The sequence below is a fragment of the Baekduia sp. genome, from assembly GCF_035318805.1.
Classification (GTDB): domain Bacteria; phylum Actinomycetota; class Thermoleophilia; order Solirubrobacterales; family Solirubrobacteraceae; genus Baekduia.
Window position 1 is genome coordinate 1 of sequence record NZ_DATHDY010000018.1, and the last position, 57,671, is coordinate 57,671.

Annotated in this window: 38 protein-coding genes and 2 pseudogenes (1 of these 40 running past the window's edge); 21 read left to right on the forward strand and 19 right to left on the reverse strand. The window is 71.2% G+C overall.

The genetic code is table 11. The features are described from left to right. Positions 1-2,303 (reverse strand): AAA family ATPase (locus tag VK501_RS04340; RefSeq protein ID WP_324335008.1); only part of this gene is annotated, 2,303 nt, incomplete at its 3' end. 524 nt (positions 2,304-2,827) lie between these two features. On the opposite strand from VK501_RS04340, the gene VK501_RS04345 reads away from it, so the two are divergent. Then, positions 2,828-3,769, forward strand: a complete 942-nt coding sequence (locus VK501_RS04345) for an alpha/beta hydrolase (protein WP_324335011.1) — start codon at positions 2,828-2,830, stop codon at positions 3,767-3,769. Positions 3,770-3,954: 185 nt separating this feature from the next. Further along, positions 3,955-5,496, forward strand: coding sequence for a trypsin-like serine protease (locus tag VK501_RS04350; protein ID WP_324335013.1), 1,542 nt, complete (start codon positions 3,955-3,957; stop codon positions 5,494-5,496). A gap of 248 nt (positions 5,497-5,744) precedes the next feature. Here VK501_RS04350 and VK501_RS04355 read toward each other — a convergent pair whose 3' ends face one another. From VK501_RS04355 to VK501_RS04375, 5 genes are all read right to left on the reverse strand, one after another. Then, a complete protein-coding gene (locus VK501_RS04355; RefSeq protein WP_324335015.1) occupies positions 5,745-6,404 on the reverse strand; it encodes a glutathione S-transferase family protein in 660 nt (219 codons plus the stop codon). After that, a complete protein-coding gene (locus VK501_RS04360; RefSeq protein WP_324335017.1) occupies positions 6,401-6,865 on the reverse strand; it encodes an SRPBCC family protein in 465 nt (154 codons plus the stop codon). Before VK501_RS04360 ends, VK501_RS04355 begins: the two co-directional genes overlap by 4 nt. After that, positions 6,862-7,230: a metalloregulator ArsR/SmtB family transcription factor gene (locus VK501_RS04365; RefSeq protein WP_324335019.1), complete on the reverse strand. Its 369-nt coding sequence runs from the start codon at positions 7,228-7,230 to the stop codon at positions 6,862-6,864. Before VK501_RS04365 ends, VK501_RS04360 begins: the two co-directional genes overlap by 4 nt. 325 nt (positions 7,231-7,555) lie before the next feature. Continuing rightward, a complete protein-coding gene (locus tag VK501_RS04370) occupies positions 7,556-7,936 on the reverse strand; it encodes a hypothetical protein (RefSeq protein ID WP_324335021.1) in 381 nt (126 codons plus the stop codon). Between the two features lie 16 nt (positions 7,937-7,952). Then, complete coding sequence (locus VK501_RS04375) at positions 7,953-9,011, reverse strand: NAD(P)/FAD-dependent oxidoreductase (RefSeq protein ID WP_324335023.1); 1,059 nt, start codon at positions 9,009-9,011, stop codon at positions 7,953-7,955. Here VK501_RS04375 and VK501_RS04380 point away from each other — a divergent pair. Then, positions 9,005-9,595, forward strand: coding sequence for a helix-turn-helix domain-containing protein (locus VK501_RS04380; protein WP_324335025.1), 591 nt, complete (start codon positions 9,005-9,007; stop codon positions 9,593-9,595). The genes VK501_RS04375 and VK501_RS04380 overlap by 7 nt on opposite strands. A gap of 456 nt (positions 9,596-10,051) precedes the next feature. Here VK501_RS04380 and VK501_RS04385 read toward each other — a convergent pair whose 3' ends face one another. Further along, the gene (locus VK501_RS04385) at positions 10,052-11,050 is read right to left on the reverse strand and encodes an RNA polymerase subunit sigma-70 (protein WP_324335027.1); all 999 of its coding nucleotides are present in this window, start codon (positions 11,048-11,050) and stop codon (positions 10,052-10,054) included. Positions 11,051-11,154: 104 nt separating this feature from the next. Beyond that, positions 11,155-12,147 (reverse strand): zinc-binding dehydrogenase, encoded by a 993-nt coding sequence (locus VK501_RS04390; protein WP_324335029.1) that lies wholly within the window; start codon positions 12,145-12,147, stop codon positions 11,155-11,157. Positions 12,148-12,744: 597 nt separating this feature from the next. Between VK501_RS04390 and VK501_RS04395 the strand changes: the two genes are divergently transcribed. Then, positions 12,745-12,927: a hypothetical protein gene (locus VK501_RS04395; RefSeq protein WP_324335031.1), complete on the forward strand. Its 183-nt coding sequence runs from the start codon at positions 12,745-12,747 to the stop codon at positions 12,925-12,927. A gap of 90 nt (positions 12,928-13,017) precedes the next feature. Here the strand turns inward: VK501_RS04395 and VK501_RS04400 are convergent, their stop codons facing one another. The 3 genes and pseudogenes from VK501_RS04400 to VK501_RS28695 all read right to left on the reverse strand — a co-directional run. Next, positions 13,018-13,272: a hypothetical protein gene (locus VK501_RS04400; protein ID WP_324335033.1), complete on the reverse strand. Its 255-nt coding sequence runs from the start codon at positions 13,270-13,272 to the stop codon at positions 13,018-13,020. Further along, positions 13,269-13,526: a hypothetical protein gene (locus tag VK501_RS04405; RefSeq protein ID WP_324335035.1), complete on the reverse strand. Its 258-nt coding sequence runs from the start codon at positions 13,524-13,526 to the stop codon at positions 13,269-13,271. The genes VK501_RS04400 and VK501_RS04405 overlap by 4 nt, the downstream gene beginning before the upstream one ends. Before the next feature lie 297 nt (positions 13,527-13,823). Further along, positions 13,824-13,958: pseudogene (locus VK501_RS28695) on the reverse strand (sugar O-acetyltransferase); the annotation flags it as partial. A 97-nt stretch (positions 13,959-14,055) separates the two neighbouring features. Here VK501_RS28695 and VK501_RS04410 point away from each other — a divergent pair. The 9 genes and pseudogenes from VK501_RS04410 (at position 14,056) to VK501_RS04455 (ending at position 37,271) form a co-directional block, all read left to right on the forward strand. Beyond that, positions 14,056-14,523: a hypothetical protein gene (locus VK501_RS04410; protein ID WP_324335037.1), complete on the forward strand. Its 468-nt coding sequence runs from the start codon at positions 14,056-14,058 to the stop codon at positions 14,521-14,523. A gap of 366 nt (positions 14,524-14,889) precedes the next feature. Then, on the forward strand, positions 14,890-15,105 hold the full coding sequence (locus VK501_RS04415) for a hypothetical protein (RefSeq protein WP_324335039.1): 216 nt from the start codon (positions 14,890-14,892) through the stop codon (positions 15,103-15,105). Positions 15,106-15,174: 69 nt separating this feature from the next. Continuing rightward, a pseudogene (locus tag VK501_RS28700) lies at positions 15,175-15,890 on the forward strand (hypothetical protein); the annotation flags it as partial. Positions 15,891-16,145: 255 nt separating this feature from the next. Further along, positions 16,146-23,531, forward strand: coding sequence for a SpvB/TcaC N-terminal domain-containing protein (locus VK501_RS04430; protein ID WP_324335043.1), 7,386 nt, complete (start codon positions 16,146-16,148; stop codon positions 23,529-23,531). A 10-nt stretch (positions 23,532-23,541) separates the two neighbouring features. Next, positions 23,542-33,504, forward strand: coding sequence for a neuraminidase-like domain-containing protein (locus tag VK501_RS04435; RefSeq protein WP_324335045.1), 9,963 nt, complete (start codon positions 23,542-23,544; stop codon positions 33,502-33,504). Positions 33,505-33,562: 58 nt separating this feature from the next. Next, positions 33,563-35,392 carry a hypothetical protein gene (locus VK501_RS04440; RefSeq protein WP_324335048.1) on the forward strand — a complete coding sequence of 610 codons (1,830 nt, stop codon included), beginning with the start codon at positions 33,563-33,565 and terminating at the stop codon, positions 35,390-35,392. After that, positions 35,389-36,003, forward strand: coding sequence for a hypothetical protein (locus tag VK501_RS04445; protein ID WP_324335050.1), 615 nt, complete (start codon positions 35,389-35,391; stop codon positions 36,001-36,003). The genes VK501_RS04440 and VK501_RS04445 overlap by 4 nt, the downstream gene beginning before the upstream one ends. 212 nt (positions 36,004-36,215) lie before the next feature. Further along, positions 36,216-36,782 (forward strand): hypothetical protein, encoded by a 567-nt coding sequence (locus tag VK501_RS04450; protein ID WP_324335052.1) that lies wholly within the window; start codon positions 36,216-36,218, stop codon positions 36,780-36,782. A 165-nt stretch (positions 36,783-36,947) separates the two neighbouring features. Next, positions 36,948-37,271, forward strand: a complete 324-nt coding sequence (locus tag VK501_RS04455; RefSeq protein ID WP_324335055.1) for a helix-turn-helix domain-containing protein — start codon at positions 36,948-36,950, stop codon at positions 37,269-37,271. A gap of 92 nt (positions 37,272-37,363) precedes the next feature. Here the strand turns inward: VK501_RS04455 and VK501_RS04460 are convergent, their stop codons facing one another. Together VK501_RS04460 and VK501_RS04465 are read right to left on the reverse strand one after the other, a co-directional pair. Beyond that, on the reverse strand, positions 37,364-40,225 hold the full coding sequence (locus tag VK501_RS04460) for a helix-turn-helix transcriptional regulator (RefSeq protein ID WP_324335057.1): 2,862 nt from the start codon (positions 40,223-40,225) through the stop codon (positions 37,364-37,366). Between the two features lie 37 nt (positions 40,226-40,262). Then, complete coding sequence (locus VK501_RS04465) at positions 40,263-40,547, reverse strand: DUF4242 domain-containing protein (RefSeq protein ID WP_324335059.1); 285 nt, start codon at positions 40,545-40,547, stop codon at positions 40,263-40,265. Between the two features lie 261 nt (positions 40,548-40,808). Here VK501_RS04465 and VK501_RS04470 point away from each other — a divergent pair, with 261 nt between their 5' ends. From VK501_RS04470 to VK501_RS04490, 5 genes are all read left to right on the forward strand, one after another. After that, complete coding sequence (locus tag VK501_RS04470) at positions 40,809-41,366, forward strand: dihydrofolate reductase family protein (RefSeq protein WP_324335061.1); 558 nt, start codon at positions 40,809-40,811, stop codon at positions 41,364-41,366. Between the two features lie 199 nt (positions 41,367-41,565). Next, a complete protein-coding gene (locus VK501_RS04475; RefSeq protein WP_324335063.1) occupies positions 41,566-42,135 on the forward strand; it encodes a sugar O-acetyltransferase in 570 nt (189 codons plus the stop codon). A 1,012-nt stretch (positions 42,136-43,147) separates the two neighbouring features. After that, positions 43,148-43,498 (forward strand): tyrosine-type recombinase/integrase, encoded by a 351-nt coding sequence (locus VK501_RS04480; RefSeq protein ID WP_324335065.1) that lies wholly within the window; start codon positions 43,148-43,150, stop codon positions 43,496-43,498. Positions 43,499-44,020: 522 nt separating this feature from the next. Next, entirely contained in the window at positions 44,021-44,791 is a 771-nt protein-coding gene (locus VK501_RS04485; protein ID WP_324335067.1) for a type IV toxin-antitoxin system AbiEi family antitoxin domain-containing protein, read from the forward strand. Beyond that, the gene (locus VK501_RS04490) at positions 44,788-46,188 is read left to right on the forward strand and encodes a nucleotidyl transferase AbiEii/AbiGii toxin family protein (RefSeq protein ID WP_324335068.1); all 1,401 of its coding nucleotides are present in this window, start codon (positions 44,788-44,790) and stop codon (positions 46,186-46,188) included. The genes VK501_RS04485 and VK501_RS04490 overlap by 4 nt, the downstream gene beginning before the upstream one ends. A gap of 33 nt (positions 46,189-46,221) precedes the next feature. On the opposite strand, the gene VK501_RS04495 is transcribed toward VK501_RS04490, so the two are convergent. The 4 genes from VK501_RS04495 to VK501_RS04510 form a co-directional block, all read right to left on the reverse strand. Continuing rightward, positions 46,222-47,343, reverse strand: coding sequence for a Dyp-type peroxidase (locus VK501_RS04495; protein ID WP_324335070.1), 1,122 nt, complete (start codon positions 47,341-47,343; stop codon positions 46,222-46,224). Beyond that, a complete protein-coding gene (locus tag VK501_RS04500; RefSeq protein WP_324335072.1) occupies positions 47,340-48,197 on the reverse strand; it encodes a hypothetical protein in 858 nt (285 codons plus the stop codon). The genes VK501_RS04495 and VK501_RS04500 overlap by 4 nt, the downstream gene beginning before the upstream one ends. A gap of 219 nt (positions 48,198-48,416) precedes the next feature. Further along, on the reverse strand, positions 48,417-49,421 hold the full coding sequence (locus VK501_RS04505; RefSeq protein ID WP_324335074.1) for a hypothetical protein: 1,005 nt from the start codon (positions 49,419-49,421) through the stop codon (positions 48,417-48,419). A gap of 11 nt (positions 49,422-49,432) precedes the next feature. Beyond that, positions 49,433-51,007 carry a hypothetical protein gene (locus tag VK501_RS04510; RefSeq protein WP_324335077.1) on the reverse strand — a complete coding sequence of 525 codons (1,575 nt, stop codon included), beginning with the start codon at positions 51,005-51,007 and terminating at the stop codon, positions 49,433-49,435. Between the two features lie 541 nt (positions 51,008-51,548). Between VK501_RS04510 and VK501_RS04515 the strand changes: the two genes are divergently transcribed. Further along, entirely contained in the window at positions 51,549-52,472 is a 924-nt protein-coding gene (locus VK501_RS04515) for a tyrosine-type recombinase/integrase (RefSeq protein ID WP_324335079.1), read from the forward strand. A 126-nt stretch (positions 52,473-52,598) separates the two neighbouring features. On the opposite strand, the gene VK501_RS04520 is transcribed toward VK501_RS04515, so the two are convergent. Next, complete coding sequence (locus tag VK501_RS04520) at positions 52,599-53,843, reverse strand: hypothetical protein (protein ID WP_324335080.1); 1,245 nt, start codon at positions 53,841-53,843, stop codon at positions 52,599-52,601. A 349-nt stretch (positions 53,844-54,192) separates the two neighbouring features. Between VK501_RS04520 and VK501_RS04525 the strand changes: the two genes are divergently transcribed. Next, positions 54,193-55,224 carry a TIGR02391 family protein gene (locus VK501_RS04525; RefSeq protein ID WP_324335082.1) on the forward strand — a complete coding sequence of 344 codons (1,032 nt, stop codon included), beginning with the start codon at positions 54,193-54,195 and terminating at the stop codon, positions 55,222-55,224. A gap of 163 nt (positions 55,225-55,387) precedes the next feature. On the opposite strand, the gene VK501_RS04530 is transcribed toward VK501_RS04525, so the two are convergent. Next, positions 55,388-56,314 carry a hypothetical protein gene (locus VK501_RS04530; protein ID WP_324335084.1) on the reverse strand — a complete coding sequence of 309 codons (927 nt, stop codon included), beginning with the start codon at positions 56,312-56,314 and terminating at the stop codon, positions 55,388-55,390. A gap of 160 nt (positions 56,315-56,474) precedes the next feature. On the opposite strand from VK501_RS04530, the gene VK501_RS04535 reads away from it, so the two are divergent. Further along, positions 56,475-57,671 carry the 5' portion of a hypothetical protein gene (locus tag VK501_RS04535; RefSeq protein ID WP_324335086.1) on the forward strand. It continues 963 nt past the right edge of the window, so the window shows 1,197 of its 2,160 coding nt (coding positions 1-1,197); it begins with the start codon at positions 56,475-56,477; the stop codon falls past the right edge of the window.

Here is a 57,671-nt window from a genome sequence, read left to right on the forward strand (position 1 = left end):
GCCTCGGCCGCTGCGGCGGCGGCGTTCCGATCGCCCAGGCGTAGGTGCGCAGTACCGGCGAGCAGCTGCGCTTCAACGAGCGTGAACGCGGGGCCGAGGCGTGGCGTGTTGGCCAGAACATCTCGGAGCGCGTCCACCGCCGCCGCGGGGTCCCCCTCCGTCATGCAGATCACCGCACGCGCGTTGTGGATGGCACCCAGCCGGTCCGGTTCGGCGCAGAACGCGGCAATCGTCGCGCGCGCCTCGTCCAGCATCCCCAGGCGGGCCTGCGTCGTCGCGAGCCATCCGGCGATCCGGGGCGCTAGCGCGTGCACGCCGGTGAGCAGCGACTGCGCCTGCGCTGCCGCCGCGAAGGCGTCGAGCGCCGACCGCTGCTGCCCGCGACCGGCGTGCACCATGCCGGTCGCCACGTGCAGGAGCACCGCGGCGGCCGGGTCGACGTGTGCGGAGGCGACCTCCCAGGCGCGGTGTAGCCAGCGCTCTCCCTCGTCGAACTCGCCCATCCAGATCGCCATGCCGCCAACCGCCCCGAGCGCCGGCGCGAGGATCAGCCGATCGTCCAAGCCATGACGCTCGGCCAGGGCTACCGCCTGACGGCCGCGCTCGCGTGCGGTCGCGACCGAGACGAGCTTTGACGGGAAACCTTGATGGGCGCGACAGGCCACCTCTAGGTAGGGTCGGCCGATCGTCTGGGCGAGCGCGGCTCCCTCGGAGAGGTGCCGCTGCGCGTCGGTGAGTCGGCCAGACCACGTCTCGACGATCCCGAGATTCAGCAGCGCGACCCCCCGCAGCTCACTACCCATCGCAATCGGTTTGCTCGATTCGTCTGCGATCGAAGCATCGAGCAGATTCACTTGCTCGACTACTTCACTGAACTGCCCGCTACGCCGTGCCAGCGCCAACCGCAGCGACGCGATTGCCACCGCCAGGCGGCGGCGGCGAGCCGGCGGAGCGCTCGGGACGTGGGACTCGGCCAGCGCCAGCTGAGCAGCCGCCTCCTCCAGCCGCCCCTGGTTGAGCTCAGCTGCCGCGTGGGCTAGCGCGAGGTCAGGATGATCGACTGATGCGCCCTCAGGAAACGCCTGCAGGACGGCGCGAATCGTTCCCGCTTGCCCGTCGAGCACCCACCTGAACGAGTGGTCGGCGACGAGCCGAGCGGCATCAGGCCAGTCGCCGGCCGCGAGCGTTTGTCGCACGGCCTCGACGACCTCTCCGCGGTCGGCGAACCACCGTGCGGCCCGGCGGTGAAGGTCAGGAACCTCATCGGCCAACGTTCGGCGGAGCTCCAGGCGCAGGAAATCCGCCAGAAGGTGGTGGTAGCGAAACCAGGTGCGCTGAGCGTCGAGCGACACGACGAACGCGTTGGCTTCCTCCAGCTCCAGCAGCACCTGCTCCGAGCCCGAGTGGCCTGCCAGCAGGTCGGCGAGTTCACCGTTCATCCGGTCGACAAGCGAGGTTCGCAACAGCATGCTCTGAACCTCGCTCGGTTGGCGTTCGAGCATCTCGGCCATCAGGTATTCCCCGATCGCCCTGTCGGTGCCTGAGAACTCAGCCACGAAACGCTCGGGATCGGGGTGGCCGCTGAGCGAGATCACCGCGAGGCGCAGGCCAGCCGCCCAACCTTCCGTGCGCTGGTACAACGCGGCCACCCCGGCGTCGGACAGACTGATCCCGGACGCAGCAAGCAGTTCGCGCGTCTCGCGCTCAGTGAACCGGAGATCGCCGGCTCGGATCTCGGCGATCTCGTCGGCAAGCCTGAGCTGGTGCAGTCTGATCGGCGGATCCCGGCGAGACGACAGCACCAAGCGCGAAGAGCTCGGCAGGATCGCGAGCAGATGCTCGAGCTGCGTGAGGGCGTCAGCCGACCTCAGCTCGTGGAGATCGTCGATGATCAGCACCACGGGATCGACCTGCTCGGCGAGCTCCGACAGGACTCTGTCGACCACCTGGTCGCCGTCGAGTGCAGCGGTCGCGGCAGGGTGCTTCTGAGGATCGATCGAGCGCGCCGGGCTGTGGATCGCGTCGAGGACGGCCGACCAGAACCGCTGCGCATGCTGTTGGTCGCGGTCGACGGACACCAACGCGACGCGACGAGGGTTGGTCGAGCGGTCCGCCCACGCACGCAACAGCGAGGTCTTCCCACTTCCCGGCGGCGCCGAGATGACCGTCACCCGTTTGGTCACAGCGCGATCCAGCAGCTGGAGGAGGTCTTCCCGGTCGAGCAGGCCCCGGGCGACCGAAACGACTGTTGAGATCGGCTCCTCCAGGTGCTCCCCGCGCTGCATCGTCGTCAAGCTGGTCATGCTCGGACGATCGTTTGACCTGCGCCCGAACCTCGCCGTGCGCTCGTCATCGACACGCGCGAGCCTTGCGAGCTGCGGGGCCGACATGGCCGGGCTCTCCGGGATCCTCACGACGCCCTCGTCGGGCTCGTTGACCGCGGGGCCAAACGCCGACCGGGGATCGGCGCACAGTCCGAGTGCTCGGTTCGTCGTCTGCTGTCCAACTGGCAGAGCAGGGTGGCGCTACCGCTAGGCGTTCGAATCCTTGAATCCCTTAGTCATGGCCCGAGTGTCGTCCGCAGTCATGCCTAGGCGGAATGAGCGAAGCGTCGCCACCGGTCCTCTCGTCAGGGAGGAGCTCGAGCGCCCAGCTGTCTGCCCCTCCGGTCGCGCGAATCACCGTGATCCGGTGACGCCTCCTCACCTGCCTGGCGGCAACACTGGTGGTGCCGGCCTCCCGGCAGGAGATTTCAGCAGCAGCGGATTGACATGGGCGAGCGAGCCTGGAGCGCTGCCAAACCAACCCAACCGTAGGGAGATCCTCCGTGAGCACCGAGCAGCGAGAGAGCCTCGACGCAATCCTGCGACAGTCAGCCTTCCCCGTCGGCAGCGATGTCAACGAGCAACGGCGACTGCTCCGAGAGTTGCTATCGGCGCAGCCGCTGCCCGCCGACGTGACCGTGACCGCAGCCGCACTGGGCGGCGTCCCGACCGCCGAGATCACGGTCGATGGAATCGAACCTCGCCACGTCGTTCTCTACTTCCACGGCGGCGTGTACGCGATGGGGGATGCCTTCCTCGCCGCTGACCTGGCCTCGCAGGTCGGCCGGCGGACGCACGCCAAGGTCATCTCCGTCGACTACCGGCTCGCCCCCGAGCACCCGTATCCGGCAGCGGTTGACGACGCTCTTGCGGCCTATGAAGCCCTCCTGCACAACGGCATCGCCCCTTCGGACATCGCCTTCGCGGGAGAGTCCGCCGGCGGCGGACTCGCCATCGCCACCCTGGTCAACGCCCGCGATCACGGGCTGCCCCTGCCAGCCGCGGCCTTCGTCATGTCACCGTATGCCGATCTCACCCTGGCCGGGACGACCCTGGAAACCAAGCGCGAGCTCGACCCGCTGCTCAGCCGGGAACTCCTCCAACCCCGAGTCACCGACTACACGGCGGGACAAGACGCCGCTCTTGGCCTCATCAGCCCCGTATTCGCCGACCTGTCCGGCCTGCCGCCCCTGAGCATCCAGGCCGGAAGTCACGAGGTTCTCCTCGACGACGCCGTCCGCCTCGCGCGACAAGCCGCCACCGCCGACGTCGAGGTCACGCTCGACATCACCCCTCGGGTGCCCCACGTCTTCCAGGCCTATCACCCGATCCTTGACGAAGCGGCCGCGGCGCTGGACAGAGCCGGACAGTTCCTGTCGGCGCATCTCGCCGGTGCAGAACGCGTCACCGGAGAGCGAAAGGCAGAACGCGAGCTGTCCTCATAACCCAGAGGTCGCGGGTTCAAGAATCCCGCCCGCCACCACGTAAGCGCAGGTCAGAGGCCTGATCGCCGACGCGCCATGCCTCGGGGTCGCGACCGACGCCGGGGGTTCTGCTGCTGCGGCGGCGAAGCATGGCAAGGTCGTCGATTCGTTGACTGGCGACTCAACGCACGTGAAGCTGTGCGCCCGTGCCCCACATCCGCCGCCTGTCACTCGCCCTCCCGCTCACCGTGCTCGCGCTCGCCCCCGCCGGGCTCGCCTCCACCCAGCCCCGGGTCATCGGCGGCACCGTGGCGCCGGCCGGGTCGTGGCCGTCGATCGTCGCGATCATGAACGTCGCCGGGACCCGCCACGACGACCAGGACCAGTTCTGCGGCGGGACGTTCGTCGCGCCGCAGTGGGTCCTGACCGCGGCGCACTGCACGTACGGCCGGTCGGCGGGCTCGACCGAGGTGCTGACCGGCACCCGGCGGCTCGACGGCACGGGCACCCGACTCGCGGTCTCGGAGATCCATCGGAACCCGGGACACGTCATCGCCACCATAGAGAACGACACGGCGCTGCTCAAGCTCGCCGCGCCGCAGGCGGTGCCCGCGCTGCCGATCACGGTCCCGGCGCTCAGCGGGCTGTGGGCGGCGGGCCGCACGGCGCGCGTCGCCGGCTGGGGCGACACCGACAAGTCCGCCCTCAGCGACGCCTTCCCGCTCGACCTCATGGAGGCGTCGGTCCCGCTGGTCAGCGACGCCGACTGCGGCATCCGCTACGCCCCCGACTTCCGGCCGGCGGTCGAGCTCTGCGCCGGCAACACGACCTACGACACCTGCCAGGGCGACAGCGGCGGGCCGCTGCTCGTCGACGACGCGGCGGGCCATCCGGTGCTCGCCGGCGACACCAGCTACGGCAGCGGCTGCGCGCAGCCCGGCGCCCCCGGCGTCTACGGCGAGATCGCGGGCATGCGCGACTTCATCGACGCCACGATCGGCTGGAGCACCGCCGCGAGCCTCGACGCCGGCGCGCTGACGTTCACGCGCGGAGGGGCCGGCGTGGCGACCGCCGCGCAGACCGTGACGCTGACGAGCACCGGCGACGCGCCGCTGTCGGTCTCCGCCGCGCGGCTGGACGGCACGGATGCGGGCGACTTCGCGATCACCGGCGACGGCTGCTCGCAGGTCGTGCTCCAGCCCGGCCAGACGTGCGCGGTGGCCGTGCGGGCGGTGCCCTCCGGTGATGCCGACGCCGTCGCGACGCTGGCGCTCGACGGCGACGGCGCGGCGGGGGTCACGACGGTGGAGTTGGGGTCGGTGGCGCCGCCCGCGCCGTCGGTCACGACGACGACCACGACGACGCCCACGCCCACACCCGCGCCGATCGCGCCCGTCGCGCCGGTCACCCCGCCGCCCGTCGCCGCGGCCAAGGCGCCCACCGCGACGCTCGCGGTCCTCGCCGCGAAGGCGGGCAAGCACCGCCTGTCGGTGAAGCTCAGCGGTCCCGGGACCATCACCATCACCTTGACCCGCAAGGTGCGCCGCGGCGGCAAGTCCGTCACCGAGAAGCTGGCCACCGCCCAGGCCACGTTCGCGACGGCCCAGGCCAAGACCATCACCTTGAAGCTCACCGCCGCCGGCCGGCGCGCCCTGGCCCGCGGCGCGCGCCCGAAGGCCACCGCCGCGGTCGTCGTGCGCGCCGGGAGCGCGAAGGCGACGACGTCGCGCACCCTGACGCTGCGTTGACTCGCGAGTCATCATCGTGGGCCCATGCGCAGCGCGCCGAGTACGTCCATCGCTTCGCGGCCGCCGAGCTGGCGGAGATTCCGGGCTTGCGCCCCGCCACGGTGCGCAAGCCCCTCGAGCGGGCGGCCGCCGCGATGCGCGCGGCGACCGCGGACACCACGGACCGAGCCCGCGCTCGGCGATCAGTGCATGGGCGGACTCGACCTCGGGCAGCTCGGGCATGCGCCGGGCAGGCCACGAGCTGGCGCTCAGCCCACGTGCTCCGGCCACGGCAGCGGGAACAGCTCGCGGTAGGGGCGCGCCTCGTCGACCACGCGGGCGACCGACGGCCGCGCCAGCAGCCGGTCGACGTAGGCGGCCAGCGCCGGGTGCGCGCCGCGGTCCAGCGGGTGGACGACGTCGGCGTAGTGCAGGGCGGGCGCCGCGGCGCAGTCGGCCAGCGTGAAGCCGTCGCCGGCCAGCCAGCCGTCGCGCTCGCGTCCGTCGAGCTGCCGGTCGAGCGTGGCGTAGGCGACGTCCAGCGCGGCGTGGGCCTCGGCGACGCCGTGCGCGTCCTTGGCGCCGGCGGGACGCAGCGCGTCGCCGACGATCTTCTGTACCGGCGTGCTGACGTGGCCGTCGACCACGCGGTCCCACAACCGCGCCTGCAACGCGCCTGCGGGGTCGGCGGGGATCAGCGGCGGCGCGTCGCCGTGGCGGTCGAGGTGCTCGACGACCGCCGAGGACTCGGGGACCACGACGCCGTCGTCGACGAGGACCGGTATCGACGCCGGCGGCCACAGGGCCGCGAGCGCCGAGCGGTCGGCCTCCACGAGCGCGACCGCGAACGGCACGTCGCGCTCGTAGAAGGCGATGAGCGCCTTCCAGCAGTACATCGCGAAGGGGTGCTCGTACAGGACGAGGCTCACTCCGGCACCTCGCCGGCGAAGAACGCCTCGAGGCCGTCGAGCAGCAGGCCGGTGCCATGCTCGCGCTCGGCCGGGTCCTCGAGGCCGTCGAGGAACGCGCCGTGCTCGGTGAAGATCAGGTGGGTGCCGCCGCCGTCGTCGGGGCGCAGCTGGACCGTCGTCAGCGACACGGAGACCAGGCGGTCGTCCAGGAGCAGGTCGTAAGCGAAGACGATTCGCTCGCCGTCGACGATGTCGTGGAAGCGGCTGCGGAACAGGTGGTGGGTGCCGCCGCGGTCGCGCCCCGCGCTCAGCTCGCCGCCGCCGACGCGGAAATCCAGCGACCACTCCGCGTCGGCCCAGCCGTCCGGCACCCCGAACCAGCGCTGCTTGAGCGCGGGGTCGGCGAACGCCTGGAACGCCTGCTCCGGGGTCTGGCGGAAGCGCCGCTCGAGGGTGAAGTCGTGCTGGCGGATGCTCATCTGCTGCGGTCTCCTTCATCGTTGGGGAAGGCGTCGTCGAGGACGTCGCCCAGGCGGTCGAGCCGGCGCTCCCACGCGCCGCGGTGCTCGGCGATCCAGTGCTCGACGGTGCGCATCGGGCCGGACTCGAGCCGGCACGTGCGGACGCGTCCGACCTTCTCGGAGCGCACGAGCCCGCTGCGCTGCAGCACGTCGAGGTGCTGCAGCACTGAGGGCAGCGACATGTCCAGCGGCGCGGCGAGCTCGCTCACCGAGGCGGGCCCGCGGGCGAGCCGCGCGACCATCGCGCGGCGGCTGCCGTCGGCGAGGGCGTGGAACGCCCGGTCGAGCTGCTGGGCCTCGGCGGTCGGCACGGCGGCCACCATAGCAGTCACTTAGGTGATCACCTAAGTATGGGCTTGGCGCCGGCCGGCACCGCCGCGCGATGATCGACGCGCGCGATGCCGACCGCGCCCGTGCTCGTCACGATCCCGATCAGCCACTGCTGCGAGGACGCGCGGTGGGCGCTGGAGCGTGCGGGAATCGCTTCCGACCAGGCGAATCGACGACGATCCCCAGCGAACAAGACCAATGTCCCGGTTAGAGGCGCTCTAGCGTTGGACCTGAGGTCGCGGGCTCGACCCCCGCACGTCAGCCCCGCCGCGTCGGAGCGGACCGCGGAGCGCCGCCTGGTCGGGCTCGCCGCCGTGATCAGTCCCAGAAGTCGGCGATCCTCTCGGTGTCGCCGCCGGCGGGCTTGCGGCCGCCGGTGCAGATGAGGTCGAGACCGTCCGGCCCAGCCTCGAACGAGCGGACCACGGCGGGGGCGACACGAAGCACGTCCCATTGCCCCAACTCGATGATGTCGTCGTCGAGCTTGGCGCGGCCGGAGCCCCCGGCGACCACGTAGACCTCCTCCTGCTCGCGGTGGCGATGGCCGAACGGCATGCGGGCGCCCGCCTCGTAGGTGAAGCGGCTGACGCCGAGCTCGGGCGACTTCAGGGCGTCTCGCGCCATCTTCCAGCGCATCGGAGCGTCCGTTGGGCTCTGGTCACGGAGGCGCTGAAAGCTCGTCTTCGTCCAGTCGGGCATCTCCGGATCCTGGCCGCTACGAGGCGAGCTCGGCGGTGGACGTCGCGCCGGCCACGACGCCGTCGCCGGCGGTCATGAGGCTGAGCACGACCCGCGCGGCGGCATTGCCGCCTGACGCAACGGCATTCGCCACGGAGGGCATCACCCCGGCAGCGTCGCCCGCGGCGAACAAGCCGGGGACGCTGGTCTCGAAGTCGTCGTCCACCGCCACTGCGTCGGCGACGAGCGGCCCGGGCTCGCTGGTCGCCGCACCGAGTTGCGTGGCGAGCGCAGACCGCTGATGCAGGGTGACGGGCACGAGCAGACCGCGACACGCTCGCTCGTTGCCATCAGCGAACGCGACGGCGGCGAGGTCGCTGCCGGTGCCGCGCAACTCGACGACGCGACGCTCCTCGATCTCGACCCCGGCGAAGGCGAGGCGAGCGCGATCTTCTGCGGTCAGATCGGAGTGCCCGTCTGCGTAGAGCGTCACATCACCACTCCAAGCACGAAGCAGGAGGGCGCCTCCGCGGTTAAGGACGCCGAGCGGCTCGCCGCGGTGCTCCCAACCGTGGCAGAACGGGCAGTGGAACACCGAACGACCCCAGCGCTCCTCGATGCCCGTGAGCGCGGGCGGCCGATAGTCCATCCCGGTCGCGAGGAGAACACGCCGACCAGCGGCACGTGAGCCGTCAGCGAGCTCGAGCACGAAGCGTTCGCCGTCGCGTTCCCCGCCGACGACCTCGCCGGCGCGCAGGTCCACCGACGGGTAGGCCGCAAGCTCCGCACGGCCGGCGGCGTAGTAGTCGGCCGGTGCGCGGGTGTCCTGCCCGAGCAACCCGCCGATCCCGTCCGCGACGCGGTTGCTCGGCCGTCCCGCGTCGACGACGAGCGTCCGGCGCCGTGCGCGGCCGAGCACGAGCGCGCCGCTCAAGCCTGCGGCGCCCGCCCCGACGACGATGCAATCCCAAGTCTCGTTCATGCGTTCACCATGACACGGATCGATCAGATCGCCAATCGAGATTGCTGAATCGGCAAAACGCTGGTGAGCGAGGGGCGCCCTCCTCGTGTCGTAGCATCCTCGTGACCATGCCAAGCGCTATTGCCAAAGAGGAAAACGCCGAGCCCGTCGACGCCCGGGTGCGTCGCCGGCTGCGTGAGCTGCGCACGGAACGGGGCTTGACGTTGCAGCAGGTGGCCGAGCGCGCCAACATCGACCTCTCGACGCTCAGCCGCCTGGAGTCCGGAAAGCGCCGGTTGGCGCTCGACCACGTTCCCGCGCTCTGCGCGGCCCTAGGAGTGAGCGCCGACGAGCTGCTCGCCTCGGCGCCACCGCAAGACCCACGCATCCACGGCGAGCCGTGGAAGTGCGACGGCATGACGATGTGGCCGCTCATGCACCGCGGTCACTCCAGTGCGCTGCGCGCTTACAAGATCCACATCGGCGCCCGGAAGCGTCGGCCGCCCGAGAAGCTGCCCGTGCACGAGGGACACGACTGGATCTACGTCCTCGCCGGACGCCTGCGCCTGCTGTTGGGCGACCAGTCCTTCGTCATCGAGCCCGGAGAGGCGGTCGAGTTCACGACGTGGACCCCGCACTGGTTCGGCGCCATCGACGGCCCCGTCGAGCTCATCATGATCGTCGGTCCGCAAGGAGAGCGACTGCACCTCCATCCCTAGCGTCCGGGTCCTGCGCTTCTACCGCGGCGAGGAGACGCGCGCGGCCGTCACCGAGGCTGTTCACCTCCATGACGCCGTTGTGACCGGATCGCCCACGCCGGGCCAGACCGCTGAGCTGGCGTGCACCCCGAGCGGCTCAGCGCCGAGGAGCTACGGCGAGATGCCCGGCGGCCGCCAGGGCTTCGAGCACACCGACGCCCACGACCGCGCGACCTCACCGCCGCGGGCCTGTTGCGCGAAGACGGCGACAGCATCGTCCCGACGCGAGCCGCCCTGTACGTCTACGCCCTGCACGGCTGAGCGCGCCGCGCTACAAGAGGCGCCCCTGCGGCGACCCGCGCCGGCTCCATCGAACTTCCGTGAGCGTCAGAGTTTGAGGTCGGCCCAGATCGCTGCGTGGTCGGATGCCGTCAAGCGTGCGCCGACTCGGGGTGCCTGTCACACGCCCGGTCGGGATCAGTCTGCGAGCACGTCGGGGAAGCCGAACATTGCGACCAGCGCCGGATCGGCGTGGAACGCGATCACGCGGGAGACACCGGTGACGGTTGGGGCCAGCACCACAATGCCGTTTGCCCGGAACGCGCCGTCTGCGTCTCGGTAGTACACGATGGCGGCGGGCTGGCCGTTGGCTGTGGTCGCGATCATCCGCCAGTCGCCGGGCGCGCCCAGCACGTAGGCGTCGAGCATGTGGATGCAGTTCACCCGGCCCGCGTGCCATTCGCGGAATGGCGTCGCCTCCAGCGTGGCGTCCGTGCGCAGCACCTGTTCCAGCAGCCCGGCGTCGGAGCGCTCGAAGGCTGCGATGTAGCCGTCGAGCAGCGCACGCGCCCGCTGGTCGGTCGGTTCGAGCAGTTCCTCAGCCTCTGGCTCCAGTTCGCCCAGCCGTGCCCGGGCGCGCTGCAGACCACTCTTCACCGCCGCCGTTGTGGTGCCGAGGATATCCGCGGTTTCGGCCGCAGAGAACGCCAGTACCTCGCGCAGGATGAGGATCGCGCGCTGGCGTGCGGGCAGGTGCTGCAGACTCGCGATGAGCGCCAGCCGTAGCGACTCGCGCGCGATCACCGTCGCGGCCGGATCGTCGTCGGCCGGGGCGATCCATCGGTCCGGCAACGGTTCCAGCCACGAGACCTCGCCCGGCGCAACGTGACTCGGCGGGCGATCGGGTGCGTCGTGAGGACCTGCCAGGCCCGACGGCAGCACCCGGATCCGGCGCGGCTCCAACGCAGTCAGGCAGACGTTGGTGGCGATCTTGTAGAGCCAGGACCGAATCGACGCACGGGCCTCGAAGCCGGCGTAGGAACGCCATGCCCGAAGATACGTCTCCTGCACCAGGTCCTCGGCGTCATGCGCCGAGCCGACCATGCGGTAACAGTGCGCCAACAACTCCCGGCGGAACCGCTCGGTCTCGGCGGGGAACCGGTCCTGGTTCGCCGTCCCCCTCAAATGCGCCGTCATGCCGCGACTTTAGGCCGCGGCCAGTCGGCCTGATGCGCGATGGCATCCCAGTCGTCCATCAATCGAAAGCCAGGTCAGCGGCATCCGGGGCGGTGGCCGGGTTGTCAGGGGAGCAGGGCCAGTTTGCCGATTGTGGCGCGGGTTTCCAGTTCTGCGAGGGCCTTTGGGCCGTCGGTCAAGTCGTAGGCGGTGGGGCGAGCGGGGGTGAGCACGCCGGCGGCGATGAGGGCGGACAGCTCACCCATGAGCTCGCCGAAGATCTGGGGTGCGGCCCGGATCAGCACACCGATGTTGAGGCCGATGATGTGGACCTGGTGCTTGTACACGAGCTCCCAGTTCGTGATCGCGGCTTCGCCGCCCGCTACGCCGAAGACGACGACCCGGCCGGTGACGGGCTTGGCCGCGGCCAAACTGGCGTTGAAGGTGGCACCACCCGCCGACTCCAGCACCAAATCGGCACCGGCGCCACCGGTCAGCCGCATCACTTCGGCGGCGAGGTCGCCGTCGAGGGAGTCCAGGACGTGGTCGGCGCCCAGTGCCAGCACTGCCTCGTGCTTGCCAGGCGAGGCGGTGGCGATGACCGTCGCGCCGTAGTGCTTGGCCATGGTCACCGCGGCCTGGCCGGTCGCGCCCGCCGCAGCGTGGATCAGCACGGTCTCCCCGGTGGCGACGCGACCCAGGGGCTTGAGCGCGGCCAGTGCGGTGGGCCAGTTCACGACCAGGCCCAGCGCCTGCTCGGCCGTCCAGTTAGCCGGCACCGGCATCGCCGCGGCCGCGGGCAGGAGCATGTACTCGGCGAACGCCCCGTCCCCGACACCGATGACGTGGGTCCCCGGTCGTGGGCCGGTCGCCGCCTCGCCCGCCGCCACGACCTCGCCGGCGCCCTCGAAGCCCGCCAGATACGGTGGCTGCGGACCGCCCGAGAACGTGCCGTAGGCCTTCGAGATGTCGGCGAAGTTGACGCCGGCGGCGGCGACGCGGATCAGGACCTCGCCCTGGCCAGGGCTCGGTACCGGCGCGTGGGTGATCAGACGCATGTCCTGCGGACCCTTCAGCGAGGTCTGCTGCAGGGCGCGCATGGTCGCGGGAATGCTCACGGTAATCAGCTCTCTTTTCGGCTTGCCTCATCGTGGCCGGCCTCTTCGGCGGGCCGGACTGTCGAACAGGTAGACCTCGGCCATCGCAGAAAGGAATCGGCAGCCGCTGAAGCGTCCGCGCAACACCAGTCCAGCCCTCTGCCCAAGCAGCCCTCAATCCGGCTTCGGCCGAGAAACGCCGGGCGCTAGCAGGCGAGCCCCGCCGCCTGTGTCGCCTCAGCCGCGCAGGGCGTAGAAGCCACCGCGGCGAGCTTCCCGAAGATGCATCCCGACATGAGCCGCTTACACCGCGGCGGGGACCGTGGCGTCGACGATGGTGCGCACGCGGCCGGTCTGCACGTCGTAGACGTCGCCGGAGATCGCGACGCGGTCGGGGATCGCTGAGCTCGCGCGCAGCCGCGCGAGTCCTCGCGCACGGTGGCCTCCGGGTCCAGGACGGCGCGCGTGACCAGCGCGGCGGGTTCGGTGTCGATGCGCTCGGCGTACCGAGTGAGATCCTGGCCGCGCTCACCGTTGCCGGCGGCGCCGTGGCGCCTTCGGCGCTGGCGCACGTTCTCGCCGTCGAGCGCTCCACGATGAGCCGCAAACATCGCGCTCATGCGCGAGCGGGGCTGGGTCGAGCCGGCCGAGCTGTCGCCGAGCGGCCGCACGAAGACCGTCGCGATCAGGGCGGCGGGAGGCGAGACCTTCACCAACGCGCGTCGCGCCTGGCGCGAGGCCCAGGACGCCGTCATCGGTGCGCTCGGCGCCGGCGCGCCACCGCGCTCGATGACTGGCTGACCGGCCTCGGCGTCGCCGGCCCTTCCGTCGAGGTCGCAGGCTGAATCGATCGGGAGGCCCGCCGATCACCGAGCGAGCGCGCGACGGCGGCTAGTGGTGAGGGGCGGAGGCAATCGTCGCCAGCAGGCCGCTGGCGCGGCGGCGCATCCGGATCGTCGCCTGGTCGCGGCGCGCCGCCTCCTCGGCCAACAGGACCCGCAGCATTTCGGCGGGGTCCCAGCCTTGGGACTTGGCGATTGCGAGGACCTCGGGGGCGGCATGGCGAACGTAGGGCATCCGCAAGCGCCGCAGCAGCGCGTCGACCTCATTGGGCAGCGGCGGCGAGACCGGCGTCTTGACGGTCATGCGCCAAAGCCTTCCCAGGCGCGCGTGGAGCGCTGCAGCGACTGCTCCTCGCTGGCGCGCGCAGGAAACGCGACGACCTTCGCGTCATGGTGGGCGAGGATCGCGGCGAGATCACCATCAGCGAACCGGCCCGAGTCCGCCGCGGCCCGCAACGCGTCGTCGACCTGGCCGGTGCCGTGGAGCTTGGCGGGGTCGACAGCCTCGGCGAGCTTGCGCCGAACCCTGCTCGCGCCTGCCGCAGCGGCGGCGATCAACCAGGCGTGCGCTCCCGGACCGATCGCAAGGAACGACTCCGCGTCGGCGTTGCGCGCCCGGGGCTTGCGCTCCAGAGCCCCCGCGGGCCCGGGCGGGTAGTGGGTCTCATCGATGTTCGGGCGGCCCGGCGTGGTCAGCGCGTGCCTGGCGACCTCGCGCGGCCCAGCCTCGTCGTTCGTGGATTGCCAAGACCCTTGCGGGTCCGGACCAGGCACCTAGAAACCACTTCGGATTGCTTGACCTAAGAGCACCGAGCTGACCGAGCTCACCGAAACCGGTGCTCGCGCAGTCCAGTACTACCATCGTCCGCGCACAGTGCCCTTGGGCCCCGCTACCAGGCTCGCCGCTGGAACGTCGTCGGCCACGATTGTCCCGGCCGCGACAACGGCGTCGCGACCGATGCTGACGCCAGGCAGGATCGTCGCGCCGGCACGTCCCCGCGTGCACGGGGACACGCTGACATCAAGATTGTGGCGTGAAGCGCTTCTGTACGTCGGGGCTGCGAGCAGCTCCGGTGCGGTCTGCGGCATGCTGCTTGGATTTGCCGGAGGATTGCTGTGGACGCCGGCCGATCGCGCCAGTCTGGGGCTCCTGCTCGGAGGGTTTTTCTTGCTGATCGGTGCGCTCGGCGTCACCGGTCGCTGGGTCGCCCCGATCCAAGTCGACCGAGAAACCTCATACGAGTGGCTCGACGGTCGCGTACCTTGGGCCATCCGAAACGGTGCAGCACTGGGTGCCGGATTCACGTCGCGGTTAGGCTTCCAGCTGTGGTACGCGGTTCCGGTTTCGGCGTCGCTCTTTGGGTCGCCGTTTTTGGGAGCCTGCCTCTACGGTGCCTACGCGCTAACCCGCTCAGGGGCGGCCGTAGTCCAGATGGCGCTGGTGCGGCGAAGATTGAAGCTCCGAAACCTTCTTGAGCTTCGCGCGTTTGCCACGCGAGTTACCTCAGCGTTTCTGCTGGTTGCCGGCGCTGTGGCGGTCGGGCTGCTCGTGTGACGCCTGCAAAACCGGGGAGGACGCCCTGCCGACGCCCTGGCCAGGAAACACAACTGGCTCGGTTCCCCCTTCTCGGGACCCGAGCTAGCGTGGCCGGCCGCCTGCCCGCGACGCACCACCGACGCGGGCAGGCGGCCTCAAACCGGGCCGGATCTGCCGCGAGGTGATGCCCGTAAAAAGGCGCCCCCGCGCCGCAGGAACGGCCGGGGCATGGCCCAAGGAGCGTCAACTCCATGGACATCTCGGACCGTATCGAGTCCCGAGACTCGCTCGTGATCCCCGAGCATCTCGTCTTCGCCTTCGACGTGGATCGCGGAGCTGATCAGGCTGGCGTGTGACGGCGATAGTCCTGAGACCCGCGATGCCGTGATCGAGGCGGTGCACCTCCATGACGCCTTCGCGGCCCGGTCGTTGACGGCGGCCCAGCTCGCCGAGCTGGCCGAAGGCGCCGCCGGGTCGATGGGGCCGCGATGGCCCAGGGACCTTGGTGACGCGGATGACGTCGAGCGGCTGCTCGGCGTGTCACGCGAACTCCTCGAGCTGCGCGACCGCGCGCTCGCAGTCGTAGCGGGCGGCTCTTGAGCGTGAACCGCTGGTTGGTGCGCAGGTCGTACACCCACATCGCCGCGGTCGGCTCGCCACGGTCGAAGAACACCACGTTGGCCCGACCGGCCGGTGAAGGGGATGCTCACCGGCCCGGTGACGATCCAGCAGTGGTCGTTCGTCCGCGACGACCAGCCACGTCGCGAGACGTGCCTACAGATCGCGCTGGCGATGCAGGACGAGGTCCTCGACCTCGAGGCGGCCGGCTGCTTCGCGATCCAGGTCGACGAGGCCGCGCTGCGCTAGGGCCTCCCGCTACAGCGCCACGCCCAGGACGAGTACGTTCGCTGGGCCGTGGACTGCTTCCGGCTGACCACGGCGCCGGTCGCCGACCACACCCAGGTCCACACGCACACGTGCTACGCGGAGTTCAACGACATCATGGAGCACCGTCGACCTGGCCGCTGAGCAGCGCCTTGGTCCCGTCGGTCGACGAGCCCGGCGATCGTCCGGCTCGACGCCGACGTGATCTTCATCGAGGCGTCGCGCTCCGACATGGAGGTGTTGGACGCGTTCACCGGCGCGGGCTCCTATCCGGCCGACATCGGCCCGTCGTCTACGACATCCACTCGGCCCGGGTGCCGTCGGAGGATGAGGTCGTCCGGCTGCTGGAGCTGCCCGACGCGCGCGTGGGCCGCGAGCACCTATGGGTCAACCCGGACTGCGGGCTCAAGACGCGGCGCTGGGAGGACGTGGAGCCTGCGCTGCGGGCGATGATGGCGGCGGCACATCGCCGCCGGACGGCGTCGGAGGTCGCCGCCTAGCCGCGTGGGCATCCTGGAGCGGCTCCCGGCGTGGGCGATCACCGGCGTCGGGAGCCTGCCCTACACCGAGGAGAGGACGGCCGCGAACCAGGCGGCCAAGGGGTGGGCGCGGCGGGCGAAGGCCCCAATGTTGAGAGTTGAATAGCTTTCCATATGTAGCTTAATCTGACGACACCAAAATGTTCAGGTTCCATGCCTGGTCATGGGCCATTTGTCGTTGTAGCGTCGCGCCGGAAATGCGGTCGACCCACAACCATGGCTGAGTCGCCAACCGTCGTACAGCCGACGTTGGCGCTGCCCCGCGGGGGCGGGGCGCTCAAGGGGCTGGGTGGAGGCGTCGGCTCGGGAACGGTCACTGGTGACGCGACCTTGGCGGTCGACGCCGTGGTCACGGCGGCGCGCGCGCTCACGCCGTCGGCCACGCTGGCCTACTCGTCGGCCGCGGGCAACGGCCCGTTCGGGATGGGCTTCTCGTTGGCGCCGGCGGCCGTCACGCGCCGTACCGGCGCCGGCGTCCCGGCCTATCGCGCGACCGACACGATTGACCTGGCCGGCATCGGCGCGCTCACGCCCGCGCTGCGGCACGACCCGAAGACCGGCGCCTGGGCGCCGCTCGTGCGCACCGCGAGCGAGGCCGGTCATCGCTATCGCATCACGACCTTCCGGCCGCGCCTGGAGACCGACCTGCCGCTCGTCGAGCAGTGGGAGCGCGCCGGCGACGGCCTGATCCACTGGGTCGTCACCACCGCCGACGGCACGGTCGAGCGCTACGGGATCAGCGTCGACGGCCGCGTCGCCGACCCGGACCGCCCGGACGAGCGCGTGGCTGCCTGGCTGCTGCAGGAGCGCACGGACACCAAGGGCAATCGCGCCGTCTACACCTACCTGCGTGAGGACGACGCCGGCGCGGCCGCTGCCTTCGAAGGCGGCCACGCTCAAACGGCACAGCGTTATCCGGCCGCCGTCCGCTACGGCAACTACGTCGATCGCGCGGGCGCCGAGCAGTTCGCGCTGGAGCTGGTCTTCGACTACGGCGAGCGCGACCTCGACCATCTCGATCAGCCCGGCGCCGATCCCTACGCCCCGGTCCGCCCGTGGCCGCGCCGCGACGACTCGTTCTCCTCCTACGCCGCCGGCTTCGAGGTCCGCACCGCGCGCCTGTGCCGCGCGGTGCTCATGTTCCATCACTTCCCCGACGAGCTGGGCGCGACGCCGTGCCTGGTCTCCTCGCTTTGCTGCTCCTACGACGAGACGCCGGCGCTGTCGCGAATCGTGCGCGTGACCCGGGCCGGTCATCGCCGGCGCGCCGACGGCTCCTACGCGTCCGCCGTGCTGCCGCCGCTGGACGTCGCGTGGTCGACCTTCGCCCCGCCGCCCGCGCCGCGCTTCCGGACGCTGCGCGTCGACGGCGGCGGGACACCCGCCGGCGAGCTGGAGCGAGGTGACCTGCAGCCCGTCGACCTCCACGGCGAGGGCCTCACCGGGCTGCTCTACAGCGACGCGGCCACCACCTACTACTACGCGCCCGAGGGCGACGGCGCCTATGCCCGGCCCGCCACGCCCCGCGCGTTCCCGAACGTGCGCGATCTGCGCGACCCGCGCCTGTCGCTCGAGGACCTCGACGGCGACGGCCAGCTCGAGCTCGTCGTCGTCACCCCGACCGAGAAGGGGTACTTCCCACGCGGCGAGGATGGCGGCTGGCAGACGTTCACCCCGTTCGCCCGGGCTCCGAACGTGCTCGGCGCGCCCGACGGCGAGCTGGTCGACCTCGACGGCAGCGGCCGGTCCGACCTGCTGCGCGTCCACGGCCGTACCCTGGTCGCCTACCCGTCGCGCGGCGGCGACGGCTACGGCGCCGAGCAGGTGGCGCAGCGCCCGCCCGGCTTCCCAGCCTCGCCGCGGCAGACCGGTGGCCGTCAGCTCGTGACCTTCGCCGGCGTCTTCGGCGACGGCCTCGCCCACCGGGTGCGGGTCGCCGACGGCGAGGTCGAGGTCTGGCCAAGCCTCGGCCACGGTCGCTTCGGCGCGCCCGTCCGGCTCCACGGCGCGCCCGCCTTCGCGCCCGGCACGACGCCGGACCGGATCTTCTTCGCCGACGTCGACGGCTCCGGCACCGCCGACCTCGTGCTCGCCTACGGCGACCACCTGGACATCTACCTCAACCAGGCCGGCAACGGCTTCGCGCCCGCGATCGCCGTCGCGCTGCCGCTGCAGCTCGGCGCGCTGGGTCGGATCGCGTTCGCCGACGTGCTCGGGACCGGGACGACCGCGGTCGTCGCGACCTCCGCGGCGCCCGGGCTCCAGCACTGGTTCTGCGACCTGTCGGACGGCGTCAAGCCGTACCTCGTCACCGGCATCGACGACCACGTCGGCCTGACGGCGCAGCTGGAGTACGCGCCGTCGACCCGCTTCGCGCTGGAGGACCGCCGCGCCGGCCGGCCGTGGACGACGCGGCTGCCCTTCCCGGTCCACGTCGTGGCGAAGGTCACGCTTGTCGACGCCGTCGCCGGGACCCGGCTCGCCCGCCGCCACCGCTATCGCGACGGATGGTTCGACCCGGCCCAGCGCGAGTTCCGGGGCTTCGGCTTCGTCGAGTCGTGGGACGCCGAGAGCTTCGACGAGCTCGCCGCTGCGGCGCGCGCCGACGACCGCCTCGCCGCGCCGCGCGCTGAGCTCCACGCTGCGCCGGTGCGGACGCGGTCGTGGTTCCAGGTCGGATCGCTGCGCCAGGCCGACGCGCTGCGCCAGGCCCGTGCGCGCGAGCAGTTCGACGGCGACACCGACGCCTACAACATGCCCGCAAACGTGCTCGACCAGGCGTCGCGCGCGGCCGGCGCGCCGACGCTCGGCGAGGCTTACACCTCGCTGACCGGACGGGTGCTGCGCACCGAGGTCTACGCCGACGACGGCGGCCCCGCTGCGGACGTGCCCTACACCGTCACCGACACCAGCTACACGGTGAGGATGATCCAGCCGGCGCGCGACGGCGCGCGCGGCGCCTTCCACGTCCAGGCGCGCGAGACCGTGGACGCCGACTACGAGCGCCGAACCGACGACCCGCGCGTGACGCACACGTTCGCGATCGAGGACACGCTCGTCGACGACGACGGCGCGACCACGTCGCGCCAGCGCACCATCACCATCAACTACCCGCGTCGCGACGGCGCGGCCGGCCCGACGCGCGTGCCCGAGCAGGGCGTTGCGCTGGCCACGCTGAGCGAGACCATCCGCACGCGCGTGCTGGCGCCGTTCCGGATGGTCGGCGCGCCCGTGCAGCAGCGCGCGATCGACCTCGGCGGCCTCCACGTCGCACCCGGCGCCTACCTGACGTTCGCCGCCGCCGCGACGTTCGCCGACGCCGCGCTGGCCGCACCGATCGACTACGGCACGGCGTTCAGCGGCACCGCCCCGCAGTCGCGCGCGGCCGCCATCAGCCGCACGTTCTACTGGGACGAGGCGCAAGCCACGGCGCTTCCGCTCGGAGCGATTACCGCCCGGGCGCTCCGGCACCACGGCGCCGAGGCGGCGTTCCCGCCGAGCTGGGTGACCGCGGTCTACGGCGACTTCGTCACGCCCGCCGACCTGACCGTCGCCGGCTACGCGCTGGACGACGCCACGGCGACCTGGTGGAGCCACGGCCTGGTGGCGACCTACCACCGCCCGGATGAGCCCGACCAGTACTTCCTGCTCGCCGAGACCGGCCGGCCCGGCGGCGGCGCCGGGCCGTTCAGTCGCACGACGGTCGCCTACGACGCGCCGTACCGCGTGCGGCCGGTGCGCCTGACCGCGGCCGTCGACGCCACGACGGCGCTGGCATCCGCGGCGCTGCTGGACTACCAGGCGCTGCGTCCATGGCAGCTGACCGACCCCAACGGCGTCGTCACCCAGGCGCTCCCGGATCCCCTCGGCGGCGTGGTGGCGACCTCCACGTTCCGGCTGGCGACCGCCACCCAGCCGCGCGTGGGCGACGGTGACCTGAGCGACTACGTGGTCCACGACGGCGCGACGTTCGCCGCCGTGCTCGACGACCCGCTGACCTACCTCCAGGACGCCGGCGCCTTCTTCCTGACCGACCTCCACGCCGTTACGGCTTCCGACCCCAGGCCGCTGACCACGGTGGCGCTGCAGCGGCCGCGCTACGCCAGCGACGGTCCGGCGATCGCCGACGAGCTCGCGGTGCGCGTCACGCTGTGGGACGGCACCGGACGCGCGGCGGCCCAGTTCGCCGTATGCGGGCCCGACGAGCGCGGCCCAGACGCCGCGGCGGGCGGCCCGCCCGTCCTGTGGCGCGTCTCCGGCCGGGTCGTGTACGACAACAAGGGCCGGCCCGTCGAGGAGTACCTCTCGACCTGGTCGACCCAGCCCGCGCCGGATCGTTGGCGCGCCGGAGGCCCGGCGCCCGCGACCGGCGCGCCGCCGCCGGAGGTCACGCGCTACGACCCGCTCGGTCGCCCGATCCGCGTCGACACGCCGAAGGGGTTCTTCACCAGGTTGGACCTGACGCCGTGGGAGGAGCGGCGCTACGACGCCGACGACACGGTGCTCGAGTCCGACTACTACCGCGATTTCCTCGCGCACCTCCTGCCGCTGCCGACGCCCGACGAGCAGGCCGAGCTCGACGCGCTCGAGCAGGCCGCCAAGGCCTACAACACGCCGTCGATCGCCGTGCTCGACCCGGCGGCGCGCGCCGTGCGCCACATCCGCGACAACCTCGGCGCGGTGCCCGCCGCGCGGCTGGAGCCCGTCGTGCACGGGACGGTGATCACCGCGCAGCAGCTGTGGTACGAGCTGATCGACAAGGGCTACCTGGCGACGCGCGACGTCGCGCCCGTCGGCACCTGGCTCACCGACCGCTTCGATCCCTACGCCGCCGGCTTCGTCCTGGCCCTCGACCCGCCCTTCGACCAGCTCGCCGACGCGATCACCGCGTTCCTGCTCGAGGGCCGGGTCACCGACCTGCGCGTGCTGGACCAGCGCGGCCGGGCGGTGCGGCTCGTCGACCCGCGGCTGTACCTCGACGAGGTCCGGACCGCGACGCCACGCGCCAACCTGCGCTGTGCCTACCCGATGGGCGCGAACGAGCCGGCGCGCACCGACAGCGCCGACGCCGGCCCGCGCTGGATGCTCGCCGACGTGGCGGGCAACGCCGTGCTCGCCGCCGACGGCCGCGGCCTGCGCACCGCGCGCACGTTCGACGGCCTCGATCGCCCGGTCACGGCGACGGTCCGTGCCGGCGATGGGCCGCGGGCGCTGCGTGAGCGCTTCACCTACGGCGAGGGCCGGCACGACGCCGCGGCGCACGGGCTGATCGGACGGCTGTGGCGCGCGGAGGACGGGGCCGGCCGCGTCACGACGCCCGACTACGGCATCGACGGCCAGCCGCGGACGACCGTCCGGCAGTTCGCCGCCGACGCCAGCGTCGAGCCGGACTGGTCGCAGCCCGTCGCGCTGGCGCCCGAGGAGTACGCGACCGGCACGGCGTTCGACGCGACCGGCGCGCTGGTCGCTGAGACGCCGCCCGGCGGCGCCGCCGTGCGCTGGGCCTACCATCGCTCAGGGAAGCTGCGTGCGGTGACCGTCGACCCGGCGGCTGGTGGGGCGCGCGTCACGGTCGCCTCCGCGCTGCGCTACGACGCCGCCGGCCAGCGCGTCGCCGTCACGTTCGGCAACGGCGTCACGCAGGCCAGCACCTACGAGCTGACGACCGGCCGGCTGCTGACGCTCCGGTCGGCACGCGCCGACGGGGCGCCCGTCCAGGAGATCGCCTACACCTGCGACCCGGTCGGCAACGTGACGCGCGTCCGGGACACGACCGCGCGGCACGCCTACTGCGCCGCCCAGCCAGAAGGCCGCGCCGACCTCGCCTACGACCCGCTCTACCGGCTGCGCGAGGCAACCGGCCTCCAGCTCCCGGGCCTGGCCGCCGATACGTACGCGACCGGCTTCAAGCAGACGGTCTTCGCGCCGCTGTGCGCGACCGGCGACGGTCCGCCGAGCGTGTTGGAGGCCTACTCGGAGTCCTACGACTACGACCTCGCCGGCAACCTCGTCGCGCTCGCCCATCGCGCTCCGTCCGGCGACTGGGACCGCGCGATGCCGGTCGCGGCCGGCAGCAACCGCATGGCCGACGGCGCCTACGACGCGGCCGGCAACACGCTGTCGATCCAGCTCGCCGCGCCGGTCGCGCTGACCTGGGACGACCGCGGCATGCTCGCGTCGGCGGTCGCGCCCGCCGCCTCGACCACCTTCTACAACTACGACGCCGCGCTGAACCGCGCACGCCGGCGCGTCGACGCCGCCGACGGCTCCTGGGCCGAGCGCCGCTACCTCGGCTTCTGCCTGGTCGATCTCGCCAGCGACGCCGAGGCGCCGGCGACCACCCTGCGCGTCGGCGACGGCGCCGGGACGTTCGCGACGCTCGCCGGCGACGCTGCGCAGCCGCAGGTGCGCTGGGAGCTCGACGACCGCCTCGGCTCGGTCGGCGTCCAGCTCGACGCGGACGGTGCCGTCGTGAGCTACGAGGCGTTCCTGCCATACGGCGGTAGCAGCGCGATCAGCGCCGCCGACGAGGCGACGGTCGCGCCCAAGACCCATCGGTTCTCCGGCAAGGAGACCGACGACTCCACCGCGCTGACCTACTACGGCGTGCGCTACGCGATGCCCTGGCTGGGGCGCTGGCTGAGTCCGGATCCGTCCGGGCCCATCGACGGCCTCAACCTGTACGCCTACGTCAACGGCAACCCGATGACCCTGGTCGACCGCGACGGCAGCTGCGGCAACGACCCGAGCAGGCCGCCGCAGCCGCCCAACTGGCGCTCGCTCTACGCGAACTTCCAGCAGGAGGCCTTCAACCAGTTCGTCAACGCCCCGCGCCGGTTCTTCATGGGCGTCGGGGCGGTCGGCATGTTCCCGTTCTCGCCCCAGCTGCGCCAGCAGCGCCGCGAGTACTTCGTCGAGCGCCGCCACCTGATCCGCGAGGCCGGCACGGGGCTGGGCATCGTCGGCTTCATCCCGTCCCTGGTCTGGCAGCACTTCGACGCGGGGACGCGGCCGTGGGCGATGCGACCCGGGGCCAACGGCGAGTCGCCGATCCAGATCGCCGGGCGCCAGATCAACCGCAACAACTACGTCGCCGGCTATGCCGGTGGCTGGGTCGGCCAATGGCTGTCGGTGTCCACCGCGCTGAGCTTCGCCTGGACCTACCGGACCTGGGGCCAGTCGGTCTCCTGGCCGCGCTACTTCCGCGGATGGGCAGGCGTCAGCATGGCGAGCTTCTTGATCATGCGCGAGGGCCGCGCCGCTCAGGCGCGGCAGGACTACGCGATGGTGCAGCGGCGCCTCGCCCAGCACGACCCGCGGCTTCCCGAGGCCTACAACCAGCTCGGTGAGCTGACCGGGCTGCCGCAGTCCGCCGCGTTGTTCTACGGCGAGAGCGAGCGCGCGCGCCCCTTCGCCGACATCTCGCCGTGGGCGTTCGGCGCGCTGGTGTTCGGCGTCGTCGGCGCGCGCGTGTTCGTCGGCTACGCGGCCCGCAGGGCGATCCCGCGCGCGCTCGCGGTGATCCAGCCGCGCGAGACGGCGCTCGTCGTCTGGCGTCCGCCCGCCGCCTCCCAGACCCCGAAGACCCCGGCCAGCAAGTGAGCGATCGACTGTGACGATAACCGATGTCCTGAGCGCGCTTGTCGCGGCCGACCCCGAGCTGGCGTCCTTCGCCGACGGCTACGCCGGCGCCGACCTCGCGACGCTCGACCTCCACGACGCGGAGACCGTGGCCGGGCTCGGCGTCGCACCCGAGCGCGCCGCTGCCGTCGCCGAGAAGCTCCGCGCGCGCCAGCGTGTCGCGCGCGTCGCGCCGACCCCGGCGGTCGCCGAGGGGCTGCTCGCGGCCGGCCTGGACTCCGCGCAGCGCATCGCGGCGCTGCCCGAGCACCGCTTCGTCCGCGAGCACGCGGCGCTCTTCGGCGGCGACGAGCATGCGGCGCGGGCGGCCCACCAGCGCGCGGTCGACGTCAAGGCCATCGTCCAGCACCTGCACGCCAACCTCCGCGACGTGCTCTCGCCGCACCTCGCGGCGCTGCGCGCCGACCCGGTGGCCGACGCCCTGCGCGACTACGTGACGCAGGTCCCCGACTACCGCGAGCTGTTCGGCCCGCTCGACGCGCTGGCGTGCGACCACTGCGCCTCGATCTTCGGGCCGGCCGCGTACTTCCTCGACCTCATGCGCGTGACCGAGGACTACATCACCGACGTCAACGCGCCGCCCGCGGGGCGCTCCCTGCGCGAGCGCCGCCCGGACCTGTTCTCGCTGGACCTGACGTGCGCCAACACCGACACGCCGCTGCCGACGCTGGAGATCGTCGCGTCCGTGCTGGCACGGCGGATCTCCGACGAGCTGCCGATCGCCGGCGGCGTCGCGACCGCCGGCGCGGCCGGGACGATCACGCTGGCGGCCGACGCGTCTCCCGACGACGGCGCCTACGCGGGCATGCTCGTCGCGATCGTCGACGGCACCGGCAAGGGGCAGCTTCGGACGATCACGGCCTACGCCGGCGCGACCAAGGTGGCCCAGGTCGACACCGAGTGGGCGGCCGTGCCCGACACCACGTCCGCCTACCGCGTCACGCGCGAGGCCTACGCGGCGCTGGCCGCGGCGCCGTATCCCTTCGACCTGCCGTGGAACCTGCCGCTGGAGCGCACGCGGCGGGCGCTCGGCGCACTGGGCACCGGGCTGGCCGACGTCTACCGCGAGCTGACCGGGCCCGCGACGACCGGTACCGCGCAGGCGGCCGGCACCGCCACGCTGCAGTTGGCCACCGGCGCTTCCTCCGACGACGGCGCGTACGTCGCGATGGAGCTCGTGCTCGTCGGGGGCACGGGCGCGGGACAGCGCCGTCCCGTCTCGGCCTACGCCGGAGGCACCCGTACGGCGACGGTGTTCCCGGCGTGGGCGGTCGCGCCCGACGCGACGACGCGCTACGAGGTGCGCGACGGCCGTGCCGGCGCGCGCGAGGCGCTCGGCCTGTCGATCGAGGAGCAGCAGATCCTCGTCACGCCGCAGACGACGGCCGCCGGGCTCGCGCCGTACTTCGGGCAGGCGTCGCTCGACCTCACCGCGCTCGCGGACGTCGAGACGTTCCTGACGACCACCGGCCTGAGCCGCTCGGGGCTCCACGCGCTGCTGACGCAGGGGCTGAGCGCGGCCGAGCTGGCCGCCGGCGGCGCCGCCGGGTTCTTCATCAACGCCACCGGGGAGGCCGACCCGCCGCTGCGCGTCGTCACCGACGCGACCGACCCCAACCGGCCGTTCCAGCGGATCGCCAACCTGACGCTTGCGCGGCTGGACCGGTTCAACCGCTTCAGTCGCCTCATCAATAAGCTCGACTGGAGCGCCGAGGCTGCCGACTGGGCGCTGCGCTCGATCGGCGCGACCGCCATCGACGTGCCGGCGCTCGTGCAGCTGGCCGCGATCCAGGGCCTCGCCCGGGACACCGGGCTCGGCGTGCTGGAGCTGTGCGCGTTCTGGGCCGACCTCAAGACGACGGGCCGCGGCGACGGCCCGGCACCGGCCGACCTCTTCGACCGCACGTTCAACGCACCCGCCGTCCTGGCCGGTGCCGACCCCTACGCCAGCGTCGCGCCGATCCCGTTCGACCCCGCGCGGCCGGTCACGTGGGACCCGTCCGTCACGACCGGGCCGGACGGCGCGACGCGGGGCCGGCTGCGCGCCGCGCTGCGCGTCAGCGACGACGACCTCACGCGGCTCGCGCGCTTCGTCGCCGCCCAGCTGGGCCGCACTCCGCCGCTGGTGCTCGACCTGGCGGCGCTGTCCTGGCTCTTCCGTCTGGCCGCGGGCGCGCGCGTCCAGGAGCTGCCCGTCGAGCAGTCGCTCCTGCTGTTGCGCCTGGAGCGCTTCCCGAGTAGCGCGCTGCCGCCCGCCGGCGCGCTGACCCCGACCGTGTCGACGGTCGTCGCCCAGCGCGAGATCGCCGCGTGGCTGACGGCCTCGCCGTTTACGGTCTGGTCGCTGGCCTACGTCATCGCCGGGCTGCGTACGTCGGGCTATCGCGCGCCCTACGAGCCGGACGCGATCGCCTCGCTGGTCGCGTCGCTGGCGGCGTTGGCGACGCCCGCGCGCGTCACGCCCGCCGCGCTGGCCGACGGGACGCTCACCGCGGAGGGCGCCGCCAGCCTCTTCGCCGCGCTCGTCGACGCCGAGCTGATCACGCCCGACGGCATCTCGCGCACGTCGGCGCAGCGGTTCGCGGCGGCGGCGGCCACGTTCCCGCTCGCCGCCGCCGACCTCGAGGGCGGCGCCGTGGGCCCGGCCGACGCGGCCGCGGCGTTCGCCGCGCTTGTGCACGCCGAGCCGCCGCTGCTGGTCGCCGCCAGCCCGGGACCGCCGCAGACCGCGACGCTGAGCCCGTTGTTCACCGGCGAGACCGACCTCGCCTTCCTCTTCCCCGACCAGGCCGAGGCGGCCAACAAGCGTGCGCAGGTCGCCGTGGTGCTGCTGGAGACGCGGAGGCGCGTCGCGGTCAGCGAGCTGGCGGCGCTGCTCCCGCTGACCGCCGCGAGCCTGACGTCGGGCGCCGTCGGCGCCGCGGCTGCGGAGCGGGCGCTGGCCGCGCTGATGGATCACGTGCCGCCGATCGTCGAGCGCGCGGTCGGCGCGGGCGAGCGCCGCACGATCAGCGCCTACGACGGGCCGACGCGCACGGCGACGGTGTCCGCCGCCTGGAGCCCGATCCCGGCGGCGCGTGCGCCCTACGCGGTCGTCGCGATCGTCACGAGCGGCACGGCCCAGGCCGGTTCGCTGACCGACGTCGCGCTCGGCGCGAGCGCGTCGTTGCAGACCGGCGCCTACGTCGGCATGCGCGTGGCGCTGACCGCCGGCGCGGGCGCCGGCGAGGCCAGCGCGATCGTCGCCTACGACGGCTTGACGCGCACCGCCCGGGTCGCGCGGCCCTGGGCCGTGGCGCCCGACGCATCGACCCAGTACGAGGTCGCGTCGGTGGTCGCCGAGGGCCTCGCCCGCGCGGTCGACGCCACGCACCTGCAGCTCGACGCGGCCGCGTCGTCGACCAACGGCGCCTACGACGCGATGGCGCTTGAGCTCGTGCCCAGCGGCACGCTGAGCCCGCTGTTCGGGCCGACGACCGACCTCGGCTTCCTGTTCCCGAGCGCCGGCGCGGGCCAGGTCCGGACGATCACCGCCTACACGGGCGCGCCGCGCGCCGCGACGGTCACCCCCGCGTGGGATGCGGACGCCGCGCCGGACGCCACGTCGCACTACCGGATCACGCGCGTGGCCGACAGCGGCACCGCGCAGGGCGCGACGGCCACGACGATCACGCTCGCCGCCAGCGCCTCGACCGACGACGGCGCCTACGACGGCATGGCGGTCCGCGTCACCGGCGGCAACGGCACCGGCGGCGCGGCCGTCGTCGCCGCCTACGTTGGCGCGACGCGCACGGCGACGCTGGCCGCGCCGTGGACGACGGTCCCCGACGCCACGTCGGCCTACGACGTGGTCGCGACCGTCGCGACCGGCGACGCGCGCGGCGGAGCGGCCGACACCGTCCTGCTCGCGCCCGACGCGTCGGCCGACGACGGCGCCTACATGTCGATGAGCGTCGCGCTCGTCGCCGCGCCGGACGCCGACCTCCAGCGCGGCCAGATCGCCCAGTCGCTGCTCGCGCTGCGCGCGACGATCGAGCGCGTTGCCGGCGCGCTGGGCACGGCAGCCGCCACGCAGCACGGCATCGCGCTGCAGGGGCTCGCGGACTTCCTGGGGACGAGCACGCAGCGTTTGGCGGCGATGATCCCGGTGGCAACTGCCTCGAGCGACCTCTCCGACGAGCTGGCCGACCTCCTCACGCCGCCGGCCGCCGGCCAGGTGCCCGACACGCTGGAGCACCTGATCGACCGGCTCGCCCGCGCGCAGGCCCTGTTCGAGCAGCTCGGCACCTCGGCCGTCCTGATGCGCGGCGTCGCGGAGCTGCCGCGCGCCTTCAACGTCGGCGACGTGCTGGACCTCTCGTTCGCCGATGTCCGCGCGTTGTCGGCGCTGGCGGTGCTCGACCGCGCGCTCGGCGAGGCGGGCGGCGTCGCGCTGGTCGACTACCTGCGCCGGCCTGCCGACCTGACGCCGCCTGGCCCCAAGGCCGACGCGCTCGCCGCGCTGACCGGCTGGCCCGCGGCGCAGATCGCGCAGCTCAGCAAGCTGCTGTGGCCGGGGGCGCCCGGCTTCGACGCCGCCGACGCCGGCACCGTCGCCGGGCTCGTCGTGCTCAAGCAGCGCTTCGACCTCGTGGCCCGCACCGGGCTGGACGTCGGGTCGCTGCTGACGCTTCAGCAGCTGGCGACGCGCGGCGTGCTCGTCGCCGGCGGCCAGGTCGACCACGCTGCGTGGGTCGCCTATGGGCAGGCCGCGACGCTGACGCTCGGCGCGCTGGCTGCGCGCTTCTCGGGCACGGACTTCGCCGCCGTCGACGAGGCGCTGACCAGCGGGCTCAACGAAGCCCGCCGCGATGCGCTCGTCGGCTACGCGATCCACCTGCTCGGCGACACGCTCGCGGGTCGCTCGCCCGAGGCGCTGTTCGAGTACCTGCTGATCGACGTCGAGATGGCCGGCTGCGCCCAGACGTCGTACATCGCGCAGGGCATCTCCGCGCTTCAGCTCTACCAGCAGCGCTGCCGGCTGATGCTCGAGCCCGGCATCACCGACCTGTCGCAGATCCCGGCGGTCTGGTGGGAGTGGCTGACGACCTACCGCGTGTGGGAGGCCAACCGCAAGGTCTTCCTCTACCCGGAGAACTACCTACGCCCCGGCGCCCGCAGCGGCGCGACGCCCGCCTTCGACGCGCTCGAGCAGAAGCTGCTGGAGACCCACGTCACCGACGCCACCGCGTCCGCGGCGCTGCGCGACTACCTCGGTGAGCTGACCACCATCTCCAACCTCGTGCTCTCCGGCGCCTACGAGGCGCGCCAGCCCCAGGCGGGGACCAGCGTCCCCTACGAGACGGGCCAGGTGGTGTCGGCGACGTCCACGACGGTCCGATTCCAGCAGGCCGCCTCGACGCTGTTCAACCGCTACGAGGGGATGACGGTCACGATCACGGCCGGCACCGGCAAGGGGCAGAAGGCGAAGGTCACAGGCTACGACGGCCAGGTGCGCATCGCCACGGTCGCGCCCGCGTGGAAGACCACGCCGGCCGGCGACTCGACCTACCTCGTCACCGGGCCGCGCGAGGTCGAGCGCCTCGTGCTCGTCGGCCGCACCGCCGACGACCCCGACGTCTACTACCACCGCAGCCACGAGACGACCGCGGGGTGGAGCCCGTGGAGCAAGATCCCGCTGACGATCCCGACGCCGCTGGTCGCGCCCGTCCTCGCGTTCGACCAGCTGCTGATCTTCTGGACGGAGCTGAAGGTCGTCGACGGCTCGCAGATCGCCTCCGGCACCGACCAGCAGCCGACCGCTCCGCACTCCAAGACGCTCACCAGCCACTCCGCGGCGGTGCGCTTCTCGTATCTGGGCGCGGACGGGACGTGGTCGGCGCCGCAGACGGCGGCAGAGAACGTCGTCTTCGACTACCAGCAAGACTACGCGTCGGTCGCCTACCTCGACGACGTCCTGGGCGGCTGGATCCCGTATCTCGACGGCTCGCTCGTCGTGTGGCGCAAGGTCTACCCGCTGCAGGTGCCGGGCCGGAAGGTCACCGAGCCGCGCAGCGTGCTCCGCGGCGAGCAGGTCATCGTCAACCACGGCTTCGCCGCGCCGTGGGCGCCCGACCAGCCGTGGCCGGATCCCGACGAGCCGGATCGGCGCGTCAACCCGGACCGGCGCCAGCTGGAGACGAGCGCCTACGAGCTGGCGCTGCGCAACATCGCGCTAGCCGACGCGCCGTTGTACCCCAACTCGGGATCGCTGCCGCTCGTGCCGTCCGTCGCGGTCGACACGGCGCGCAACCGGGCCGCCTTGGACACCGCGCTGTTCCGCTACCTGCCCGACGCGCCGCAGCCCTACATCCCGATCCTCGGTCGCTCGACGGGGACGCTGGGCATCGCGCCGTCGGCGACCGGAAACGTCTTCCTCGACGACTTCTACGCCGACGACTACCCGGGCGCGTCGATGCCCGACCGCCCGGCACCGGAGGTGCCGCTGCTGGCCGGGGCCGCCGGCCGGCTCGCGTCGGTCACCACGGTCACCAACCGGCCGGGGAGCTTCGTCTTCGACAACGGCGACGAGGCGTTCCTGGTGCGCGCGAGCGACCCGGGGCTGCTGACGGTCTCCGAGAGCCTGCTCGCCCAGGCGGCGACGCCGCCGATGCCGGCCCAGAACTTCTACCTGACGTCGCAGCAGCTCACCACGACCCATCCGGCCCCGCCGCTGAAGGACCTGACGTGGCGCTTTGAGCGCATCAGCACCGACGCGGGTCGGCGCCTCGCCGAGCGCCTCGCCGGCGGCGGCCTCGCGAGCCTGCTCGGCGTCGAGGCGCAGCGCACGCCGGAGGCGCCGTTCAGCCGCCTGCGCCCGGCGGTCTCGGCGATCGGCCCGGAGACCGATCAGCTCGACTTCCGCGGCGCCTATGGGACCTACTTCTGGGAGCTCTTCTTCCACGCGCCGTTCCTGGTCGCCGACACGCTCGGCAGCCAGCAGCGCTTCGCCGAGGCCCAGGCCTGGCTGCAGTACATCTTCGACCCGACCCAGCAGCCCGACCCCGACGACGCGGTCGGCAAGGAGCGGTTCTGGCGCTTCCTGCCGTTCCGCGACATGACGCTGCAGTCGCTGGCGCAGACGCTCGCCGACCCCGCGCAGGTCCAGGCATACGACGACGACCCGCTGGACCCCGACGCGATCGCGCGGCTGCGCATCGGGGCCTACGCCAAGGCGGTCGTCCTGCGCTACGTCACCAACCTGCTGGACTGGGCGGACTTCCTGTTCACCCAGGACACGCGCGAGTCGATCGACCAGGCCACCAACCTGTACGTGTTGGCCGGCGACCTGCTCGGGCCGTGTCCGGAGATCCTCGGCAGCGCGAAGCCCCCGGCGCCCGCGTCGTTCGACGACGTCCAGGCCGCCTACGACGGGCGCACGATCCAGTCCGGCACGGTGGCGTCGGCAACGGCCACGACGATCGTGCTCGACCAGGCCGCGTCGGGACGCGACGACGCCTACACCGGGTTCTACATCACGTTGACCGCCGGACCGGGCGCGGGCGACCCGCCGGCCTATGTGCTGGCCTACGACGGCGCAACCCGCACCGCCACGCTCGCGACGCCGTGGGGCACCGTGCCGACGACGCAGTCCAGCTACAGCGTCTTCGCCTCCGGCATCCCGCAGTTCCTGATCCGGATGGAGAGCAGCAGGATCGTGCACGAGGCGCTGGCCGGCGGCGCGACGCTCGACGCCGTCCCGTTCAACGACGTCGGCACGTACTTCTGTGTGCCCGAGAACGACCAGCTGGTCGGGATGTGGGATCGCGTCGACGACCGGCTCTACAAGATCCGCCACTGCATGAACATCGCGGGCCAGGTCCGGCCGCTGGCGCTGTTCGCGCCGCCGCTGAACCCGGCCGACCTGATCGCCGGCCGCCGCGCTGACGGCACCGCGCTGGCCGTCGCCGCCCACGCGCAGATGCCGGTGCCGAAGTACCGCTTCACCGCGCTGCTGGAGCGTGCCCGTGGCATGGCGGCCGCGGTCTCCCAGCTGGGCGGAGCGCTGCTCGGGGCGCTGGAGCGCCGTGACGGCGAGGCGCTGGCGCTGCTGCAGAGCTCCCAGCAGCGCCAGCTGCTGGAGCTCACGACGCTGATCAAGCAGCAGCAGGTCGAGGACGCGGTCCAGACCGGCGTCGGGCTGGACGCGAGCCTGGCCGCCGCGCAGGCGCGGCAGGAGTACTACAATGGGTTGGTCGCCGGCGGCATGTCGCCGGCGGAGGTGGCGAACATCGCCACGATGACGCTGGCCACCGTGTTCAACGTGGTGGGGTCGAGCCTGCGGACGGCGTCGTCGATCGCCTACGCGGCCCCGCAGGTGGGCTCGCCGTTCGCCATGACCTACGGCGGCCAGCAGCTCGGTTCGTCGCTGGCCACGGCGTCGGCCGTCTTCGACGGGCTGGCGCTGCTGTCCAACTTCGGCGCGCAGCTGAGCGCGACGCTGGCCCAGTACCAGCGCCGCGAGGCCGAATGGGCGATGCAGGCGACGCTCGCCACGCGCGACATCGAGCAGATCGTCGCGCAGCAGGCGGGCAACGTTGCGCGGCTGAAGATGGCCGAGCGCGACCTCGTCGCGCACCGCGCGTCGTTGGAGCAGAACGTGGCCATGGACCAGTTCCTGAAAGCCAAGTTCACCAGCCAGGAGCTCTACCAGTGGATGGCGACGCGGCTGTCGACGCTGCACTTCCAGACCTACGCGATTGCGCTCGACCTCGCGCGCTCGGTCCAGCGCGCCTACCAGTACGAGCTGGGCACCGACGACACGTTCGTCAGCTTCGGCTACTGGGACGACGGGCGCCGCGGGCTGCTCGCCGGCGAGGGTCTGACGCTCGCGCTGCACCAGATGGAGCAGGCATACCTGGAGCGCAACGGACGCGCGCTGGAGATCGAGAAGACGATCTCGCTCCTGCAGGTCAACCCGCGCGCGGTGCTCGACCTGATCGCCACCGGCGAGTGCACGTTCGAGCTGCCCGAGAAGCTGTTCGACGACGACTTCCCGGGCCACTACGCGCGCCGGGTGAAGTCGCTGGCGGTGTCGCTGCCCGCGATCACCGGCCCGTACCAGAACATCCACGCGACGCTGACGCAGCTGACCAACCAGCTCGTCGTCGCGCCCGACCCCGACACGGTGAGCTTCCTGCTCGGCACGCCCGACGCGCCGATCCCCGGCGCCGACACGCTGCGCTCGAACTGGTGGGCCAACCAGCAGATCGCGCTCTCCAGCGGCGTCTCGGACTCCGGCGTCTTCGAGCTGTCGCCCGCCGACGAGCGCTACCTGCCGTTCGAGGGGACGGGCGCGGTGTCGACCTGGCGGCTGAGCATGCCCAAGCAGACCAACCGCATCGACTTCGGGACGATCTCCGACGTCGTGCTGACGCTGCGCTACACGGCCCACGACGGCGGCGCGCGGTTCCGCGACCAGGTCGTCCGCCTCGGCCCGATGCGGACGACCAGCGGCAGCGCCTTCCTGCCGCTGGCGCAGCGCTACTCGACCGACTGGTACGCCTTCCTGCACCAGCCGCCGGAGGGCACGCGGCAGGTGCTCGACCTCAACTTGGAGGACCTGATCCCGGCGCACGTCGAGCGCGCCACGATCACGGGGTTCTTCTTCCACCTCGACGTCGCGGCCGGCGTGTCGGCCAGCGCCGGCAAGCCGTACCTGCACCTGCGGCTGGGCGGCGCCGCCGACGTCGCGTTCGACCTCGACGCCGGCGCCAGCCACACGCACATGTTCGCCTCGCCGCCGGCGGCCGGCGATCTCGAGGGCCCCGCGTCGCTGCAGGTCGTCCTGGCCGACACGCCGCCCGGGCTGCTGACCACCGGTCCCGCGCTGGACCCGAAGGTGGTCGAGAACGCCGTCCTCGTCTTGTTCTACGAAGGGCGGGTCGCGTGGTGACGCGTCGACCCGCCGACTGCCGCGCCGAATCGGCGCCCTTCCGAAGGAGCAGCAACTGATGTCCCCCGTGATCAGCCCCGAGCGCATCCAGGACGAACCCTGGTGGTACGGGCCGTGCCGTGACGCCATCCAGCAGATGGGCGCCAAGATGTGCGACGAGGTCCACTGCGCCGAGGCCGAGCAGCAGAACCACAAGATCTGTTACTGCGAGTCGCCGTGGCTGGACGGCTGCAAGAAGCTCGGCCACGGCGATCCCTCGTGCTGCAGCTACGACGCGACGTCGCCGGTGTTCGTCTCCGGTCCCAGCCCGTGCTACTGCTGCTGCGGGTGCTTCGCGGACGAGACGCACATCGCCACGACGAGCGTGACCGAGACCAGGCAGATCGGCGACTTCGTCGTCGGCGACCCGGTGTGGGTCGCGATGGATGCCGACCTGAAGTCCTGGGCCGAGGTGCCGGTCGCCTTCAGCGCCGGCACGGGCAAGACGGCGGGCGTCAACTCGCTGATCCGGATCCGGTACGGATCGGCCGAGCAGCCCGAGAGCGTGTACGCCAATCGCGACCAGTTGTTCATGCTGGCCGACCACAAGCTCAAGCGGACGGTCAAGCTGGTGCCGGGCGTCGACGAGCTCGTTCGACCGGACGGCTCGACCGTGCCGGTGCTGGACATGGCCGCGGGCCGCTACCGCAAGGGCGTCCACCACATCTCGACGACGACCGACCCGGGCAAGGGGGTCGCCGGGCACCTGCTCGTCGCCAACGGCCTGGTCGGCGGCGACTACGCGCTCCAGCTACAGGACCTCGAGCTCGACGCCCCGGACGTGCTGGTCGACGGGCATGCCGAGCTGCCGGACTTCGGCACCGCCGCGTACGTGGAGGCCTATCCGCAGCTGGCCGCCGACGAGCACGGCGCGGCGCCCGAGGGGCGCGATGCGACTGAAGTCTCCGCCGGGTTCGTCCCGTTCGGCGTGGCCGAGGTGGTCCCGGTGCCGGAGGACGCGCGGTCGTTCGTCACGCACGAGCAGGCACTCGACATCCAGAAGAACGGCAAGGCCTACCCGGTGTACACGGGCTCGGCGCAGGCGATGCTCGAGTACCTGTTCTCGGTGTACAGCGGCTTCAACCCGTCGGTGATGTTTAGGGTCGACGACGGCAACGAGATTCCCAATGCCTATGCCTTCCGGCAGTTCGACGTGCCGTTCGTGGTGATCAACGGCGGGCTGGCGCGGCAGACCGTGCTGAGCCTCGAGGGGCTGGCGCTGATCATCGGCCAGGCGCTCGGGCACCTGTACGGCGGTGACCCCTACAACGACCAGGGGTACTCGTGCACCGGTGTCGCCGACTTCGCGGCGACGGGCGCGTTCATCCCCGAGACCTTCTTCGGGTCCCGCTCGCGGCCGATCGTCGAGGCCGGGATGGTCCAGGTGCGCGAGCTGTTCAACCTGATCGACATCGATCACCGCGGCGGGGTTCCGGGCGACACCTGCACGTACATCAGCATCGACTGCCGCCTGGCGGCGCTGGAGGCGGGGGCCGACAGCAAGCTGCTGCCGGAGTGCGCGGGCGGGCCGCCGACGGCCACGCTGGAGGTCGTCGGCGCCGAGCTGCTGGCCGACGAGACCGGGGTGGCGGTGTCGTTCAACGAGACGCTAGACCCGGCCACCGTGACCGTCGCCGCGTTCGACTTCGCGCCGCCTGAGCCGGCGACCAAGGCGACGCTGGACGCCACCGGCAAGGTCGTGACGATCGAGGTGGCGCTCGAGCTGGACACGTCCTACAAGGTGACCGCGGTCACCGTGCTCAGCGCGGCGGGCCATGGCCTGGTGCCGGACAAGGACTGGGCGCGGTTCAAGACGCCGAAGGGCGACGGCGCGGAGCACGGCGGATGAGCGCGGCGATCGAGGCGCTGGTTGGCGCCGGGGAGGAGGGTGCGGAGCCCAGCGTGGAGGATCTGCGCGCGCGGCTCGGCGTCGCGCTGGAGCTCGACGCGCCCGCGCCGGAGGAGGTGTTCCGGCGCGCGGTCGACGACCCCGCGTTCGCGGAGGACCTGCTGACCTGCCGTGGCGCGCGGGGGTTCCTGCAGGCGCTGTTCGAGGCACCGGCGACGCGGGCATATGCCCGCGTCGCCGAGGGCGCGGGCGACGGCGGCGAGACGGCGGCGGGCGCGTCGCCGGAGGCGGGCAACCGCGAGCTGGTCGCCCGCGCCGCGGACGCCTTCGTGCGCTGGGGCCGAGCCGGGTTCTCGACCGTCGAGGAGGCCGTCCTGGCGCGCCGCGAGGCCGCGTGCCTCGCCTGCCCGCACCTCAGGGAGCCGACGGCCACCGTCCAGCGTCTCGTGCCTGGCCGGGAAGCCGACCGCCTCGGCGCGCGCACGGGCCGCCGCGTCTGCGACCTCTGCGGCTGCACGACCTCCCGCAAGATCCGCCTGCCGACCGAATCCTGCCCGGGTCGCGACCCGGCGGACGCCTCGCTCACGCGCTGGGGGGAGCCGGTGGCGTGAAGCGTGCGCGGAGCGGCGCCGAGTGGGTATTCCGCTGACTATGCGGTTCGCCGGTCCTACTGGTCGCGCTCGCCGGGCTCGTCGCGATCGCAGGGTGCGGCGGGGGCGACGACGAGCCGGCAGCCAACGCCCGGACCACGGCGGTGGCGGCTCCCGCCTACCGTTTGGCGCTCACCGCGCTGAGGCAGACGATTACGCGCGGACGTACCGTCGTGCTGTGCGCGCGCATCGGCGGCATCGCGGGCGGCGCGATTCCCGTCGAGCTGTGGTCTTACGTCCCCGGCCACCCGGACGCCGCGCGACGGGGGCGTCCAAGACCGGCGGCCTTCACCGTCCGTCCGGATCGCACGCTCGCCTACGAGCTGCGCGCCGACCACGGCCGACAGCACAGCAGCCCGGAGCTCATCGGCGTCAACCTGCCGGGACGCCTCCAGGCGGGTCTCATCAGCGCCGGCGGTGCACGGTTCACACTCCGGCTCCGCGCACCGTCCGGCACCCGGCCCAACCGCGCCGCCAGAGTCTTCCTCTACATCGCGCCGGCCGGGGGCGGCGCCGTGCGGATGCTTCCGAGCACGCGGCTGCGCCTCGTCGCACCAGGCGACATCCGCGCCACCTGGACGGCCCGCGTCGCGCACCCCAACAACGGGGACCGGTTCTATTCGTGCGCGCGCGAGCCGTTCGTCGTCGGCTTCGGGCTCAGCGACGCGCGCGACACGCGCTGCGGGAACGCCAACCGGACGGCGATCGACATCCGCGACGCGATCGCCGGGCGCAACTAAGAAGGTCTTTCAGAATAAGAAGGCGAGGCTCAGCGTGGCCGGATCGTGGATGCCGGGGTCGCGAGACGGTTCGCTGAGTCCGGCCTCTTTCTGAAAGACCTTCTAAGCCCCGGCCCGTCCCGAGTTCACGCGGGCGCATGCCACCCGCAGGCACCGTTCTCCTCTGTGTCTGCCGCGCTGCTGCCTGCGACCATGCGGTGCGGCTTCCGGCTGCCACGCGGTGGCGACAGCGTTGCGCCCGCGTACACCGTCGCGACCCTGGCGACGGCGCTGGATGTCTCAGAGCGCGTCGTTCGCAACGCGATCGCTCGCGGTGAACTCCGCGCGGTCAAGCGCGGTTCGCGCTGGTACATCGCCCCCGACGCCGTCGAGGCGTGGACGCACGACGGCGCCGACGTGTCACGAGCGACCCGTCGATTCGGTCGGGACCGTTCCCCCCTTGCCACGACCTTCGCCCAGATCGACGACCGGCCCCAGCGGTCGGCGTAGCATCGGCGGCTGTCGTGAGCGTGCATCGCAAAGGTGCGAAGTGGGTGGTCCGGTAGACGGTCGTCTCGTTGCCAGTCGCGCCGCCGGCCCGGTCAGCGGTTCAGCAGCCCCAGCTCCGACGCGCGCCGCGCGGCCTCCGTGCGTGTGCGGCAGCGCAGCTTGGCGAGGATGTTGCGCATGTGCATGTCGACCGTGCGGGTGCTGAGCACGAGGCGCTCGGCGATTTCGCGGTTGGTCAGTCCGCTCGCGGCGAGCCGCATCACCTCGAGCTCGCGGCGCGAGAGGCCGCCCTGCTCATGGGTGGCGGCGGCTCGCCGGCCGAGCTGGTCCTCAAGCGACGCGCCGAGCGCGACGACCTCGGCGGCGATGGCGGCGGCGAGCGGTGCCGCGCCCAGCATGCCGGCCGTGCGATGGGCCGCGGACAGGCGCTCTAGCGCGGTCTCGCGCTCGCCGGCCGCGGCCAGCGCCACACCGGCCCGCAGCAGGATCTGCGCCCGCTCGTACGGGATGTCGAGTCCCTCATGGAGCTCGACCGCACGGCTCAGCTGCTGGGCGGCTGCTCCTCCGTCACCCTCGGCGAGCGCGATCTCGCCCAGCGCGTGGGCCAGGGCGGCGAGCGCCTCGTGGTGGCCCGCCGCGGCGATGGCCGACAGCGCCTCGGCGCATGCCCGGGCATCGGCGGCCTCGCCGTTGCAGGCCAGCCAGGACGCCGACCAGCGCAGGCCCCAGACCGCGTAGTGACGATCCTGGCTGCGCGACCAGCGGTCGAGCACCAGTCGGCACAGCTCGTGCGTGCGACCGCGGTCGCCCTCGGCGTCTGCGAGCCAGGCGAGGGCCGCCGCGCTGTCACAGAGCATCGAGACGACGTCGAGGCGGGTCGCCGTTTCCAGGCAGCGGACCAGCAGCCGCCGCGCCTCGTCGCTGTGACCGCGCCAGGCGAGGACCGCGCCAAGCACGCCGTCGGCGACGAGCGTCGCGTCCGGCGTCTCGCCCTCCGCAATCAAGTTCCCGCACAACTGCTCGACCTGGTCCCAGTCGCCGAGCTCGCGGAGCACGTAGGCCATGCAGCTCAGGCACGTCTGCTCGAGGCCCTCGCCGCCGCGCAGCTCGCACAGCCCGATCGCCGTCCCGAGCGCCTCGCGCGCGCTGGCGTAGTCGCCGGTCACCTCGTGCGCCGTGCCGAGCCGCTGGTAGACCTCGGCGGCCTCGAGCGTGAGCCCGTGCTCGAGGGCGAGCGCGAGCCCGGCGCGGATGGTCGCGATCCCCTCGTCGAAAGCGCCGAGCTTGGCCCGGGCGACGCCCTCCAGGCCCATCGCCCGCGCGCGCAGGTCGGTCCGCTCGGCGCGGATCGCCTCCTCGCCGGCCTGGCGCGCCGTCGCCGCGGCCTCGTCATGGCGGCCGGCGCTCTGGAGATAGGCGGCGGCGACGAGCCGCTCGGCCGCCGCCTCGCCCGGCAGGCCGTTGGCCGCATAGGCCTCGGCGGCCACGCGGCGGGCGGCCAGCGCCGACGGCCGATCGCCCTGCAGCGCGTAGATCCCGGCGATGCGGCGCTCGGCGTCGGCCAGCGCTCGCCCGGCCCCGTCGGCGCGGCGCGCCGCCACGACCTCGCGCTGCGCTCGCGCAGCCTCGCTGAAGTCGCCGGCGAGTTCGGCGTGGACTGCGTACTGCTCGACGACCGCGAGGCGCTCCGGGCCGCGCTCGCCTTCGGGCCACAGCTCGAGGACCTGCAGCCCGAGGCGCGCCGCGTCGCGATGCGCGTGGACGGCGACGCGGCCGTCGATCGCATCGAGGAGCGCCTCGAGAGCGCGCGGGGTGTCGCGTGCGGCGAGCCAGTGGGTCGCGACCTCGGCGGGATCGTGGCCGCGATCCGCGAGAGCCTCGGCAAACCGGCGGTGCAGGGTGCGCCGGCGCAGCCACGGCACGTCGTCGTAGATCGCCTCGCGCGTCAGCGGCTGGCGGAACCGCGCGCGCCCCGGCTCGGTCTCGACCAGCCGCCTGTCAGCCAGCAGCTCGGCGAGGCCCTGCTCGCCCTCCATGCCGGCGAGGAGGTCGAGGTCGACGACCGGGCCCGCGACCGCCGCGACCTCCGCCGCGGACCGCGCGCCGTCCGACATCTCCGTCAGGTGGACGAGCACCGCGTCGCGCACCGTCTGGGGCAGGGGCACGTCGAGGTCGAGGTCGAGATCGGTGCCGTCAGGCGCGTCGCGCAGCCGGTCGGAGGTGCGCAGGGCGGCGGTGAACTCCTCCACGAGGAACGGCACGCCGCCGGACCGCTCGTGCAACGTGCCGGCGAGTCGCGCGGACGGCGCCGTCCCGAGCACGTGCTCCACCAGCGCGGCGGTCTCCTCCAAGCTCAGCGGCTCGAGCGCGATCTCGTCCAGCACGCGCTCGCGGCGCAGGTCGTGACGCAGCCGGCGAAGCGGGTGAGAGCGAGCCAGCTCGTCGGACCGGTACGCGGCGACGACGAGCAGCGGCAGCTCAGCCAGCGTCGGGGCGACCATGGCCAGGAACTCGAGGGTGGCGGCGTCTGACCACTGAAGGTCGTCGAGCAGGATCGCGACCGGGCCGCGGCCGGCCATCGCAATCAGGCCGCAGCGGATCGCCTCGTAGAGCGTGGCACGATCGTCGCTGGCCCGCGCCTCGCCGAGCTCGGGCAGCAGCACCGCGAGATGGGCCTTCAGCGGGCCGCAGGCGCTCAGCGCGCCGGGCTCGAGGCGCAGGAACCCCCGGATCGCGGTCGTCAGCGGCCCGAATGGCGAGCCCCCCGGCATCGCCACCCCGCGCACGAACGTCGCATCGGGCGCGGCCGCGAGGACCTCCTCCGCCAGCCGCGTCTTGCCCGACCCGGCCTCGCCGGAGAGGAGGATCAGCGAACCGTGCCCGGCGAGCGCGTCGGCGAGCGCGGCCTGAAGCCGCGCTCGCTCGCTGCGCCGGCCGATCAGACCGTCGGTCACGGCGCGAGTCTAATCCGGTGATCGGGGCGCGTCAGCCTCAGACGGGCAGGTCGCGCGGGCCCGACGCGTCGAAGGTCGCCGAGACCTCGGCGACGAGATTGGCGGGAAACCCGCCGCAGCGGGCGTGCTCGAGGACGTCCTCGATGTTCTCGGCGTCGTGCACGCAGTAGATCTTGTCGCCGGCAACATAGCTGTGCCGCCACGTGTACGGCCGGCTCAGACCGGCGACGACGTCGTTGGACGTCGCGGTGATTCCGCGCAGTTCCTCCTCGGTGAGGGAGCTCGCGCCGGGGATCTCGCGTTCGATGAGGTAGGTGGGCATAAGGGCCTCCTGGAGGTCGGGGGTTGGTGTCGAGACCGACCGTACGGCGTGTTGTGGCGGGCGTCATCCGCAGGACTGCCGTAGTGCGGGCGAGGCGTTGCCGTATTGCGTGACGCCATCAGCACCGAGGACCCGGACCACCCAGGAGCTTCACGCACGCCGATGAGCAGCCGGCCTCCGAGGGTGTTGACGAACGACGCGACTCGAACCCCCGACCTCCACGAGCGATGAGTTCACGCGAGAGGGCAGGTCTCTACCGTCATGAGCGAGCGAAAAGTAGTACTCAAGATGGTCCTGTCCCTCGACGGTTTTGCCACGTCCCTCGACGGGACCCATGAATGGATGTTCGAGTGGTTTGGCGACGACTCGAACGAGCGAAGCCTCCGGGCGCTCCAGGAGGCCGGCGTCCACGCGATGGGCCGCCGCAGCTACGAGATCATGGGCCCGCACTGGGCCGCGTCGGCGGGGCCGATCGCCACGGCGATGAACGACAAGCCGAAGGCCGTCTTCTCCCACACCCTCGAAAAGGCGAATTGGGGACCGGCCGAGATCTTCGGCGGGGACCTGAGCGCGGGCATCGCGGACCTGAAGGCCCGGGACGACGAAGGGACGGTCCTGGTCCATGGTGGTCCTGACTTCGGCAAGTCGCTGACGCGCCTGGGCCTCGTCGACGAGTTCCAGCTGTCGACGGTCCCGATTGCGATCGGCGCAGGCCGCAGCCCATTCGCGGACCTCAACGAGCACCTCAAGCTCGAGGTCGTCGATGAGCAACGCTTCCGAAGCGGAGCCCTCGCGCAGATCCTGGTGCCGAAGCGATGACCGACAGCCCGCGCGCGAGTGGCAGCGACGCGGGCGTAGATCGGTCGGATCGCTCTCTGTCGCGTGCCTCGAGGCGAAACTACGCGTGCCGCTTCTCCTCTCGCGTGCACGCGGATGCAGAAGCGGGGGGAAGCGATCGGTCGGTCGGTGCGATGGCGCGGGCGCTGTCGTCGTCGGTTGCTGGGGTAGCCTCGGGCGCGTGGAAGCCGGCGCGCGCGAATGGGAGTTGGACGTGCGCGCACCAGAGGCCCGTCCGATCTTCGCGCAGGTGCCGCGCGCCGTCGCCCAGGCAGAGGCGCTGAATCGTCTTCCCTACGCCGATCAGGACGCGATCCGGGCCGCGTGGGCGGAACTGACGAACAGCGAGCCCGACCCGACGTTCCGGCTGATTCCGCCGGTCTACTCAGACCAGGGCATCAACATTCGCGTCGGCCGCGACGTCTTCATCAACCACAACTGCACGCTCAACGACATCGGCGGCATCACCATCGGCGACGAGGTGTTCATCGGGCCCCGTGTCAGCCTCATCAGCTCGGGCCACCCCATCGACCCGGCGCGGCGACGGAGTCACATCACAGCTGGCCCGATCGTCATCGAGCGCGGCGTGTGGCTGTGCGCAGGCGCGACCGTCCTGCAAGGTGTGACCGTCGGGGAGGACACGGTCGTCGCCGCGGGTGCGGTGGTGACGAGCGACGTCCCGGCCGGCGTGGTGGCCGGCGGCGTCCCCGCGAAGGTCCTTCGACCTGTCGCGGCCGATGACCGCGCCTGACGCGCCAGTGGCCCGCCTCTGGATCGCGGCTGGCGAGCAATGTGACCCGGGGCGGTTGAACCATGTTCTCCGAGGGAGCGATGAGTTCACGCGAATCGAGCACCTCGGCGCCCATCGACTCGCACCGTTCCGGTCGCTTCGTCGCCCCCGATTCAGCGAGCTGTCAGGACAGGCACACACTTGCACCCGCTTGAATGCGGCCCTGGCGGCGCGATCGGGCGAGGGGGTTTGGGCCGTCTCGTCGACTAGGATGCGTGCCCTTCGACCGTCCGAGCGCGACCGAGCTCCTGTCGCAGATCGCGTCTGATCCCGACGCGCTGGCCGCACTCCGGCGGCTCGTGGACTTGGAGACTGACCGGACCGCGCCCGCGTATCGGGAGGGAGATCGGAACCGGTCGCGCAGCTTCGGCCGCAAGGGCGATGCGGAGCGTTTCGACATCGAGGTCTCGCGCCGGAGGGAACTTGGTGTTCTTGGTTCCCTCGACGGTGGGCGGAAGACGCTCGACGAGTTCGTCACCCAGACCTGGGCGCCGAGCCACGGCGTGACGCTCGCGCCGAACGCGCAAGCACTACGCGAGCCTGTACGACAATCACATCGCGCCGACGCTCGGCCCGCTGCAGCTCCGCGAGATCCGTGCCGAGACGATCGCGCTGGCAGGCCGACCGGCTCGCCGCCGGCGCCGGGCCCACGGCGGTCCGCCAGGCGCTCGACCTCTCCTAGGCTCGGTCCTCCAACGCGCCGTCGAAGCCGAGCGCATCGCCGCGAACCCCGTCCGGCTCGTTCGCCGTGCGCGCCTTCCTCGCCGCGAGGAGGTCCGGCCGCTTGGCGCCGACCGCCGTCGAGCGGATGCGCGCGCTCCGGCCCGGCGACGCTCGCGCTCCGGTGGGACGACATTCGCGACAACACGCTCCTCATCGAGCGCGCGCTCTCCGTCGGCGAGGACGCCGACACCAAGACCACCGCGCACCGCACCGTCCGGCTCCTCGCGCCCCTCCGCTCCGATCTCACCGCGTGGCGACGCGCCTGCGGCCGTCCGCCGGGGACGCGCTCGTGTTCCCCAACCACCGCCGCGGCGCGTGGACCGAGCCGGCCTACCAGTCCTGGCGCCGCCGCTCCTTCGACCGAGCACGCAACGCGGCCGACATCGACCAGGCCACGCCCTACACGCTGCGCCACAGCTTCGCGAGCCTGCTCCTGCACGAGGGCCACAGCGTCATCTACGTTGCCCGCCAGCTCGGCCACGACGCCCGCAGCGTCATCTACGTTGCCCGCCAGCTCGGCCACGACGCCCGCCTCACGCTCATGCGGTACCGGCACGTCATCGACGAGCTCGAAGACCAGCCCCAGATCCCCGCCGCGTAGGCGATCCGCGAAGCCCGTTCCCGCTCCGTTGCCCACCGCGCGTCCGAGCCGACCACCAACAGCACTCTGGAAACGAAGAAACCCCGCAACGGCGGGGCTTCAACGCGAGTGGAGCTAGGGGGACTCGAACCCCCGACCTCCTGGGTGCGATGCAAGGAGACTGCGCGCCCAGAATCGCCTATTTGCAGGGCTTTTAGAGGTGCTCGTCGGCGGTTGAGAAGCGGCGTATTGCCGCGGATTACCGCCGATTCTCGGGGTTCCAGGCACTCGCGGCGTTCCAGTGCCTGGGCGCCCAGTGCCTGACGGAACCGCGACCGCGGGGCCAGAGCGGGTCGCCAGGTTCGGCAGGCTGCGCCTAGGGTACTTCCGAACTGTATAAGCGCGACTCGCAAGCAGAATGCAACAGTGGTGATGTACCATCATGGTATACTTCCTATGCGGAAACTCACTTTCTGAGCCGAGGTCTGCGTGCCTGATGTACCGAGACTGAAGGGACTTGGCCCCAGGAATCGGGAGCGTCTGGTGGTATTGCATCGCGCGCTCTCAGGCCCGTTCACGGCGGAGGACGCCGCTGCGGTGCTGGAGGTTCCTCGAGCTGAGGCGGCCCGTATTGCGGGGTACCTCGCGTCGAAGGGCTGGTTGAGTCGCGTACGCCGAGGCCTGTTCACCGTGGTTCCGCTCGAGGCCGAGGTCCCCGAGGCTTGGCGTGCCGACCCCTGGCTGGTGGCCGCTCGCGTGTTCGCACCGTGCTACATCGGCGGTTGGAGCGCCTGCGAGCACTGGGGTCTGACGGAGCAGCTGTTTCGCTCGGTGCTCGTCGTGTCGGCCACGCCGCAGCGTCGCGCTCGGGTGGCCGTTCAGGGCACCGAGTTCCGGGTCGTGACCCGCCGGCCGGAGGTGCTCTTCGGCACACGCAAGGTCTGGCGTGGCCGCGAGCGAGTCGACGTGTCCGACCCGACCAGGACGATCGTCGACGTGCTGGACGATCCGTCAATCGGAGGCGGCATCCGAAACGTCGCCGACATTCTCGATGAGTACCTCTCGGGAGAGCACCGGGACGACAAGCTGCTGATCAGCTACGCCGACCAGTTGGGTAATCGGACCGTGTTCAAGCGCCTCGGCTATCTCCTCGAGGCGCTCGGGAGCGACGCGTCCGATCTCATCGAAACCTCCCTAGCGCGCCGGAGCGCCGGCCTCGCCAAGCTCGATCCCTCGATCGACAGCGCTGGGCGGATCACCAAGCGGTGGGGCCTCCGCGTCAACGCGCAGATCCGGACTGTGGCCAGCGCATGATCCCGCGCGCCGCGATCGACCAGCGCGTGCGCGAGTGGGGCTTGCGGCATGGCGTCGTCGAGAAGGACTACGTGCTGGGCTGGTTGCTGTGGGGCATCGGCGGCCATCCGGTGCTCGGCCGGTCATGGATCTTCAAAGGCGGCACCTGCCTGAAGAAGTGCTACATCGAGACCTACCGCTTTTCCGAGGATCTCGATTTCACGATCATCGACGGCGGTCCCATCGACCCGGCCGACGTGGCACCCCTGCTCGCCGAGGTGCTCGCCAGCGTGTCCGATGGGTCGGGCATCGACTTTTCGGATCGGCAGCCGACGCTCAAGGCGCGCAGGCAGCCAGGATCGGTCGAGGGTCGCGTCTACTATCGCGGACCGCTCGCGGCGCCGGCGGTCGCCTCGGTCAAGCTCGACCTCTCCGCCACTGAGCTCCTTGCGCGCGAGCCGGAACGGCGGCCGATCGCACATCCGTATGCGCCCGACGAATCGCTGCCCGAACCGGCCGATGTCGCCTGCTACGCCTTCGAGGAGGTCTTCGCCGAGAAGCTCCGCGCGATGGGCGAGCGATCCCGACCACGAGACCTCTACGACATCGTCAATCTCTACCGGCGCGACGACCTGCGCATCCGAAGAGACGACATCCACGCGATCCTCGTCGAGAAGTGCGCGCACAAGGGCATCGGCGTCCCGACGCTCGCAAGCATCGACGCCTCCGGCCTCGTGCCCGAGCTTGAGTCCGAGTGGGAGAACATGCTCGGTCACCAGCTACCGGCGCTGCCGCCGTTCGAGCAGTTCTGGGACGCCTTGGGCGACCTCTTCCGCTGGCTGGACGGTGCCGAGATCGCGCCGGCGCTAGCGCCGCTCGGCACCGCTGCTAACGAGGACGTGCTCTGGACCCCGCCCCCAACGGTTGGCGTCTGGGGAACCGACATCCCGCTCGAAGAGATCCGCTTCGCAGCCGTCAACCATCTCTGTGTCGAGCTCGGCTACCAAGGGAGCACGCGCCTCATCGAGCCGTACTCCCTGCGCCGCACCCGTGACGGGAACCTCGTCCTGCATGCGCTTCGGCATGAGTCGGGGGAGCACAGGTCCTATCGCGTCGACCGGATCCAAAGCGCGCACGCGACGAGCGTCCCGTTCACGCCGACCTACGCCGTCGAGTTCAGCTCAGCAGGCCCACTCGCCGCGCCGCCATCGACGCGCCGATCGACGACGGCGACCCGTGCTCCACGTCATCGACGAACGACCCGAACTGGCCCCGTCTACGTGATCGAGTGCCCCCTCTGCGGCAAGCGCTTTGACCGCACGACCCATAGCCGGAAGCTCAACGCCCACAAGAATCCGTACGGGACTCGATGCCCGGGACAGGGCCGAACCGGCTACCTCGTCGACACGCGTTGGTAGCGACGCTGCTCCATTCCCGCATCCTCGAGAGCCCTAGTAGGCCAGCAGCGAGGCGCCAGGGAATGGATCGGCGCGCGGGGGCACGACGTAGAATCCGCCCGCGCGCAGGCTCATCAGCTGGATCGCCGACGGACCTCCCGGCCCGCCGAAGTTGACGTCGCCGAGCCACCCCGCTAGTCCGAGCACCTGCTGGAGCTGCTCGAGATCGTTCTGGAAACTGACGAAGTTCAGTCCGAGCCGCGCGCCGTCGGCAGTGATGTCCTCCAGGTACTCGTAGCCCTGGCGGAAAATCCGGTGACCCGCGTGGGTGGAACCGGCCGCGCGGTTCTGGTTTACGCGATGGATGTGCGACATCTCGATCACGGGTTCGCCCGTCTCGGGCGGGTTGAAGAACGCGTCGCGGTCTGCCCAGGACGCGTCGTCGCCGGGCGGGTGGTCTAGACCGCTGCCCAGCGGGCAGCCGGTCAGTTTGGCGCGGCCGACGATCGCCTCCTGTTCGGCGACGCCGAGCGCGCGCCAGGCGCCTAGGTCGACTTGCAGGCGCAGGAACGCTAGGTACGTCCCGCCGCGATTCCAGTCCGGATCGCCTGGGCAGGAGACGGCGGCGAGCCGCTGGCTGGGCTCGATGTTGCTGACGCCATCGTGAAAGCCGATCCAGCTGCGGCCGTCGTCGCGCTGGAACCCGTCGTAGGTGCCGACGGCGTGCAGCGGCAGGAGGACGTCGCCGATCAGCTTGGTGATCTCGACCGCCGCCCGGTCGACTGCTTGCCGGCTGATGCCCGTCAGCTGCACGAGCAGGTCGCTCTCGCCGCCGTGTCCAGTGGGGCTCTCTCCGTTCCAGGTCAGCGACGGGAACGCCGGGCCGTCGCGGCGCAGCGCGACGAGGTGGCGTGGCCGCGTGGCGGTGATCCATGTGGTGAAGAACGACGCGCCGTAGCCGAGCAGGAACGTGAACGTGTTGGCAGGGACGGTCGCGTGGCCGGCGAGGTCGCGCATGCGACCCTGCTGGAGGTCGCGGAGCATCTCCGTCACCCGGGCGAGTGCGTCGTGCGCGGCGCCGCGCGGCGCCCCCTCGTCGAGGTCGAGGAAAACCACTCGCCAGGCGGGCGGCGGCGGGACATCGCGCTCGAGATAGATGCCCTCCTGCAAAGTCACGGCGCGCTTCCCGGCAGGCCCGTGCGCAGGTAGACGGTCAGCTGGACCAGCGCGGCGAGCTGCCCGCCATGGCGCAACCGCTCGCCAGTGCGCCGCACGACGAGATCACTCAGCGCGAAGTCGGCGTCGGGCGGAAGCGCGAACGTCAGGCGCTGGTGACGCGGTAGGCCGTCGGGCGCGTCTTCTGCGGTCACGCCGCGACCGAACTCGAACCACGACGCCGGGATGTCGGTGCCGTCGGGCTGAGCGAGTGCATGGTGCTCGACGCTGTGGATCACAATGCCGACCGGGTCGTCGATGCCGATCGCCCGCCGCTCCGTTGCCAACCGCGTTACGCGCTCGACGACCAGCGGATCACTGTTGCGGCCATCGGTGGCGCTCGCGTGCAGCTCCCGGATCGCCTCCGAGCCCGACGGGTAGCGCGTACGCCCGGTAAGGGCGTCCTCAACCAGCAGCGGGCGGGCCGCGCTGAGTACCAGGTTGACCAGCGCGGCCAGCGTGTTGTCGCGGTGGATCAAGCAGCAAACGGCGTCGGTCCCGTTGTTGTAGGGGCTGACCGGCGCGGCGTCCTCAACGGGCAGCATCGTCCGCGCGAACGCCGCCGCCCGCGCCTCTGCAGTCGCGGCAGACGGGTCCCCCAGCGCACCGTACACGTGCTCAGGCGCCACCTCGTCGATGCCCGCGAACCCGGCGATCAGCGCCCGCGAGCGATCCGGCTCGTGTGCGGCCAGCACCTGCCAGTACTCCCGCAGCTCGGTCGTCAGCTCGATCCGGCAGATGGCGTCGCCCTCCCTCACCACGCGCCACTCCAAGTACTCCTCCTGGTGACGCAGTCGCCCCTCCGGGAGGTCCATCTGGACCAGCGCCTCGCCGGTCCCTAGTTCGGCTGCGATCCGTGCAGGGAACGACGGCCAATCGGGGGCCCGGATCTCGGTCGCGACGGCCGGATCGGTGGTCAGCCCTTGCGGGACGTGCGCCTCGACGCCGCGCTTGAGCGTGTCGGCGACAACCGCGTCCCACGCCGCGCGCCCGGCCGCGCCCAGCTCGTCGAGCCGTCCCGGCGCTTCCATGCCCTATCTACACGGCTTGGTGATCGGCTCTACCGTGCCCGGCAGCACCGCAGCGACGATGCGCACTCGCACGTGCTCGGCCAACTGCCCGCCCGTGGTGATCTTGTGGCCCTGCTTGACGATGTCGCCCACCACGTAGCCCCGCTCCTTCGGCACTTCGAAGACCGCCCGCACCGACCGCTCCGCGGTGCCGCGCGTCACCGTCCAGAACTGCTTGGCGTCGGCGTGGTCAGGCGTCTGGAGCCCCGCGCTCAGGAAGTCCCCCAAGAACAGGCCGGGCGGATCGGCCAGCGAGACTTCGGCGCCATCCGCCGCCTGGTTGTTGATGGCCATCGCGATCTGCGGGTCGCTGTTGCGATCGGGCCCACCCAATTGTCCGCAGCGCACCAGCTGCTTCTTATTGGTCACGCGGTGGCCATCGTCGTCCACGCGCACGACCGTCGCCTGCCCCGCGAGCGTGACCGCGGCGCCGAGGGTGTTACTGCCCTGAGAGAGGTGGACGATCGTGCCGTCGCCGGCCCGGTTGAAGGGGTTGAGCGGGTTGAGGTTGCCGTCCTGACCGCGTACTCGGGCGAGGTCGATCGGACGGCCGGCCAACTCCGCGTAGAGCTGCTCGAACCGCGCCGTGTCGGCTTGCAGCAAGTGGTCATAGTAGTCCGGCGTCTCGGTCGTAAATGTGACGCGGATCACGCGCCCGGCGTCGTCACGTGTGACCGCCCACTCGCAGTACTCGTCCTGCGCCTCGCGGTCGTCGGCGGCCTGCCAGCGCTGCTCGTCCGTGCCACCCTGCTGGTCCAGCGTCCCCGGGAACGCCGGCCAGGGGACGACAGCGCTCGTCGCGTCCGATGCCGTGGACTTCTCGGTGGGGTCGTAGAACTGCGGCAGCGGGCCAGACCCGTCCTGGACCTCTTGAAAGAGGCCCGACACGCGAGGGCTCCACTGCTTGCGCGCGTCTGCGGACAGGTCGTCCGGGCCGGCTGGCGGGCTGAACGTGGTGAGCTTGGCCATGGGTGCCTCCGTCAGGCTTCGAGAACGGTCCCGTCGAGACGCATGCTGCGCGCAGCGTCGGGGACGTTTGTGCGGGGGAACAGCAGCGGGAACTCGCGGACGATCGGCGTTGCCACCTTCGCTCGGCGCCGGCGGGTCTCGGCCAGGCGCATGTAGGCGTCGAAGCCATCCTGCGTTGTCACCCGCCCGACGACCGCCGCGTAGTAGGACACCAACAACGTATTGAACGGAGCGGTAAAGACCTCGCCGACCGCCCAGCGGTCGGCGAACTCGCGCTCGGGACTGCCCTCGGGCGTACCCGGCGCGGCGCCGAGGATCGCGTTGGCCATGTCCTGTGAGAACGTGCTCGCCCCACCCGCGACAACAGCCTGCGTGGGCACGTGGTCCAACAGCCTGCGGCGGCGGTCGGAGTAGATCGGGTTTGGGAAGTCCACCATCAACAGCGCGGCCGCCAGGCGCGGCGTTAGCAGACCGATCCGCAGCGCCTCGCGAAGCGCGACATCGTCCTCGAGCGCGCGCTCGGGGACGAAGAAGGCGAAGTGCGTGTCGCCCGCCTGGTGAAAGCGGTTGCCGTCGTCGAGGGCGAACTCGAACCTCCTCAAGCTCTCCTTGTAGATGTCTGTCGGGACGGTGAACGCAGGCGGTCCCTGGAGACCGACCGCATTGGCGAGCGCCTCCTCACTGACAAAGAAGCTCGCTGGAAGCGTCACGCCGCCGGTACCCGGGTCCTGGCTCTCGGCGCGGCTGGAGACGAGGTTGACCGTCGGCGTGTCGAGCACCTGCAGCAGGATGCGACCGGGGTCCGCGACGGTGCCGCCGTCGGCGAGGATCTGGTCGAAGCGCGCGCGGCCCCAACGCTCGATGGCGGGTATCGCGACGTTGACCTCACAGTTCTCGGCGCCCTGGGCGCCGGTGAACCACGGGTGGTCGCGCCGCGGATCGCCCGCGCCGAACACAATCGTGCCGTCGATGTCAGCCTCGAACGACTTCCAGTTGTTCCAGGGGATCCGCAGCTCCTTCATAAGCATCGTCCCGCTGGCATGGCTCTCGAACGGGCCCTTGCCCTGGGTCGGGTCGGCCAGTGCGTGGCGCGAGTTGCCCGCATGCACCCACGCAGCCTCGTCCCCGACGGTGCGGTAGTAGTTGAACCCGCCCCGTACGCGGTCCCATGCCATCAGCTCGACGTCGCCGCCGGCTGGATCGAACACGCTGATGATCACGTCAGGCCCGTCGGGCCCGGCGCCGCCGGTTGCTACGACGAAGCGCATGTCGCGGTCGGCAGAGGCCCCGGACGGCAGCTGACTGCCCTCGCCGAGCACGAACGGCTGGACATCGGCGCCGAGCGGGTCGCCGGCCGGCGCGGCGGCCTTTAGTGCCGCCATCACCGCCTCGCCCGTGCGCGGAAGGGTCCCCTTCAGCAGCACGAGCGTCGCGAACGGATCGCCCAACTCGGCCGTCGCCTCCGTCGTCGTGAGGGTCCGCGGCTCGGTGTCCTCTCCCACGATGAAGCGGTTGATCGCGTCGGGGTCGAGGCCTCCGAGGCCAAAGAACACTCCACAGCTGGTGTCCGTCACGGTCCCGCTCACGTCCGTACTCCTTTATCGCCTCGTGCCTCGCCGAGCGCGAGATGCGGCGTCAGCTTATGCGCATTTAGTTATCGATGGGGAAATTTTCTCGCGCACGATCGTAATGTCAGCGCGTGGGAGGCCGGCGGTGTGCTCGGCGCGATAAGCGAGTAGCTCGTCAAGCGGCACAGAAGCGCGTCAAACGTCCTATTCATCAATCAGTGATGGATCGCAGACGGATGGCCTATACCTCGCCGACCGGCAGCGTTGTCAACCTCGTCACCTGCTCCGCCGACTCAGCGCGCGACATCGCCGTCGCGATCATGCGTCCTGCGTCAACATCCTTCCGCCCGTGCATTCGGTCTATCGCTGGGCGGCAAGACCGAAGTCGACGAGGAATCCCTGTTGGCCGACGGTGGTGACCGCTGCAATCGCGGACCCTCGCACACGACCGCGCGTAGCCTCCAAGGCGGCGAGGGCGTAGCCGCGATGCGCGCATGCCCGGTCGTGGACTCAGCGAGCATCCCCTTCGACAAGTGGTCACCGAAGAAGGGAGAGCGGTATGTCCACCAACGTGAAGGCGCGGCCCGGTCGTCGTCGGGTCGAGCGCGGGATCTACGAAATACCCAATGGCAAGTACATGGTCTGCTTCATGGTCGCCGGCAAGCCGAGATTTCGCGTCGTGGGCCTCGACTTAAAGGAGGCCCGCGGTCAACGCGAGGCGCTGATGCAGGCTGCCAAGCGAGGGGAGGTCCCGGTCGCGACGAGCCTCCGTCTCAGCACGGTCGTCGATCGCTGGCTGGTGCGCTACGAGACGCGCGTCGCTGCCGACCTACGCCGGTCGCGCACTTTGGAAGCTCATCGCTACTACCTCGACCGGCACCTACTCCCGCGTCTCGGCCGCCGCAGGGTGTCGGCGATCACCGTCGATGACACCTGCGACGTGATCGACAGCATGCGGGTGGCTGGCTGTTCGGAGAGGCCGACTGGCAACGCGCTCGCGATGCTGCACAGCGCCCTGCGCTTCGCCAAGCGCCACGGGTGGATCGTCGACGACCCGATCGCCAAGCTCGAAGCAGACGAGCGACCGCATCCCCAGCCTCGGCGCCAACGGGTGCTGGGTCGTGAGGAAGTCGTCCGGTTGCTGGCCTGTACCGCCGACCAGTATCGACCGTTGGTCGCGACGGCGTTGTTCACCGGGATGCGTATCTCGGAGCTGTTGGGTCTGCTTTGGGAGAACGTCGACTTCGGCGCGGCGACCATCCATGTACGCGCACATTGCGGAGTTCAAGCTTGCCGACTGGGCGCCGCGAGGGAACGCCATGCGTCAACGCCAGGCCTTCAAGGACTACCTCGCCGCAGACCGATCTGGTCGCATTGCGGAGCTGTACGTCCTTGGGCCGCGGCCCATCCGCTTCTTGACCCGGACAAAGGCAAAGGCCGGATGGGGGCTGGATCGGGCGCCGGCCGTGCGGGAGCTCTTTGAGGAGCGTTTCGGGTCCTTGGACCAATCGATCGGCGAGTTCGTCCAAGGCGCAGGTTCCCACGTTGACATCATCGACTTGGAACAGCGTCTGCCGGCGACGTTCACCCAAAAACTGACCCGGTGCTTCTAGCTGACCGGGCGGTGCTCGAGAACTGCCTGTCCGGTCTGGTTCAGGGCGGCCAAGCCCTCCGGGGTCGCCAATACGACGGCGACACCCAGCCGCTCGAGGATGTCTGATCGACGGGAACCGACCTCGTTGTCGACGACCACCACTAGTCGGTCGTCTGGCTGGCCGTACTCAAGGCGGTACTCGAGGAGCTGGGCGAGCGCGCCACGGCACTGAGACGTCTCGTTGCTTTCGTTGATGGTCTTGGCCTCGAAGATCACGCTCTCGCCGACCGGGCTTTGTCCGCGTAGATCGATCGCGGCGGGAATCTCCTCGAGCGCGCTCCATCCTCGACGGTCCAAGGCCGTGTGGAGATGCGCCAGGAGTTGATGGTGTCCTTGTTGCGCCTTCTCTCGAAGCGCCCGCGCCTCGGAGTCATCGCCACCGAACCCAGATGCTGACGTCGCCGGCGCTCGCGAGAGATCGAACGGTCGCGCGCGCCGCGCGACCACACGTGGATCGCGGCTACCGCCGAAGGCTCCGCCCTCATCAGCCACCGCGAACTCCCTAACGACGGCGTACAGCGCATCGCGCGTCGCCTTCTCACCGACGGCGTTAGCGGTGCCCCGGGGCGCGGTGAGGCCGGGCACCGCGTGCGCGATCGGCGGCGGAACTGCGGCCAACGGCCGGACCGCGATTGCCCACGGCCAGCGCGTTGGGTCCCAAGGGTTGACAGGCGTACGCTCCGTTCCGCCCGAGGTCACCTCGAACAGACCAAGAACGACACTCTTGCGCCCGGCGCCGAGGGCGAAGACGTGGTCGCCACGACTCAGCGTCAACGACCGCTGGGTGAACCAGAGGTGCTGGGAATCGGCGGCGTTCCAATCGTCGCCGACCGGCTCGGTGCCGAGCCCTACCCCAGCCGTGAACACGCGCCCGTGCGGGTGTGAAGCGACGCCGAGCGGACCAGCTAGCCGCCATCGTCCCTTGCCGTCGACCTCGACGAGGTTGCCTCGCTCCTTGCACGTCGTGACCGCATAGTCGGCAAGCGTGCGGAGGTGGTAAGTCCGCGACGGCTTGACATACCGGGACACGACCGCGCGCTCTTCGTTGGTCCAGCCGCCTACCTCGAGCGCTCGATCGATGATGTCCACCCGTTGGGCCTCGCCGCCGAGCGCAGCCACGGCGCGCGTGACGTCGTCCGCCAAGTCTGACGGCTTGAGCGGCAGGATCCGAGCAGACACGTCATCGGAAGGGACGAGCATGACCGTACTCGAGCAGGTCGAGCGCCTCGACGACGAACCACCCCCCCGCCGCACCGCTGACCGGTCCCCCTGCGCCCGGCCAACTCGACGACCTCGTCCTCACCTACATCCGCTTCGTCAACGAGCCCGCCGGCCCGGTCGCCGTCAGCCGCGCGCTGGACCGCTCCTCCGGCGCAGGACCGCTCCTTCGGCGCTGGACCCCTCCTCCGGCGCGGTGGCCAACTGCCTCGCCCTCCGTGGGAAGGGCGAGAGATCAATCAAGTGCCGGGTCGCCAGGCCAGATCGCTCAGTCTCAACCCCGGGCCGGCGTCACACTGCAGCGATGATGTCGCAGCGTGCAGCAGAGACGGTGGCCGAGCTCGACGAGTGGGCGGCGGCACACCTCGCGTTCCTCGAGACGATCTGGCGTGAGTTCGCCGTGGACGCCAGCTGGCCTGAGGCGCCGAAGCTGACGCGACGGCTGTTCGGCACGGGGGTGCGGATGGACCTCGAGCAGACGGGGCGAGACATGCCGCCAGCGCTCGGGCGGTTCGATCCGCAGCATCAGCAGTTGATGCTCACCGTTCGCGGGCTCGCCTACCTAGCCGACGCCCGCTCTCTATGTGATCAATTCGTGCTGGTGCTCGCCGAGGCAGTCCGCCGCTATGGCACACCCGACGAAGAAGCCGTCGTCAGCTCTCAGGAGTTCGTCGATTTGTTGGCTATCGAGCCGGCTGACGCCCGGCGGCTCGAGGAGCTGTGCCGCATGGAGAGTTGGGCGCTGCTGGCGCAGGGCGGCGAGCTAGGCACGATGCGCTTCGGTCTGAGCGAGGCAGTGATCTTCGAGGTCGCCGACGCGAGCACGTTGGAGAACTACCTGGAAGCCCAAGCCGACGCATGGTGGCCAGATCTCGACGGGACGACGATAGGACGCTGGCAACCAGCCCAGTCATCCAGTAACGCCTCGCTCGCCGACCTCCAACGGCCAGAACGAGCGGCCTACGTCACCGATCATCTGCACCCACTCATCGCGTCCGCCGCAGCCGAGCTACTAGCTGGCGATCATCGCCGTGAGGCCGTCGAGCGTGCGGGCGTAGCACTGCAGGACGCTGTCCGTGAACGGGCCGGTCTCCCCGACGCCGACGGGGAACATCTGATGAACCTCGCCTTCACTCCAAAGCGACCGCGGCTCAGTGTCGGTGACCTGGAGACAGCAAGTGGCGCCAACGTCCAGCGCGGCGTCCATCTGCTGGCCCAGGGCATCATCGCGGCTATCCGCAACCCCACCGCCCATCGCCTCGTGGATCCCGGCCCGGCGGAGACGATGGAGCAACTAGCCATCCTGAGCTTCGTCGCCCGCCGACTTGAGCACGCGACTCTCATCGTTGAGCAGGATGGGTGATCTCAGCGAGAGTCAAAGCGAGTCCAGCCGACGGCAGTGAAGGCCGGGTACCCGCGGCTTCGACTCCGTACGGACGGGCCGGTCGGGTGCCTGCGTCTCCCGTGTGACACCTGGCAGCGAACCGGCCGATGGTTCGGTGGGGGCTCCAGGGTCCGCCACGGGCCTACCGAAGCTGGGGGACGGAGCCGGTCGTCGAGTCGGGGATCGCACGTGGCGCCTGCAGCGCGATCTGCTTGAGCAGAGCGATCTGTCCCTCTAGGTATCCGGCACGCCCGAGATCCTCAAGCTTCGTCGTGAACCCCATACCGAAGTATGCCGGCCCAAGCGTGAAGTCCTCACCGAAGAAGTCGTCAGCGTATCCGGGGAAGTGCTTCCGCAGGAGATCATGCGTGCGCTTCGCCCAGCAAAAGAGCGGGTCCTCGTCGAACGGCGGTCCCTCGTCGGGACGAAGCGTCACTCTCGTGCGCGGTACGATGCCGTCGCTCAGTGCTGCATTCAGCCGCTCGGACGGGGTGGACTGCCCTGGGCGCTCAAGCTCATGTGCGATCTCGCGGAGCACCCTCAGGCGCGCCTTGACACGGTTGTGGACCGCATAGAAGCCCGGTGCCGGGAATCCGTGCGCCTCGCAAAACCGATCGAGCTCTGGACGGTTGGCGAGGAAGTTCTCCACGGCGTTGGTCCATTCGGCCTCACGGTCGCGGACGGCATCTAGACCCTTCCGAGCCTGCTCGTCGCTCGGTGCGCCCAAGCTGGCCGCGGCCTGGCTCGCTTCCATGTTCGCCTCGCTCATGATCTCCGTCCCTAACCGGATCAAGCGGGTGAGGGTCTGCCGCTCGGGTAGGGGCTGTGCGGCGAACTGCTGGTCGGCGCGGCGCGCTGAGGTCACCTGACGCCAACCCAACAGAATGACGACCGACGCGGTGAGCCAAACGGCGAAAGGCCACCATTGTGAGGTGAGGATCGGAGCGATCGTCGCCAGCACCCCTAAGGCCAGTAAACCCAGGAGCCCGGCCAGCCGCAGCAAGATCTCCGCGTTTCCGACCCGCGACAGGAACCGCGAGTCCAGCAGCTTGAAGATGCGGTGAACCACGGAGAAAGTGTAGTCCCGCGCCAGGCGGTCACGGGCATCGCGACAAGGCTCGAAGCCCTGTCTCTGACATCGGAGAGCCGGTCGAGATGTTCGCGGACGTGCGAGATAACGTCAGGCGCCGTCTGTCGTTCGTGGCTGGGGATGGCTAAGGTCGCCGATCGTGCTCGACTCGCACCTCAACGGCTACCACCGACTCGGGTTCTACGCCCATGGTCCCGAATGGGCCTTCGTCGTTCCGCATGGAGATTGGGAAGCGTTGACGGATGTCATCCGCGTCTGCTCGCGCGTCTGGAATGGATCCGGAGCGCTCATCCTGACTTGCGATCAACGCGGCCGACTCCGGGGGAACTGGAAGCCGCTTGTGGATTCGCGAGCGCTCGACCTCACATGGTTGCACCCGTCCCTCGGGGCAGACACAAGAGCGGCGCTCGTCGAGACCCAGGCGGCTCTGAGCCCCGTCGAGTGGGGCAGCGGCTTCGGCTTTCGCGCTTTGCATCCAGCCGAGCTGATCGACGCTCCGGCACAGGAAAACCTCCGGCACGCTATGACGATTCCGAGGTTCGCATCTGCTGCGTTGCAGCGCGTTGCCGAGGTGTCCTGGGGTGTAGTCGAGCACGAAGATGAATGGGCTGACCGCTTCGATGTCGGAGCGGTGGATGGCGATCTCGCCTTCATGGCGCTGCTAGGCGGCCAGTTGGGCTTCAACATGGTGTCGCCGCTGCTGGTGTCTCAGATTTCCATGCCGGTGCTTGGACGGTGGGACGGAGAACCGTGGCCGTATCTCTGGATCTTCGAGACCGGATCGTTTGACGAGCTAGTTGCGTTCTGGAACTTTCGAACCGCCGCCGACGCCAACAACCGGTTCGCCTCAGTTATCGGCGTTCCGCGGGAGGCGCTGCTGGCACCTGAGAGTCTCGAGGCGCTTCGCGTCTGGAGCGAAGCGAGCACGGGCCCGGCACGGCGACCGACGTTCCTCGTCAAGGTTGCGGCGCGGCGTGAACCGGTGGTCGACGCTGCGCTGGCCACCCTGGGCATCGAGCGCGCGGCGGTCGACAGGCTTCAGTCTCACGCGGAGGTGACCGAGGACGAGCCGCCCACGTGGCTCCCGCGGAGGCCGGTAGTGAAGGGTCGGTTCATCAGAGGTGTCCGTCACGACGGTGAGTTGTATGTGAAGGACGGGCGCGGGGATGCTCAGCTACCGAAGCCGCGAGGCTACCGGCCCGGTGGCGGCGCCAGCCTCGTGATTCAGACGATGCCGGTCCCGTTGCCGATCACGCCGACGGCCGCCACGCGCATGATGCATGGGAGCTTCGCTCACCCCAGGGGCTTGGGGATCAACATGGGGTCAGCGTCGCCG

Excerpts from the sequence above, each read along its gene's own strand:
- VK501_RS04400 (WP_324335033.1), bottom strand. The coding sequence starts at position 13,272 with ATGACCGTCAAGACGCCGGTCTCGCCGCCGCTGCCCAATGAGGTCGAC.
- VK501_RS04520 (WP_324335080.1), bottom strand. The coding sequence starts at position 53,843 with ATGCTCGTCCCTTCCGATGACGTGTCTGCTCGGATCCTGCCGCTCAAG.
- VK501_RS04410 (WP_324335037.1), top strand. The coding sequence starts at position 14,056 with ATGCTGCTTGGATTTGCCGGAGGATTGCTGTGGACGCCGGCCGATCGC.
- VK501_RS04370 (WP_324335021.1), bottom strand. The coding sequence starts at position 7,936 with ATGCCCGACTGGACGAAGACGAGCTTTCAGCGCCTCCGTGACCAGAGC.
- VK501_RS04490 (WP_324335068.1), top strand. The coding sequence starts at position 44,788 with ATGATCCCGCGCGCCGCGATCGACCAGCGCGTGCGCGAGTGGGGCTTG.
- VK501_RS04380 (WP_324335025.1), top strand. The coding sequence starts at position 9,005 with ATGCCAAGCGCTATTGCCAAAGAGGAAAACGCCGAGCCCGTCGACGCC.
- VK501_RS04440 (WP_324335048.1), top strand. The coding sequence starts at position 33,563 with ATGTCCCCCGTGATCAGCCCCGAGCGCATCCAGGACGAACCCTGGTGG.
- VK501_RS04360 (WP_324335017.1), bottom strand. The coding sequence starts at position 6,865 with ATGAGCATCCGCCAGCACGACTTCACCCTCGAGCGGCGCTTCCGCCAG.
- VK501_RS04470 (WP_324335061.1), top strand. The coding sequence starts at position 40,809 with ATGAGCGAGCGAAAAGTAGTACTCAAGATGGTCCTGTCCCTCGACGGT.
- VK501_RS04430 (WP_324335043.1), top strand. The coding sequence starts at position 16,146 with ATGGCTGAGTCGCCAACCGTCGTACAGCCGACGTTGGCGCTGCCCCGC.
- VK501_RS04365 (WP_324335019.1), bottom strand. The coding sequence starts at position 7,230 with ATGGTGGCCGCCGTGCCGACCGCCGAGGCCCAGCAGCTCGACCGGGCG.
- VK501_RS04515 (WP_324335079.1), top strand. The coding sequence starts at position 51,549 with ATGTCCACCAACGTGAAGGCGCGGCCCGGTCGTCGTCGGGTCGAGCGC.
- VK501_RS04465 (WP_324335059.1), bottom strand. The coding sequence starts at position 40,547 with ATGCCCACCTACCTCATCGAACGCGAGATCCCCGGCGCGAGCTCCCTC.
- VK501_RS04395 (WP_324335031.1), top strand. The coding sequence starts at position 12,745 with ATGCGCGAGCGGGGCTGGGTCGAGCCGGCCGAGCTGTCGCCGAGCGGC.
- VK501_RS04505 (WP_324335074.1), bottom strand. The coding sequence starts at position 49,421 with ATGGCCAAGCTCACCACGTTCAGCCCGCCAGCCGGCCCGGACGACCTG.
- VK501_RS04385 (WP_324335027.1), bottom strand. The coding sequence starts at position 11,050 with ATGACGGCGCATTTGAGGGGGACGGCGAACCAGGACCGGTTCCCCGCC.
- VK501_RS04500 (WP_324335072.1), bottom strand. The coding sequence starts at position 48,197 with ATGGACCTCCCGGAGGGGCGACTGCGTCACCAGGAGGAGTACTTGGAG.
- VK501_RS04445 (WP_324335050.1), top strand. The coding sequence starts at position 35,389 with ATGAGCGCGGCGATCGAGGCGCTGGTTGGCGCCGGGGAGGAGGGTGCG.